This window comes from Paenibacillus sp. PK3_47 (genome assembly GCF_023520895.1).
In the GTDB taxonomy this organism is placed as follows: Bacteria; Bacillota; Bacilli; order Paenibacillales; family Paenibacillaceae; genus Paenibacillus_AQ.
Window position 1 is genome coordinate 6,399,091 of the sequence record NZ_CP026029.1, and the last position, 57,671, is coordinate 6,456,761.

At 48.1% G+C, this 57,671-nt stretch carries 47 protein-coding genes (2 of these 47 only partly in view); 31 read left to right on the plus strand and 16 right to left on the minus strand.

The annotated features are described in order from the left end of the window. On the plus strand, positions 1-230 hold the final stretch of the coding sequence (locus C2I18_RS27735) for an SUMF1/EgtB/PvdO family nonheme iron enzyme (protein WP_249902272.1). Its footprint begins 637 nt before the window's first position; 230 of the gene's 867 nt are visible here — the last part of the coding sequence; the start codon falls outside the window, past its left edge; it ends in the stop codon at positions 228-230. Here C2I18_RS27735 and C2I18_RS27740 read toward each other — a convergent pair. Then, positions 142-483 (minus strand): ATP-binding protein, encoded by a 342-nt coding sequence (locus tag C2I18_RS27740; protein WP_481857854.1) that lies wholly within the window; start codon positions 481-483, stop codon positions 142-144. The genes C2I18_RS27735 and C2I18_RS27740 overlap by 89 nt on opposite strands. Before the next feature lie 112 nt (positions 484-595). Between C2I18_RS27740 and C2I18_RS27745 the strand changes: the two genes are divergently transcribed. The 4 genes from C2I18_RS27745 (at position 596) to C2I18_RS27760 (ending at position 5,051) form a co-directional block, all read left to right on the plus strand. After that, positions 596-1,147, plus strand: a complete 552-nt coding sequence (locus C2I18_RS27745; RefSeq protein WP_249898920.1) for a hypothetical protein — start codon at positions 596-598, stop codon at positions 1,145-1,147. A 78-nt stretch (positions 1,148-1,225) separates the two neighbouring features. Continuing rightward, positions 1,226-2,113: an aldo/keto reductase gene (locus tag C2I18_RS27750; RefSeq protein ID WP_249898921.1), complete on the plus strand. Its 888-nt coding sequence runs from the start codon at positions 1,226-1,228 to the stop codon at positions 2,111-2,113. A gap of 96 nt (positions 2,114-2,209) precedes the next feature. Continuing rightward, positions 2,210-2,869: a hypothetical protein gene (locus C2I18_RS27755; protein WP_249898922.1), complete on the plus strand. Its 660-nt coding sequence runs from the start codon at positions 2,210-2,212 to the stop codon at positions 2,867-2,869. 238 nt (positions 2,870-3,107) lie between these two features. Then, positions 3,108-5,051 (plus strand): NAD(P)/FAD-dependent oxidoreductase, encoded by a 1,944-nt coding sequence (locus C2I18_RS27760; RefSeq protein WP_249898923.1) that lies wholly within the window; start codon positions 3,108-3,110, stop codon positions 5,049-5,051. Positions 5,052-5,132: 81 nt separating this feature from the next. On the opposite strand, the gene C2I18_RS27765 is transcribed toward C2I18_RS27760, so the two are convergent. Then, the gene (locus C2I18_RS27765; RefSeq protein ID WP_249898924.1) at positions 5,133-5,735 is read right to left on the minus strand and encodes a TetR/AcrR family transcriptional regulator; all 603 of its coding nucleotides are present in this window, start codon (positions 5,733-5,735) and stop codon (positions 5,133-5,135) included. Positions 5,736-5,853: 118 nt separating this feature from the next. Here C2I18_RS27765 and C2I18_RS27770 point away from each other — a divergent pair, with 118 nt between their 5' ends. From C2I18_RS27770 to C2I18_RS27790, 5 genes are all read left to right on the plus strand, one after another. After that, positions 5,854-6,072: a hypothetical protein gene (locus C2I18_RS27770; RefSeq protein WP_249898925.1), complete on the plus strand. Its 219-nt coding sequence runs from the start codon at positions 5,854-5,856 to the stop codon at positions 6,070-6,072. 144 nt (positions 6,073-6,216) lie between these two features. Further along, positions 6,217-8,241 (plus strand): right-handed parallel beta-helix repeat-containing protein, encoded by a 2,025-nt coding sequence (locus C2I18_RS27775; protein WP_249898926.1) that lies wholly within the window; start codon positions 6,217-6,219, stop codon positions 8,239-8,241. Positions 8,242-8,493: 252 nt separating this feature from the next. Continuing rightward, the gene (locus tag C2I18_RS27780; protein ID WP_249898927.1) at positions 8,494-10,101 is read left to right on the plus strand and encodes a spore germination protein; all 1,608 of its coding nucleotides are present in this window, start codon (positions 8,494-8,496) and stop codon (positions 10,099-10,101) included. Continuing rightward, the gene (locus tag C2I18_RS27785) at positions 10,098-11,330 is read left to right on the plus strand and encodes a Ger(x)C family spore germination protein (protein WP_249898928.1); all 1,233 of its coding nucleotides are present in this window, start codon (positions 10,098-10,100) and stop codon (positions 11,328-11,330) included. The genes C2I18_RS27780 and C2I18_RS27785 overlap by 4 nt, the downstream gene beginning before the upstream one ends. Next, complete coding sequence (locus C2I18_RS27790) at positions 11,327-12,436, plus strand: GerAB/ArcD/ProY family transporter (RefSeq protein ID WP_249898929.1); 1,110 nt, start codon at positions 11,327-11,329, stop codon at positions 12,434-12,436. The genes C2I18_RS27785 and C2I18_RS27790 overlap by 4 nt, the downstream gene beginning before the upstream one ends. A 121-nt stretch (positions 12,437-12,557) precedes the next feature. Here C2I18_RS27790 and C2I18_RS27795 read toward each other — a convergent pair whose 3' ends face one another. After that, complete coding sequence (locus C2I18_RS27795; protein WP_249898930.1) at positions 12,558-12,920, minus strand: nuclear transport factor 2 family protein; 363 nt, start codon at positions 12,918-12,920, stop codon at positions 12,558-12,560. Positions 12,921-13,228: 308 nt separating this feature from the next. On the opposite strand from C2I18_RS27795, the gene C2I18_RS29675 reads away from it, so the two are divergent. Next, entirely contained in the window at positions 13,229-17,794 is a 4,566-nt protein-coding gene (locus tag C2I18_RS29675; protein WP_275100943.1) for a S8 family serine peptidase, read from the plus strand. Between the two features lie 134 nt (positions 17,795-17,928). Here the strand turns inward: C2I18_RS29675 and C2I18_RS27815 are convergent, their stop codons facing one another. After that, positions 17,929-18,672: a suppressor of fused domain protein gene (locus C2I18_RS27815; RefSeq protein ID WP_249898931.1), complete on the minus strand. Its 744-nt coding sequence runs from the start codon at positions 18,670-18,672 to the stop codon at positions 17,929-17,931. 272 nt (positions 18,673-18,944) lie between these two features. On the opposite strand from C2I18_RS27815, the gene C2I18_RS27820 reads away from it, so the two are divergent. The 3 genes from C2I18_RS27820 to C2I18_RS27830 all read left to right on the plus strand — a co-directional run bounded on the left by C2I18_RS27820 (position 18,945) and on the right by C2I18_RS27830 (position 21,480). After that, entirely contained in the window at positions 18,945-19,802 is an 858-nt protein-coding gene (locus C2I18_RS27820) for a DUF421 domain-containing protein (protein ID WP_249898932.1), read from the plus strand. A gap of 254 nt (positions 19,803-20,056) precedes the next feature. Beyond that, complete coding sequence (locus C2I18_RS27825; RefSeq protein WP_249898933.1) at positions 20,057-20,404, plus strand: winged helix-turn-helix transcriptional regulator; 348 nt, start codon at positions 20,057-20,059, stop codon at positions 20,402-20,404. A gap of 188 nt (positions 20,405-20,592) precedes the next feature. Then, positions 20,593-21,480, plus strand: a complete 888-nt coding sequence (locus C2I18_RS27830; RefSeq protein ID WP_249898934.1) for an SDR family oxidoreductase — start codon at positions 20,593-20,595, stop codon at positions 21,478-21,480. A 112-nt stretch (positions 21,481-21,592) separates the two neighbouring features. On the opposite strand, the gene C2I18_RS27835 is transcribed toward C2I18_RS27830, so the two are convergent. Beyond that, positions 21,593-22,477 carry a GNAT family N-acetyltransferase gene (locus C2I18_RS27835; protein WP_249898935.1) on the minus strand — a complete coding sequence of 295 codons (885 nt, stop codon included), beginning with the start codon at positions 22,475-22,477 and terminating at the stop codon, positions 21,593-21,595. 2 nt (positions 22,478-22,479) lie between these two features. After that, positions 22,480-24,963, minus strand: coding sequence for an S-layer homology domain-containing protein (locus tag C2I18_RS27840; protein WP_249898936.1), 2,484 nt, complete (start codon positions 24,961-24,963; stop codon positions 22,480-22,482). 533 nt (positions 24,964-25,496) lie between these two features. Between C2I18_RS27840 and C2I18_RS27845 the strand changes: the two genes are divergently transcribed. From C2I18_RS27845 to rpmG, 12 genes are all read left to right on the plus strand, one after another. Then, complete coding sequence (locus C2I18_RS27845; RefSeq protein WP_249898937.1) at positions 25,497-26,654, plus strand: CobW family GTP-binding protein; 1,158 nt, start codon at positions 25,497-25,499, stop codon at positions 26,652-26,654. A gap of 23 nt (positions 26,655-26,677) precedes the next feature. Next, on the plus strand, positions 26,678-27,865 hold the full coding sequence (locus C2I18_RS27850; RefSeq protein WP_249898938.1) for a GTP-binding protein: 1,188 nt from the start codon (positions 26,678-26,680) through the stop codon (positions 27,863-27,865). Positions 27,866-28,019: 154 nt separating this feature from the next. Further along, complete coding sequence (locus C2I18_RS27855; RefSeq protein WP_249898939.1) at positions 28,020-28,478, plus strand: hypothetical protein; 459 nt, start codon at positions 28,020-28,022, stop codon at positions 28,476-28,478. A 213-nt stretch (positions 28,479-28,691) separates the two neighbouring features. Next, a complete protein-coding gene (locus tag C2I18_RS27860) occupies positions 28,692-29,153 on the plus strand; it encodes a Fur family transcriptional regulator (RefSeq protein WP_249898940.1) in 462 nt (153 codons plus the stop codon). Between the two features lie 101 nt (positions 29,154-29,254). Beyond that, positions 29,255-30,328: an ABC transporter substrate-binding protein gene (locus C2I18_RS27865; protein ID WP_249898941.1), complete on the plus strand. Its 1,074-nt coding sequence runs from the start codon at positions 29,255-29,257 to the stop codon at positions 30,326-30,328. Then, positions 30,318-31,343, plus strand: a complete 1,026-nt coding sequence (locus C2I18_RS27870; RefSeq protein ID WP_249898942.1) for a FecCD family ABC transporter permease — start codon at positions 30,318-30,320, stop codon at positions 31,341-31,343. The genes C2I18_RS27865 and C2I18_RS27870 overlap by 11 nt, the downstream gene beginning before the upstream one ends. Further along, positions 31,340-32,134 (plus strand): ABC transporter ATP-binding protein, encoded by a 795-nt coding sequence (locus tag C2I18_RS27875; protein ID WP_249898943.1) that lies wholly within the window; start codon positions 31,340-31,342, stop codon positions 32,132-32,134. The genes C2I18_RS27870 and C2I18_RS27875 overlap by 4 nt, the downstream gene beginning before the upstream one ends. A gap of 18 nt (positions 32,135-32,152) precedes the next feature. Then, the gene (locus tag C2I18_RS27880; protein WP_249898944.1) at positions 32,153-33,082 is read left to right on the plus strand and encodes a magnesium chelatase ATPase subunit I; all 930 of its coding nucleotides are present in this window, start codon (positions 32,153-32,155) and stop codon (positions 33,080-33,082) included. Beyond that, positions 33,079-35,010 (plus strand): VWA domain-containing protein, encoded by a 1,932-nt coding sequence (locus C2I18_RS27885; protein WP_249898945.1) that lies wholly within the window; start codon positions 33,079-33,081, stop codon positions 35,008-35,010. Before C2I18_RS27880 ends, C2I18_RS27885 begins: the two co-directional genes overlap by 4 nt. 23 nt (positions 35,011-35,033) lie before the next feature. Continuing rightward, positions 35,034-38,711, plus strand: a complete 3,678-nt coding sequence (locus C2I18_RS27890; protein WP_249898946.1) for a cobaltochelatase subunit CobN — start codon at positions 35,034-35,036, stop codon at positions 38,709-38,711. 165 nt (positions 38,712-38,876) lie between these two features. Beyond that, on the plus strand, positions 38,877-39,146 hold the full coding sequence (locus tag C2I18_RS27895; protein WP_249898947.1) for a type B 50S ribosomal protein L31: 270 nt from the start codon (positions 38,877-38,879) through the stop codon (positions 39,144-39,146). Positions 39,147-39,260: 114 nt separating this feature from the next. Beyond that, positions 39,261-39,410 (plus strand): 50S ribosomal protein L33, encoded by a 150-nt coding sequence (gene rpmG / locus C2I18_RS27900; protein ID WP_249898948.1) that lies wholly within the window; start codon positions 39,261-39,263, stop codon positions 39,408-39,410. 1,503 nt (positions 39,411-40,913) lie between these two features. Here rpmG and C2I18_RS27905 read toward each other — a convergent pair. The 4 genes from C2I18_RS27905 to C2I18_RS27920 all read right to left on the minus strand — a co-directional run bounded on the left by C2I18_RS27905 (position 40,914) and on the right by C2I18_RS27920 (position 47,030). Continuing rightward, positions 40,914-43,460, minus strand: a complete 2,547-nt coding sequence (locus C2I18_RS27905; protein ID WP_249898949.1) for a sensor domain-containing diguanylate cyclase — start codon at positions 43,458-43,460, stop codon at positions 40,914-40,916. A gap of 28 nt (positions 43,461-43,488) precedes the next feature. After that, positions 43,489-44,112 carry a biliverdin-producing heme oxygenase gene (locus C2I18_RS27910; protein ID WP_249898950.1) on the minus strand — a complete coding sequence of 208 codons (624 nt, stop codon included), beginning with the start codon at positions 44,110-44,112 and terminating at the stop codon, positions 43,489-43,491. 194 nt (positions 44,113-44,306) lie between these two features. Beyond that, entirely contained in the window at positions 44,307-45,083 is a 777-nt protein-coding gene (gene murI / locus C2I18_RS27915) for a glutamate racemase (RefSeq protein ID WP_249902274.1), read from the minus strand. 129 nt (positions 45,084-45,212) lie between these two features. Beyond that, positions 45,213-47,030, minus strand: a complete 1,818-nt coding sequence (locus tag C2I18_RS27920; protein ID WP_249898951.1) for a right-handed parallel beta-helix repeat-containing protein — start codon at positions 47,028-47,030, stop codon at positions 45,213-45,215. A gap of 248 nt (positions 47,031-47,278) precedes the next feature. On the opposite strand from C2I18_RS27920, the gene C2I18_RS27925 reads away from it, so the two are divergent. The 3 genes from C2I18_RS27925 to C2I18_RS27935 all read left to right on the plus strand — a co-directional run bounded on the left by C2I18_RS27925 (position 47,279) and on the right by C2I18_RS27935 (position 50,689). Further along, positions 47,279-48,967, plus strand: a complete 1,689-nt coding sequence (locus tag C2I18_RS27925) for a methyl-accepting chemotaxis protein (RefSeq protein WP_249898952.1) — start codon at positions 47,279-47,281, stop codon at positions 48,965-48,967. A gap of 551 nt (positions 48,968-49,518) precedes the next feature. Continuing rightward, positions 49,519-49,956, plus strand: coding sequence for a MarR family winged helix-turn-helix transcriptional regulator (locus tag C2I18_RS27930; protein ID WP_249898953.1), 438 nt, complete (start codon positions 49,519-49,521; stop codon positions 49,954-49,956). Further along, the gene (locus C2I18_RS27935; RefSeq protein WP_249898954.1) at positions 49,937-50,689 is read left to right on the plus strand and encodes an SDR family NAD(P)-dependent oxidoreductase; all 753 of its coding nucleotides are present in this window, start codon (positions 49,937-49,939) and stop codon (positions 50,687-50,689) included. The genes C2I18_RS27930 and C2I18_RS27935 overlap by 20 nt, the downstream gene beginning before the upstream one ends. A 260-nt stretch (positions 50,690-50,949) precedes the next feature. On the opposite strand, the gene C2I18_RS27940 is transcribed toward C2I18_RS27935, so the two are convergent. The 6 genes from C2I18_RS27940 to melA all read right to left on the minus strand — a co-directional run bounded on the left by C2I18_RS27940 (position 50,950) and on the right by melA (position 55,570). Then, a complete protein-coding gene (locus tag C2I18_RS27940) occupies positions 50,950-51,294 on the minus strand; it encodes a hypothetical protein (protein WP_249898955.1) in 345 nt (114 codons plus the stop codon). 72 nt (positions 51,295-51,366) lie between these two features. After that, positions 51,367-52,005 carry an ABC-2 transporter permease gene (locus tag C2I18_RS27945; RefSeq protein WP_249898956.1) on the minus strand — a complete coding sequence of 213 codons (639 nt, stop codon included), beginning with the start codon at positions 52,003-52,005 and terminating at the stop codon, positions 51,367-51,369. Next, positions 51,998-52,867 carry an ABC transporter ATP-binding protein gene (locus tag C2I18_RS27950; protein ID WP_249898957.1) on the minus strand — a complete coding sequence of 290 codons (870 nt, stop codon included), beginning with the start codon at positions 52,865-52,867 and terminating at the stop codon, positions 51,998-52,000. The genes C2I18_RS27945 and C2I18_RS27950 overlap by 8 nt, the downstream gene beginning before the upstream one ends. After that, positions 52,864-53,244 carry a GntR family transcriptional regulator gene (locus tag C2I18_RS27955; protein ID WP_249898958.1) on the minus strand — a complete coding sequence of 127 codons (381 nt, stop codon included), beginning with the start codon at positions 53,242-53,244 and terminating at the stop codon, positions 52,864-52,866. The genes C2I18_RS27950 and C2I18_RS27955 overlap by 4 nt, the downstream gene beginning before the upstream one ends. Before the next feature lie 148 nt (positions 53,245-53,392). Beyond that, complete coding sequence (locus tag C2I18_RS27960) at positions 53,393-54,073, minus strand: M14 family metallopeptidase (protein WP_249898959.1); 681 nt, start codon at positions 54,071-54,073, stop codon at positions 53,393-53,395. A gap of 195 nt (positions 54,074-54,268) precedes the next feature. Next, a complete protein-coding gene (gene melA / locus C2I18_RS27965; protein ID WP_249898960.1) occupies positions 54,269-55,570 on the minus strand; it encodes an alpha-glucosidase/alpha-galactosidase in 1,302 nt (433 codons plus the stop codon). Positions 55,571-55,762: 192 nt separating this feature from the next. On the opposite strand from melA, the gene C2I18_RS27970 reads away from it, so the two are divergent. Beyond that, positions 55,763-56,623: a helix-turn-helix domain-containing protein gene (locus tag C2I18_RS27970; protein ID WP_249898961.1), complete on the plus strand. Its 861-nt coding sequence runs from the start codon at positions 55,763-55,765 to the stop codon at positions 56,621-56,623. 319 nt (positions 56,624-56,942) lie between these two features. After that, positions 56,943-57,671 carry the 5' portion of a C45 family autoproteolytic acyltransferase/hydrolase gene (locus tag C2I18_RS27975; RefSeq protein WP_249898962.1) on the plus strand. 402 nt of this gene lie beyond the right edge of the window, so 729 of the gene's 1,131 nt are visible here — the first part of the coding sequence; the start codon lies at positions 56,943-56,945; the stop codon falls past the right edge of the window.

Genomic DNA, 57,671 nt, shown 5'->3' on the forward strand with positions numbered 1-57,671 from the left:
GCGGAGGCAAAAAACCGAATGAGCTCGGTCTAAATGATATGTCCGGGAATGTCCGGGAATGGTGCTGGGATTGGTACAGCGGAGCAGGTATCAGCAGCGGTACGTACCGGATCGTAAAAGGCGGCGGCTGGATCGGCGATATCAGCAATGACAAGACCCCTTTCCGGGGTAAGTTCGAGGCGAACGGCTACGGTCCGGATCAGGGATTCCGTGTGGTCCGGGGGAAGTAGGGGGAGATTGGGGCAGTCTCAATTGAAAAGTAAATACATTGCCCTCATGGTGGAGAGTAAGTGATCCTCCATGGAGCCCGGCAATGTTCATGGCAATGGAAAGGCCCAGGCCTGCCCCGGTCTGGATGCCTTCACTGCTCCGCGAGTGGTCAACCTTATAGAAGCGGTCAAAATAATTTCCCGATGGTGTGGTACTGCCCACATTTTTTGGACTTTTTATAAACCTTTGCAAAAACAATAAGCTCTGATTCATTCATTATTCCCCCATGAGTAGCAATTAAAATTCATCGAAAAAAGACAAGATATGATGTCCAAATTCTGTACCTGCAGTAAAATAGACTAAGGTGCTGATGGGAGTGAATATTATGAAATATTTAAAAGACATTCAGGAGCAGGGCATGGGAACCTGGTATTTTGAAATCGATAACGATGGTGTGGCATACAGACAAATGGTTTATCAGGATGACGGCAGCTGTATTACATCCAACCGTAAGCATGAACTCTATCACTACATGCTGGCAGAACATCCGCTGGATGAGCAGGAACCTTATTACATAGAAATAAGTCCGGAGGAATTTGAGAAGCTCTGGCATAATCAGCTTCAACTCTGCATGGAATCCTGGGAACGGACCAAAAGCTTGTTCCCCGTTGGGTTTCAGGCGGAAGGGTACATAGAAGCTTTTTTCCCCCAAGGTACCTTGATAAACTTACAGGACTCTCAGGCCGTTGGTATAACGGACACTTTTGTTCTGAAATCTAAAACCCCTGCTGAATGGATGTACCCGCGGCACCGCGTGACCGCCGAAGTATCCGGGTATAATGAAGTCAATCAGTGGGTAATTCTTAACCGTGCCGAAGTAAAGGGCAGTCAGAATGAGGAGGAAGAAGTTAATCCAAATAAGAGCACCATTAAATGAACCTAATTTGATATATTTTCGGATATCCATTATCATGAGAGCGTTATCTATCAGGTATATAAATACGAGGTGAACAGAATGAAGTACAGAAGATTGGGAAAAACCGAATTGGATGTATCCGTCGTAGGCGTGGGCACATGGCAGTTTGGCGGGGACTGGGGCAAGGATTATACCCAGGAGGAAGTCGATGCGATTCTCTACCGGGCCAAAGAACTGGGCATTAACTTGATTGATACGGCCGAATGCTACGGACCTCATCATATGTCGGAGACCTTTATCGGCGATTTTATATCCCGGGACCGGCGTGAAGATTGGGTGATTGCAACCAAATTCGGCCACCTGTGGCATGATCACTGGGCAAATGCATGGAGTGTGGATCAAATTCGCATCCAGCTGGAAGAATCCCTGAAAGCCCTCAGAACGGATTATGTCGATTTGTATCAGTTCCATTCCGGTTCGGATGAGGCGTTCGATAACGACGCGCTGTGGACCATGCTGGACAAGCAGGTGCAGGCCGGTAAAATCCGGAATCTCGGAATCTCTATCGGAAGCAACGATAATCTGCATCAGACGCGTAAGGCTACAGAGGTAAATGCGAAGGCTATACAGGTTGTGTATAACCGTCTGGACCAGAAGCCGGAAGAGAGGGTATTCCCGTCATGCCAGGAGCAGGATCTCGGTGTGTTAGCGAGAGTCCCGCTGGCCAGCGGCTACCTGAGCGGCAAATACAAGCCGGGCACGGTTTTCAATGACAATGTCAGAAAGGGCCATGAACGTGAAGAGATCGATGCGAAGCTGAAGCTGGTAAGTGAAATCCAGAAGAACGAAGTACCGGAAGGTATGGATATGGCCTCATGGGCCCTCGCCTGGTGTCTGAAGCATCCGGCCGTAAGCTGCGTCATTCCGGGATGTAAAAGTCCGGAGCAGGTTGAAGCGAATGCATTGGCAGCTGATCTGGAACTGTAACAATTCTCAGAGGGAAGATCTCTGGACAAGAACATAAGTTTATCAGAACCCGCGCTCAGCGCGGGTTTTATATTTTAAAAGCTCAAATTTTGTTCTATGCCGGGACAACTAAAACGAAATAACTTTTTCCCTCCGCTGGTTCATTTAAACCTGATGCGGTTCACACATATTATAATGGTGAAATTTAGAAAATCATTTAGGGGGATGGGTATGCGGAAGGGATTTTTAGCTTTACTTTTTATAGCTTTACTAATCACTGCATGCGGATCATCTAATGGCGGGCTTACCACGAAAGACTTAGCCATAAGAAAGGTGGATGACAGTAAAGCCGTTGTCAGTTACGGAATGAGCCGTGCTGATGCAGAAAGTGTGCTTGGTGAAGGGGAACAATTAGATATTGGTGATTCATTCTCCTATAGCTCCGGAGTAAAAGTGATGTACCGCGAGGATGAAGTAGCCGGCATTTATTTAACTGAAGGGTCGGAAGAGGCTTATGAGACTGTCGATGGTGCCAGGATTGGAATGAACAAGGATGCTGTTAAAGGGATTTATGGGGATAATTATCTCAGTGATCTGGAGAGAAATTTAGATTATGCTTATGATTCGGACAATAAACAGTTTTTAAAGGAAAAAGAGTGGGCAAAGACATTTGAGGATGATACCAAAATTTATTTGATTTCGGCTTTTTTGGATGGAGAAGGAAGTATAAGTACAATTATGCTGACAGACAGGAAAATGGCGTTGACGTTTAGATAAATTTCAATACGCAGGCAAGAGCCGGTGACCGTAACCTTAGTCATCGGCTCTTTTTTACTCTTTTTTTGCAGAAGCAACGCAGAGAGCTATCATTGCAGCTAAATGAAAAGCGTTATGTATAATCACGGGACCGTTAAAGTGATATTTTTCACATACTGCATTAGTTCAAAAGAATACAATGAACACAATCATTATATTACTCACGAGTAACTTAATTCATCACCAGGAGGTCATCATCATGAGTCACCCGTATGAAAAGCTGTTCACCCCTTTTTCCATCGGAAATATGGAAATCAAGAATCGGATTGTTATGTCCCCAATGGGCACCAACTCGGCTGGCCCGGACGGGCGCATTTCACTGGATGAAATTGATTATTATGAAGAGCGGGCAAGAGGAGGCGCTGGCATGATTATTCTTGGCGCCCAGTTTCTCACCGAAGATTTAGCCCAGGGCGTTCTTGAAGGCATCGTGGAAAAAGATTATGTCGTTCCGCTGCTCACTGATCTGGTGGATGCCGTACAGCAGTATGGCACCAAGATTATCGCTCAGCTTAGCTGCGGTACCGGCCGCAATGCTCTGATCGACCGTTCCGACAAACCACCAGTCTCAGCGTCCGCCATTCCGGCCTTCGCTGACCCCAGCGTGATCTGCCATCCGCTGACCGTGGAGGAGATCCGTGTCATTATGGAGCAATTTAAAGACTCCGCTGCCCGCCTGAAGCGAGCCGGCTTTGACGGCATTGAAATTCATGCTCATGCCGGTTATCTGATCGATCAGTTCATGTCACCGCTTTGGAATCATCGTGAGGACGAATACGGCGGCAGCACAGAGAAGCGGATGCGCTTTGCGGTGGAGATCGTGCAGGCAATCCGTGAAGCCGTCGGTCCGCATATGCCGATCCTGTTCCGCATTGCGCTTGATCACCGTTTCGAAGGCGGCCGTACCGTTGAAGACAGCCTGGAGATGCTGCAAATCCTGGAACGCGCCGGTGTGAATGCCATCGATATTGATGCCGGGGCGTATGAGCGGATCGATTATATTTTTCCTCCGGCTTATCTGGGCGACGCCTGTATGGATTACATGTGCGAACCGGCCCGTAAAGTTGTGAACATCCCGATCCTCAACTCGGGCAGCCATACACCGGAAAGCGCCGTCAAGCTGATCGAATCCGGAAATGCAGACTTTATCATGTTCGGGCGCGCCCTGATCGCCGATCCGGAACTGCCGAACAAATTGCGTTTTAACCTGCGCGAAGATATCCGTCCTTGCATCCGCTGCAACGAAGAATGTATCGGCCGTACCATTGAACGCAATACGAAAATCAGCTGTGCAGTCAACATCCAGGCTGCCAACGAGAAGCGGTTCGCCATCCGCCCGGCGGCAGCTCCTGAAAAGGTTGTCGTTATCGGCGGCGGGCCCTCCGGCCTGGAGGCAGCCCGCGTAGCAGCGCTTAGAGGCCATGACGTCACCCTGTTCGAGAAGGAAGCAACCGTAGGCGGGCAGGTAACCAGTGCGGCAACCCCTGAGTTCAAAAGTCAGCTGCGCGGATTGATCCGCTGGTATGAGCGGCAGCTCCAACAGCTTGGCGTGAAGGTGTACTTGAACACGGAGATTACCCCGGATGATGCCGTGCTGGAAGCGGCCGATCATATTCTGATCGGTACAGGAGCAGTACCGCTGGTTCCGCCGATTCCGGGCATTGACAGCGACCATGTGATTGGCGCAATTGAAGCACATCTGCAGCCTGAGCTGGTCCGCGGAGATCATATTGTGATTACCGGGGGCGGCCTGACCGGCTGCGATCTTGGACTGGAGCTGGCCATGGAGGGCAAGCAGATTACGATCGTCGAGATGCGCCCTGAGGCAGCCCAGGATGTCATGTATATCAATCGCGCAGCGCTGCTGCCTATGCTGGAGGAGTACGGCGTACGCATACTTGGCGGTCACAAAGTACTCTCCTTCGAAGAAGGCGGCCTCTGGACCGAGCAAGCAGACGGCACAAAGACGTTCCTGGAAGCTGATACCGTCATCAATGCGTTTGGCATGAGAAAGAACACCGCCGTTGCCGAGCAGATCAAAGCCCGCTACAGCTCTAAAACCAGCCTGATCGGTGATTGTGTAAAAATCGGCAAGGTCGGTACCGCCGTCCGTTCCGGCTTCTATGCCGCCAATGCGATGTAATACGCAGGAGCGGAAACGAGAGCATCAATGATTACAAAAGAACCGTGGCCAGCTGCAGGCCCACGGTTCTTTTTCTACTCATTATGTACTCCCGCCGCGGTTCTCCGCATCCAGAATCCCGTAAAAAAACAGATCCTGGGTCTGCTGCGCCAGTGTCAACGGGCTTTCAAGCCCCGGCAGCAGCTTGATCAGCGTTAAGCGTTCCACAATGCCAAACAGCGATTCGGCAAAGAATTCCGTATCCACATCCTGCCGGAAATACCCCGCCTGCTGCTCTTCAATCAAATTTTGCTTCATTAGCAGGGCTACTTCGGCCTTGATCTCCGCCGCTTCAGCAGCTTCGAACAGCCCGATCCTTGTCAGATCCGGATGACTTCCCAGAAAATGATAAATCTGCTCCAGCCCCTCCACAACAGACCGCTTCAGGTCGCCCTGATTCTTGCCGGGCGGGACATGGCTTTGCCGGACAACCGCCGTAAATCCTCTCCGGAACTCATTTACCAGTTCGGCAAAAGCGGCTTCCTTATTCGCAAAATACAAATAAAAAGCAGGCTGCGTTACACCCGCCTTGGCTACAATCGTGCTAATTTTCGTCTGATGAAATCCGTTTTGAGCAAACTCTTCCCCCGCGGCCTCAAGCAGCCGCTGCCTGCTTTCCGCTCCAACCGCACCCCGTTTTCGCAAAAATGCCTCCTCCTTCTGCAAGCAGATACTGTATAAAGTATACGCCGCCAAGCGGGCAAAGGAAATAAAAAAGGGCAAGCCGTACATTCCACAATGCCAAAATCGTAAGAAGGAAATTATGAACATTAGCTTAAAAGTGGAGCAGGGGGCTGATCTGAACTCACTTGCGGCGAATCAGCTGCATATTCATATCAACACTGTCGCATCTTTTCCATTCGTATTAGGGGCCGTTTACATTCTGTTGTTCGCAATAGGACAGTTCACTTTACCTATGGCAATCATTGTTTTGATTTTTGGAATCGCAGTGGCTATAGGACTTTTATCTGCGGCATCATAGGCTCCTTTCTCTTTGGATATATCAACAAAAGTTCTGTAAATATCAATGCGCTGCTTCAGTGTTGCGTTATAAACTATAGGTGGTGTGTTTTACATACCAAAAAATAATGCTTATTTGAGGACATTCAAGGAAGGGCGGTAATCAGTGGAATATCATGTAGCAATTCAAGGAAGCGATCAAGCACAGGGTACGGAGGCAGAACCATTCCGTTCGATTTCCCGCGCTGCTGCTGTAGCGGAACCGGGAGATGTCGTAACCGTGCATGCCGGTGTTTACAGAGAATGGGTCAATCCGGCCCATGGAGGAACAAAGGAACAGAGGATTGTATACCAGTCTGCCGGGGATGGAGAAGTGGTTATCACGGGTGCTGAGCCAGTGTCTGACTGGATAGAGGAAGGGGACGGTGTCTGGAGGACGGAGGTGCCGAACAGTCTGTTCGTCATCCGCAATCCCTACGGGACCAAATTGTACGGAGATTGGTTGTTTGAAGGTGCGTTCGAGACGCATCTTGGGGATGTGTATCTTGACGGAAAATCGCTATATGAATGTGACAGCGCTAACAAACTTCATAATCCCCAGGTTTGGCCGCAGGCCAAATATGCGGAGGATTCTCTGCTCCAATGGTACGCGGAAGTAAACTCAACTACCACTACGATATGGGCCAACTTTGGAGGCAAGGACCCACGCCAAGAGAATGTGGAAATCAATGTGCGCCCTTATTGCTTCTGGCCTGAGAAGTCCGGCCGCAGCTATATTACCGTCAGGGGCTTCACACTCCGGCAGGCATCTCCCCAGTGGGCCCCGCCAACCGCTTTGCAAGAAGGGCTTATCGGTCCCCATTGGAGTAAAGGCTGGATTATTGAGAATAACCTGATCAACGAATCCAAATGCACAGGGATCAGCCTCGGCAAAGAAATAACTACCGGCCAGAACGAATTCTCGAACTATCCCGGCAAAGGCGGAACGCAACGGGAACAGGAGGTTATTTTCCGTGCATTGCGCAGGGATTGGCATAAAGATCAGATCGGAAGCCATTTGGTCCGCAACAACGTTATACATGATTGTGAACAGGCCGGAATCGTTGGACATTTAGGCGCTGCTTTTAGCCGGATCTACCAAAACCGTATTTATAATATTCACCACAAACGCATCTTCCACGGTGCGGAAGTGGGGGGGATCAAACTTCATGCCGCACTGGATACCCAGATCTGCGGGAATGTCATCTTTAGCTCCTACCGGGCACTTTGGCTGGATTGGCAGGCGCAGGGCACCCGTATCAGCAGGAATATCTTTTACGATAATTTGTCCGAGGATCTCTTCGTGGAGGTCTGCCACGGTCCATATATGGTGGATCATAACCTTTTCCTGTCGCCGATGAACTTCCGCAACATGGCCCAGGGCGGTGCGTTCGTTCACAATCTGTTTGCCGGCAGATTTGTGGTGCGTCCTGAACTTACCCGCTATACTCCTTACCATATGCCTCATGAGACAGCGGTTGCCGGGTACAGCAACATCACTGGCGGCGACGACAAATATTACAATAACCTATTTATAGGTAATGACGATCAGGGCAAGGAGCCGCAGCCTATGACCTTTTTTGAGCACCTTCCGCTATCTCCAAGAGAAGGAAAAGATTACGGCGGTGCCGCGGTGATGGATGGTGTACCGGATAACTCCCTCTGTTATCTTCATCCTGCAGGATTGGGCGGCTACAATGATTATCCAAGTATTCATCAAAAGCGGTGGTGGGAATATTCCAAGGAAGAAACTGAGGCTTTAAAAGAATCCGGAAAGTTTGTGCAGCCGGAAAGTATAGCGCTGCCCGTTGCGATACAGGGCAATCTGTATTTTAAAGGCGCGGTGCCGAGCAGTCATGAACCAAATGCCAAGGTTGATGTCAAGGGCGGGATCGAGATTGTAACCGATCCGGCGAAATGCAAGGTACAAGTCCGGATTCATAATCCTGAGATAATGCGTGCCGCAGCTTCTGCGGTAATCACAACGGATCTTCTCGGCAGAAGTCATCATGCCGAGATGCACTATGAGGAACCGGATGGATCTCCTTACCGTTTCGACCACGACTTCTTTCATGAGCTTCGCCCAGAAAGAAATGTAACTCCTGGACCGTTTGAAATCTATGGCGATAGTCCGGTAAAGATTGATCTGTAACAAAAAGCACGGTCGAGAATAGTTTTTTTGCAGCAGGAGTCCCAAGAAATCCGGATGAAATACGGTCTGTATTCTATAAATCGGAAACGCTAGATTTGATACCCGGTATATCGAAACTTTTCAACCCACGCCAAGCGTGGGTTTGTTATTGGTGAAACTAAGCTTTTGCTTTAACTATACAAGCTGCTGGCAGCACAGCAATGAATATTTCCTTCACTCCCTGCAAATACCAACGGTAGGAGGGATATGCCTATGACTTCATCCGACATAGAGAACCGGAAATGTCCAACTGAAGATAACACAGCGCCAGACCAGTCATCCGGAGCCATACATGCTAAAGATCATCTATCTTCTTCGCTGGCAGACAATTTGCGGAAATTGCAGGATGAATTCACCCTCTGCTCCGATTTGGTGACACGCAAATGTTCCGCGGGAGGAACGGATCAGGCAGTACTGGTGTTTTTTGACGGGATGACAGATACGAACCAGCTGGAGCAGGTTGTACTCAGACCCCTTATAGAGCACTTTGGGCGCTGGCATACCGAAGGCGGGGAACGGGAAGGGAACGCACATAACCTCTCCGGAAATTCTGTGGAAACCCCGGAGGATGTACTGGTCGAGGCGCTGTTTGTAAAAAAGACCACTAGTCTAAAGCAGACGGTACAAGCCATTCTCAAGGGGCAAACGGCTGTTTTTTTGCGTGATACATCTTACGCTATGCTGATCAACTTGTCGAAAATGGAGGAACGCACGCCAGAAGAACCGACCTCGGAGAAGGCCGTCCGGGGACCGAAGGACTCCTTCGTGGAAACTCTGCAAACCAATATAACCCTGCTGCGTAGAAGAATCCGCACCCCTCTGTTAAAGACGGAAGCAACTACGCTGGGAACACTGACAGTTACGGAAATCGTCATGATGTATATCGAAGGCAAAGCAAAAGCTTCGCTGGTCAAAGAGGTCAAGCAGCGGTTAAAGCAGGTGAAGCTTGAAGGCATTATCCATTCCGGTGATGTAGAAGAATTCATTGAGGATAACCCGTATTCCCCGTTTCCGCAGGTTCAAAATACCGAGCGTCCCGATGTGGCGGCATCGAGCCTGCTGGAGGGGAAAGTTGTGATTATCGTCGACAATACTCCTTTTGTACTGATTTTACCCATGACCTACTGGTCTGGCCTGCAAGCGGCGGACGACTATTCCGAGCGCTGGATGTATGCTACATTTATCCGCTGGGTCCGGTATTCTTTTGTGCATATCTCATTGCTGCTTCCGTCACTTTATGTGGCGCTGACAACCTTTCACCCGCAGGTGGTGCCCACTCCGCTTCTGATCAGCATCGCTTCTGCCAGAGAAGGTGTACCGTTCCCAGCCGTTTTCGAAGCGCTGTTTCTGGAGTTTATTTTTGAAGCGCTCAGGGAAGCGGGAATCAGGCTCCCGCAGCAGGTAGGTCCTGCAGTCAGTATTGCCGGGGCACTTGTTATCGGCCAGGCCATCGTCGAAGCAGGTATCGTTTCGACGCCGCTGGTCATCATCGTTTCATTAACCGGCATCGCTTCTTTTGCATTCCCGCATTATAACATCGGCACCAGCTACCGGATGCTGCGTTTTCCGCTGCTGATTGTGGCAGGGGTTCTGGGCTTTTACGGGATCGTAATGTTTCTGGTCGCGCTCAGCGCGCATATGGTGATGTTGAAGCCGTTTGGTGTACCTTATATGTCACCATTTGCACCGTTAAAAGCGAAGGGGTTACAGGATGTGCTGATACGTGCACACAAAACGAAACTGTACAAGCAAAGCAAAGCCGCTTCGGGAAAACCGGAAATCCCTAAACCCAGGAGGAAGTCCGAAGGAGAAGGATCATGACGCAAATGCGCAGAATCATCAGGTTCATCGCCTTAATGGTTACGATCACTCTGCTTGCCACTGGCTGCTGGGACAGAGAAGAACTGAATGACCGGGCCATTATTCTATCTTGGGGAGTCGATCTGCTGGAGGATGATACGGTTCTGGGAACGGCGAACTTCGTCCTGCCTAAAGGCTCGAAGAGCAGCGGCGGCTCCAAGGCAGGCGGCGAACAAGGGGGTTCCAACGCTTTCATGACAGAAACCGCAATTGGCAAGAATATCAGTGATAGCGGACTCAATATGCAGAAGAAACTATCTCGTACGATTTTCCCGGGCCACCGGCGCAATATCTTTATTGGTGAAAAAATGGCCCTACAAGGCATCGCCGGCGTTATGGATCAATTCAGCAGAAATCCCCAGGTTCGTCCCCGCGCCAATATATTTGTCGTAAAAGACGGTACAGCCCAGAAAGCCATGAGTCTCGCCTATCAGCTTGAGATGAACCCCGCACTTGCCGTGCAGAAGATTCAAGAAAAAATGGGGGCTCCCATAGCGCGCTCCCTGATTGATTTTCTTATAGCTGTCAACGGGCCGGGATGTTCGGTCATGCCAACAGTCCATATAGTCCAGCCTGTAAAAACGGTGCAAACGGAAAATAAAAATGACAGCCCGCCTAAACCAACGCTCGAAATTGCCGGTTCCGCCATTTTTGACAAGGACCTCAAATTAAAAGGTTATCTCGACAGCGAAGAATATTGGCTTCGTCTTTGGATAACCGGAAATCTTCATCAAAAAGATGTGACAGGGACTTTGGAAGAAGCGCCGGCAGAGAACTACTCCTTATCGTTAGCTGAATTTAAAAAGAAGATCCGGTCAGACATACAGGGAGATAGAATCTTATTTAATGTGACGCTGCAAGGTGCAGGAACGCTGAACGAAAATAACACCACGCTGGATTTGTCCAAATCCTATAATGTTAAAAAGGTCGAGCGGGCCATGGAGTCAATTTTGTTGAGAAGGGTTGAAGAAGTGGTGGCCAAAGTGCAAAAAGACTACAAATGTGATGTCTTCGAACTAGGCGAAACGCTGCACCGCCAGCATCCGCAAAAATGGAAGAGCATCGAATCCGAATGGACGGAGCTTTTTCCGAAGGCCGAAATTGCACTGAGCGTAAAAATTGATATAACAAACACGGGGAATTTGGGGAAATCGCTCCTGCCTGTGAAAGCAGGGGGACCGGAAGAATGAAAATTACCGGAAAACAACTGTTCTGGACGTTGTGGATGCTGGAAGTTGGTATGAATCTTCTAATTTCAATCGCGATTTCTGCCAAGTCTTCCAGACAGGACGTATGGCTCTCATTTCTGGTGGCAGGAGGAATAAGTCTGCTCGTTACGTATATTGCAGCTTCTGCCAGCCTGCGGCATCCTGATCAGACCATGGTCCAATATGCTGTGACTATCCTGGGAAAGTGGCCCGGCAAGCTGATTGTAATCCCTTATTTTTTGCAGTGGATTTGGGTGATGGCTATGATTTTGCGGGAAGAGTTCAGCTTTATCCGGCTGAATGTGCTGTACAAAACGCCGGACTGGATAATTATAGGTTCCATGTTCATCGTTGTCATCTATGCCGTAAGCCGTGGAGGAATTGAGGTCATCGGGAGATGCAGCGAGCTGTGGGGACCCATTTTGTCAGTAATCCTGCTGCTGACTTTTGTGCTAACGCTTCACAACTTGAAACTGAACCATATCCTACCGGTTTATTATGACTCAGGAATTCTTGCGATTGCAAAAGGCTCACTTCCGCCAGCCTCACTCTTCAGCGAATCCATAGTGATTATGATGCTGATTCCCTACATTAAAAAATCAAAAACACCAGTTAAGCGGTATATTTTGGGCGGAGTGCTTATTTCCGTACTCACCGTGATGCTTGGATCTGTATGGGTGATCCTCACCTTTGGTCCGGAGATCAGCTCCAGGTTGAACTTTCCTTTTTTTGAAATGGTCAAGATGGTATACCTCATGGAATTTATTCAGAACATGGATATTTTCGTTATGGCCATCTGGCTTGTCAGCATTTTCATCAAGATGTGTGCTTACTTGTTTGTAGCCAGCGTAGGCATCTCCCAATGGATAGGAAAAGCTGATCAATGGAAAAGGACCCTGTGGTTCGTAGCAGCTGCAGCTTTTCTGGTTTGCATGGGAGTCATCCGGCTGAATCCGCCTACGGAAGTGCTTCTGGAGAAAATTTGGATTCATTTTGTGCTTCCGGTGAATATGATCGGCATTCCGCTCCTTCTCTTGTGTATTTCCAGAATCAGGTTCCGGCGGAAACAGGGGGCGCCTTCGGCTTGAGTTAGAGGGATTAAAAAAGGTTTAGACTGATCCGTTAATAAAAGCAGCGGCGAACTAAGACTTGATTAATAAAGTCTTAGTTCGCCGCTGTTGTCGTTGAATTAACGTTCCCTTAGTTAGCTTAGACAATTGGTGTTCCTTGATGGAATACCATACGCCATTTCAAATCTTCATATTTCCATATTGAACTGCGTAGCGAATGTTGCTCTTTTTCTTCATTGAATATTTTATATGTTGCTAAAACAATATTTTCAGATAAAGGGTGAATTTCAAAATCACTTAATTGCATTTTAACAACACCTATTCCATTTGAGCCTATCCCATCTTTTATGCGCCACACCTTCCCCGAGCTTCCATATTCAAAGAACTCCTCTGCAAGCAATAATGAGAGTTCTTTTACGGAAGTACGTATCTCTGGTGTTAATAGCTTTTCTTCCAGTCTTAACAGCTCTTCACGGATTAAATCAACGCGTTTTGTTTCCATTCTACATCTCCTCGGCAGTAATTTAACTCATTGTACATGATGCAAGTATTTTAGCGAACATATAGACGTAGCCGCCGGGCAGCTCCCGGCAGCCGGTCTGTATGTTTTTTTATTTTTAATTGCACTTATCCCTTGATTATACGTCATAGAACATAGTGCTTAAGCACGATATTCGAAATGCCTAAATAACTGTAAAATTGAAGGGATTATCCGGCGGATTACCTATTACATATTCCTTTACGCATACATATCGGAGAGTAAGGATCGTATAAAATGCCGGAGTGATTTCAATGTACAGGGGGTTCCTAATGTTAAAAAATGATTACCGCAGGATCGGCGCAGGCGCAGTCAGCCTTACTTTGGCCGCTGCGCTGCTGCTCCCGGCTGGAGCTGCGTCATCAGCGCCTTTCCTGCCTCCGCTTCCTGGTGGATTTGCGGAAGCTCCGGGCGTAACTCCGAAATGGGGAGGTGACGCTGGAGATCTTGGAGAAGCCTTCAAGGCAATGCTCGCTGAAATGCCGGCAGCCAAAAATCATGTTCCGCACACCGATTCTTCAGCTCCGATCAAGGTCATCGTTGAGCTGAGAAGCGAACCTGCCAGGGTTGTGGAGCAAAGTGCGGGGAAATCCTTCTCACCGTCGCTCCAGCGAAACAAGCTCCGCGCCGAGCATGCCGCTTTTAAACTGGCGGCCGCCCGTCTCGGTGCTGCGGCAGGCAGCGAATTTACCGAAGTGTTTAACGGGTATGCACTGACGCTGCCCGGGAATCAGGTGGACAAGCTGCTTGACCTGCCGGGTGTCAAGGCGGTGTATCCGGACGAGGCCGTACAGGCGGCGCCGATAAGTGCGGAACCGCTGGCCGGTCCCAGCCCCGTCATTGCAAGCGGCGACCTGATCGGTGCGGACAGCCTGATTGATCAGGGAATTACAGGGGAGGGAGTAAAGGTAGCCGTTCTCGACACGGGGATCGACTATAATCATCCTCTTGTAAAAGACCGGTATGCCGGCGGATATGATCTCGTCGATGAGGATGATGACCCATATGAAACGGACAATCCGGATCACATCCCTCCTGATGCCGACGGCACTCCATATGAAACCGCGCACGGAACACACGTGGCAGGCATTGTAGCCGGAGTGGCTCCCGGTGCGGAGATTTATGCATACCGCGTACTCGGCCCCTACGGCAGCGGATCGACGGAGCAGACGCTGGCGGGAATCGAAAGGGCGGCTGCAGACGGCGCAGATGTCATTAATATGTCGCTCGGGTCGGGCTTTAACCAGTCCTACGCCCCAGATGCCATTGCAGCTGACAACGCAGTGAAGGCAGGCATTACCGTTGTTATCGCGGCCGGGAATACCGGGGAAGAAGGCTCTTATACACTTACTACTCCCGGCGGCGCACATCGCGCAATCACAGTCGGCGCCTCGACCAAGCCGGTCGTGACTCCAGTCATTCATATAGGAGACGCGGAACCCATTTACGGGCTGCGGGCCTTTTTGTCTCCTGAGCTTACAGAAGAAGAATCAGACGTGCGGATAGTCTATGCAGGAGCAGGATCAGCAGCGGATTTTGACAACATAAATGTTCAGGGAGACTTCGTGCTGGTAGACCGCGGGGGCGGGCTGGATTTCTCGGCCAAGTCTTTGAACGCCACAAAAGCCGGCGCAGCTGCACTGCTTATCGCCAACAACGAGACTGAACCCGTGCGCCCTTCCTTAAGCCGGGCCGGGGATTATATTCCAACCTACGGAATTACACTGGCCGAAGGGAAGGCGCTGAAGCAGGAGCTTGTAAATGGTGAAGGCACACTGAGTTACGAATTAATTGATGAACCGGAGCGACTGGCGGACTTCAGCTCAAGGGGACCGGGACTGCCCGACTTCATCATTAAACCCGAGATGATTGCACCAGGCGTTGACATCTTATCTTCCGTCCCTGTGTGGGCCGGTATGGACGGTACATACGATACGGCCTATGCCGAAGAGGAAGGGACAAGCATGGCTGCGCCTCATATAGCCGGTGCCGCCGCATTGCTGCTGCAGGCGGGTGAGGATATGCTCCAGGAACCGCTGGATCCGGAACAGATCAAGTCCATGCTCATGAACAGCGCTGAGCCGCTGACCGACCGCAACGGGTTTGAGTACGGATACTTCGAACAAGGCGCAGGCCTTCCGCATCTGGATCGTGTAATGCAAAGTCCGGTTATAGCCAAGGTGTTCGAACAGCTGGATCTTGGAATTCCCGGCCTGGAGCCGGAGTCTTATTATACAGGGTCTTTGTCATACGGAATCCAGAACCGGAACAGCACGGTGACCAAAACCGTCTACCTGGATAATTTGTCTGGAGCTCCGTTAGATTACCAGGCGGAAATTGAATGGTACACCAAACATGCAGGACTAAACGCGTATCTAAGTGATGAAACACTTGAGCTTCCGGCTGAAGGCGGCTCTTTTGAAGTTACCTTGTCGATTGGCGATAACGCCAGGGACGGGTTCTATGAGGGAGCGGTCAAGCTGACAGGAACGGAGGGTCAAACGCTGTTTCTTCCTTTGGCCGCAGTATTAGGGGATAAACTGAAACCGGATGCCGTTGATTCAGCTAATGTTTATGATCTGATCTTTTCGCCGGACGGCGACGGCTTGTCGGACATGAACGGACTGTATTTCTCGGTGAATGAAAGGGTAACGGACCTGAATTTTGAGGTTTCGCGCTTTGACTTCAACACGGGTGACGGAGAAGTTGTCGGCGACATACACGGGCTCGGCGGCGATTATGCCAAAGGCCGGTATGAAGCCGCCTGGGACGGCAGGGTCTATGACAGCGGGACCGGAGAGCTTGAACCGCTAGAAGACGGTTTCTACATCGTTACACCGGTATACGGGGAAGAGCGGATCCGGCTCGACGAACAACGGTTCAGCTTTGCCGTTGACACCGGTGCACCCCTTCTGTCTTCCATTATGCTGGATGAAGTGGAGCCCCGTGACGGAGAGCGGCAGGCGGTACTCTATGGAGATATTATGGACGACCTGCTGCTTGAGCTGATTACCGGAACAGACGGATATGAGATGGAGGATCTGTTTGGGATCAGCGCCGTTTACGAAGGGGAGGACGGGGCCGCACAGCAGGCGGACGGCGTTCTGTACCCTGACGGTTATTTTGAAATTGAGGTCCTGCTCCGCGAAGGGATGAACGATTTCTATATTTACGCTTACGACATCGCCGGGAATGGCGCAGCGGACGAAGACTACGCCCAGCTGCTGAAGTACAGCACCGGCGCCGATGCCATTACGGTATCACCAGCTCTGAGCGCAGCAAACGTGACAACCGGGCAGCCGGTAACCGTGGACGTCCGGTTCACAGCGGCCGAATCCGTCTACGGCGCAATGATGAGTCTCGCTTATGACGGCAGACTTCAGGCTCCTGTCATCCAGCCGAGCGTCCAGCTGGCTACTTATCAGGAGGCGCATGATCCAGGGGTACCTCTGGCGGAATATACGGATTCGTTCGGCATTTCCGGCGGACGACAGGTGGTGCGTTACGGTGTACAGCTGACGAACAGCGTCTATTCCGGTGAAGGCAGCGTTGCCTCCTTTACCTTTGTTCCTGCCGAGGCGGGAATCTATACGTTTGAGCTGGGAGACCTGCTGTTCTGGAACGAGGGGCGGACCTTTACCGCTGCAGCCGGACTTGCCAGAGCCCAGTTAACGGTAACCGATCCTGCTGAGCCCGAAACGCAGCAGCCCGGGCAGCCAGGCAGTCAGCCTAATCCGGCACCTGGAACGCCGGTACCTGTGACACCGGAACCTCTGACGGCAAATACGTCCTCAGTACGCTCAGGAACACTCACAGCGAACGCATCCGGGGCTTCCGCTCTCTCGTCAGCGGTTGTTGCCGTATCCGACACAGCGCTGAATCAGGCAGTGCTGCAGGCACAGTCGGCGTATGCGGTGCTTTCGTTAAGCGACCTGCTCTTCGCAGATTATTCATTCATCCGGTTGTCGCTGACCTCTGCACAGGCAGATAAGCTGAAATCTTCCGGTGTTGGCCTTATGCTGGAAGGCCGTGAATTCACTTTATCCATCCCGGCAGAATCTTTGGCAGACTTTGCCGGGACACAGGGGCTGAGTGTAGAGCTCTCGCTGGATCCAGATCCTGGGGTTCTGACGATAAAAGGGCCGGCCGCTGTATCGAATGCTCCCGCAGTCGGCGTAAAGAACGGATGGACATCCGGTACACCTGTCATTCTCCGCCTGCCGTTAAACGCCAATACCGGTGATGACCGCAAAATCGGGGCCTATGAGAAAGCTGCGGATGGTTCATGGACCTACCTGCAGTCCGGTAAGCTGGTTAAAGACGGCAGCCTCGAGCTTGAAGTGAGGAGTGACGGAACGTATACCGCTGCTGCCGGGACCGGAACGTTCCGCGATCTGGCAGGGCATTGGGCGAAGGATGACATCGAAGTGCTGGCCGCTCATCAGCTGGTGGCGGGTAAAGGCACGGCAGGCCTATTCAGTCCGAATGACACGGTGAACCGTGCGGAGCTGCTGACTCTCTTGGACCGGCTGCAGGGCAAAGGCGATACATGGCTGACACATATCCGCGAACAGGATGCCCGCCGCCCGCTTACCCGCCAGGAGGCCGCGACGCTGGCAGCTGCTGCACTGAAGAACGGAGGCGCTGGTTCTGATGTCAGCCTGCCTTTTGCTGACAGCCATTTCATTGCCCCGGATGACAGAGCGGCGGTAGCTTATATGTTTGAACAAGGATATATGAAAGGGGAAGGTCTGTTCTTTAACCCGGCCGGCATCTTGACCCGGGCACAAGCTGCTGTCATACTGAGCCGGATCGTACAGGATTTGCGCACCCCATAAGTGTTGGCAGGCAAGAGATAAACCGCTTGATCCTTGTGATGCTGAATATTGGAAAACGAAAGGCTGAGCCCAAAGTCATACCCATGACTCTGGCTCAGCCTTTTAAGCTGCTTCAAACCCGTTAAACCGGGCAGTTATTTACAAGCATTGGGGCGATTTGGGTTCAGAACGAGAAAATCACCGGGCAGCCCGGACAGCTTGGCAACCAGTTCTTCCACACCGGACTCCAATTTAAATTCCATCTCTTCGCGGTACAGCGGAACGAGGAAATATACTTGAACCTGGTTGCCATCTTTCGTAGGAACCGTGCTGACCTCTTCCGGCAGAGCAAGCAGGATCGCGCCGGACAGCTCCGTGTTTGGCGCATATGGCTCGTAATCCTCCGTGTTGGGGATGGTATGGCCGTATCCAAGCCATGTCTGATACATATGCGGGAACCGGGCGAGCATCTTCATCAGCCGGATCGGCCAGTAGTTCTCCTCCGCTTCAAAATCCTTCTGCGTAAGCGGCCAGTCCGCCGGCAAAAACATCATCAGCTCTGTACGTTCAAGATGCTTGTACTCTTCGCGGATCTCTTGTGGAAGGGTCATCGGCAGATCGCTCATCCCGTTGGTATACAGCACCCGGTACGGCTCGTCAGGTGCAGGTTCCATAATGTTCACATCAATATGTACGATGTCTGAAATCAGTTCATGGAACACACCGGTTTCCCGGTTTGGAAAGACTTTATTAAAGTGTTCGTTTAATTCTTCCATGTACAAAATGTCGGAGGGAGGCGTAAGCTGCTGCTCATCCGGAGCGTCATAGCCGTAAATTGTGGTACCGTCTTCCGATTTGCCCATAACCTTGCCGCCAAACAGTTTTTTGAAAAAGTTCATGTCTTTGCGCTCCTCTGTGCGGGTTTTGAGTTACGTGCGAAATAAAGGATGCTGCGATTCAATTCCTGATTCTGGGAGGTTTAAAACCTCACTTGGAAGTATAACAAAAGGCATAGCCCGGAGCGATGGGTCTATGGATTCGATTTGCAAAGAATATCTATGAAAAAAATCTTGAATATAATTATGATTTCAGGCAATAGTAACCTCTAGAACTCTTTAATGAAAAATCTAACAATAGAGGAAAGCTGATGCAACCGGGAGGAACATCTTATATGCCAGAATGGATCGAAATTTCATTAAGAACGTTGTCGGCTGTAGCCGTTCTTTTTCTCATCACTAAAATGTTGGGAAAGCGCCAAGTTTCAGAACTTTCCTTATTCGAATACATGACCGGTATTACTTTAGGTAACCTAATCGGTTACATTTCCCTAGATACGGATATCAGCTGGTATTTAGGGTTTGTTGCCTTGTTTGTTTGGGTAGCCATATCCACTGGAACAGAATATTTGACTTTAAAGAGTAAGAAATTAAGAGATGTAGTTGACGGGAAAGCAACGGTACTTGTCGAAAATGGAATACTGCTAAAGGATGGCCTGAAAAAAGAACGTTTGACTGTAGATGAATTCCTGGAACAGCTCCGCAAAAAAGATGTGTTTAGAGTAGCTGATATAGAATTTGCTGTAATGGAGCAGAGCGGAGACATAAGCATCCTGCTGAAAAAGGAATACCAGCCTCTTAATGCAGACATGTTAGGGTACCGTATTTCCTCTGAACATGTACCAAAAACAATTATTATCGATGGGCATATTTTGCCTGACATGCTAGAAGCATCGGGTAAAGATGAAGAGTGGATTCATAAAGAACTCCGCAAGTTAAACCTGAAAGTCGGGGATGTATCCATCGGTCAAGTCGACAGTAAAGGAGAAATCACCGTACAAACGGGCTCAGCATCCTTACCGAAACCGGCCTCTCAGAAACCTAAGGATCAAATTGCAGAGTTGGTTAAAAGATTACAGGATGACTTGTCTTTACGAATGCAGCTTGTACTAAACGACCAAGAAAAACTTGAATATCAACAGGCTCTGGATCACTTTAAAACAGCCATACATGCTTATCAGACTAAGACTTGAAATACGCCGGAAGGGGGACTTGAACAAGGTCCCTTTCTCCGCAAAATGGCCGATGAATCTGATGAGCGGCTCCAGACCGGAATTTAGTAACTTTTGGGCATGGGCTCGGTATTATACCGGGCTCATGCCTTTTATTTTTAAGATTGCAGCTAAAATCAAGGAAATAAAACAGACAGCATATATGACAAGGAAAGTGGATTTAATCCATAAATGTACTATAATTGTGGAAATTAAAGAGGGATGGTGTTTCTCAATTGAAGACGGTTTATTGTGATCTGGAAATTACCTTGGATGTCATTGGCGGAAAGTGGAGACCTCTTATTCTGTATTACTTAATCAAAGGTCCTAAACGGACCGGTGAATTGAAAAGGCTCATCCCATCCATTTCTCAGAAAATGTTAGTACAGTCGTTGCGGGAGCTCGAGAGTAATAATTTGATTATAAGAAAAATGTACAATCAGGTACCGCCAAAAGTGGAATATGCAGTATCAGAACTAGGTTTGTCACTTGAACCCACTTTGCGAGCGCTTTGTGATTGGGGGCAGAATTATGCAGAGAAATCATCGAACAAGGATGAATATCAGAGATTGAACGTTGAATAGAGTAATTTTAAAAATCAATTTATCCTTTACTTCATCACAATTATCACTTTTTAGTTACTATATAACTTAAAAGTACGTACTATTTTAAATGTGATACATGATTCATAATGAAACTTGTTACTTGATGACCATCAAAGATTTGCGATGATTAGCAATTTCAAAAGTGATAAAAGTACAAAGGAGTAATTATGGATAAAATACTTATTACTGGAGCAACAGGTAATCTCGGCAGCAGGACACTGGAGCTTCTTCTTAAAAAAGTTCCGTCAAATCAGGTCGCTGTATTGGTACGCGATCCGCAAACAAAAAAAATGGAAAGGTATGTTAAAGAAGGTGTAGAAGTTCACCAAGGCGACTATTTTGATTATAACTCCCTTCTCCGGGCTTTTGATGGTATTGATAAAGTCATGCTTATTTCCGCGCAGGCATTTACCGACCGCAATACACAACATTTCAATGTCATCGCAGCTGCAAAACAGGCTGGTGTCAAACAAGTGATTTTTACGTCGATCATACGGAGAGAACATTCAAATCTTATTGTGCCCGAAGTATCAGAGTCAGACTTATTTGCTGAACAAACGCTTAAAGCATCCGGATTAGACTATACTATTCTACGGAACCCGCCATACCTTGAAGTCATGCATATGTATTTCGGCGATGCGCTTAAAGCCGGCGTGCGAGTACCAGAGGGTTCCGGTAAAGTAGCCGCTGCATCTCTGGACGATTTGGCAGCAGCCAACGTAGCCGTTCTGACTCAAAACGGGCACGAAAATAAGTCATATACTCTAAGTGGCAGCGAGGGAAGCTCTTTTGCAGACATCGCTGAAGCCCTTTCGGAGATTAATGAAATGAATATCCCTTATGAGGCAATCAGCGAAAAAGAATATGTAGACACAATGGTAGCAAATGGCTTGCCTGTTTTTATGACTGATTTCTTATTAGGTTGGGTGCGAGGAGTCAACACTGGAGAATTCTCAGAGACCTCCGGGGATCTTGAACGTCTGATTGGCCGAAAACCAATGACATATAAGGAATTCTTTAAAATCAAATCTCAGTTTTCTAAAAATGAAGTTTAAAGTTAGAGAAATAGAGAAGGGGAGTAAAGAAATAATAAAGATCCGGCGAATGCCGGATCTTTTTAATGTGTTCTGAATATTGACCATTCGTCCGCTCCGGACAGGAACTTACTTAAGCCCGCAGCACTTTTTCCGTCCGCCACAGCACCTCAAGCTTGAGATCCGGGTGCACAAGATGACGTTTGAGAAAAGAAACCATCGGCGTATTATAGGCTTCAACGAACAGGATTCCTTGGTCAAACTGCGGATCGGCGGAAAGCCGGAGCAGCATCTCCCGGCCAAGCGCAGCGCCTCTCGCCATCCGCTGGTACGGTTTGCTTACAAACATGGTCTTCAGCAACATCTTCCGTTCACCGAAGGCTTCTACAATCATCCATCCCGCAATGCGGTTCCTGTGCCGCATAATGAGACTTCGTTCATAATCAATAAACTCTTCCTCCGCAAAAGGGTGCAGCTCGGCCGGATACCAGTCTCCTTCACCGAGGTTCAGATTAGACCGTTCGTCATCCGTAAGGGTGGTGAAGGAATCCAGAATAAAGTCTTCGGGAAGACTTAACCGGCTTGCCCAGTCAAGCTGCAGCGCCGCCTGAAACGGGCCGGAGCAAATATAGATGCCGGGCCTGGGAGGAGAGAAGCCGCAGGAGGTTAAGTATTCCGCTTCTGCAGACTCCGTCTCAGTCCCGGCTATATACTCGGTAAACAAGCTGGAGGCACCATTGCGGCGGACAGCCCGGCCCAGCTCAGACATCAGCCGGCGGCCGATTCCCTGCCTGCGGTACTCGGAATCTACCGTCACGCCAAGCACCTTTGCTCTTCCGCCGGCGGTGGATAGGGAAACCGCGCCAAGTCCTGCCGGTACACCGTCAGCGTAAGCTCCGAATACAATCAGCGAATCGGGCAGGGGAGACGGCACCGGAAGCATCTGCGGCGGCAGCAGGGCGCCGAACTCCGCTGGAATCGTCCTGCGAAAGACGCTTAAAGTCAACCTGCCGGGCATGATCAGTTAGGCGCCGGGAGATCGACGATGAGTTCGTTAACGATCAGCGCGTTCTTAGTGAAGTCATGGACATTAGTAACGGTAACCAGGAACTTACCAAAGAGGATGTTGTGACTGGCTACTGCCTCAGGTTTTAATTCAAGGTAAATTGTTTTCGGGTCTTCGGGATGTCCCCAATTAATAGTGTAGTCATTGCCTAATTCCAGCAGCGTTTTGTCGGTTTCAAAATTACCGCTGGCAGAGTAGAACAGGGTTGCGGAAGCCGATGTACCTAAGGTCGTATAAACAGCCTCGTTTACACTCAATTTAATTTTTCCGTCCTGATACGAAGAGCCGGTGATTTCAGGCGCAATATTATCAAATTGAACAGGTAAAGAGAAGCTTGTCGGCTCTGCTCCCTGTCTAACGAGTGTGAAAATTAATGCGGGCGCTGTTCCGCTTGTGTCCGGAGTTTCGGCAGGCTTGACGGATATATTATCCTGACCTTCACTAACGACTAAATCCAAATTGGCCGAACTTATTTTCAATTCAATCGTATTGTTATTGTCCAGATCTTTGACTTCATACGTACGCGAGGTGCTATTGTATTGGATGGTTTGTTCTTGTCCGTTATGCAGAACTTTCACCAAATTTTTAATGTTACGTTTCGAATATTCCTCAATTTGGAGGTCAGTTCCAATAATAACCTCGGATGAATTGTTCTGATACCGGTTCATCATAAAGACGGCGTCCGGGCTGGAAGTTACTTCCCACTCATTAACTTCGGGGATTACGGAGTTTCTGAAATCATCAATTGCCAGATCAAGCATATCTATCGCTTCCGAGATTTCTCCGTGTCCGGCCTGGGTAATGGACAGCAGCGTTTCCGCAGTCAAGATTGCGTTGCCGAGGACATCCTTGACCGATTCCGGATATTGTCCGGGAGCCGTTCCTGTCACGGCATGATCATAAAGAGATTTTGCTTCCTTGATCAGGTCTTCTAACTGGTCCCGGCCCGTGTATACAGTGTCTACTTTATTGATGACCGGAGATTTTTTACCGCTAACCCCTTGGATGACATTGCTTGTGAGCGCGGGTTGATAGGATATAGTCAACTTTTCGCCAGGGTGGAACTCGTATCCGCCGAGATCAACATAGACGGACTGACTGACTACGGATACCGATTCCTCGTTCAGCTCACGCTCATATGGTGTATTACCGTCATAGCCAAAGACTTTGAAATCCTGATAATTCGGGAAAAACTCCGTGCTCAGCTCCTCGTTATACTTGATCTCCAGTGTTGTAGCATTCTTAAACTGTACAGTAGGAGTTTGCATTAATGGAAGAACAATCTCAAGGGTGCCGGATGGATCGGAAATATTGCCTGCCGCGTCGGCAGCTACTACTTTGTACATGCCTGCAGGGAGCTGTTGGGTGGAAATACCCGTTTCCATATTTGCCGTAGTGACCGGGGATTTGGCGGCTTGACCTATTGCTACAAGCTGGTCCAATCCCTCAACCCTTCCTGGGATGTTCTCGAAAGGCACAAGATATACAGTACCGGTTTCATTACTGGAAATCCAAACCGGAGAGCCTTGAGTTACCAGGGAATTGCTGTACAGCGTTAAAACTGGGCGCGTTGTGTCCGGTGCCGCAGTCGGCTCTGAAGAAGGCTCAGGGGTCGCAGTAGCTGTAGGCGCCGGTGTTGGCTCTGAAGGTGTTGCGGTCGGCTCCGGGGTCGTTGTAGGGACCGCCGTAGGAGCAGGGGTATAAACGGGTACAGATGTTGCTGTTGGAGTAGGTGCAGGCGTAGGCGTTGGGGTAGCCGTAGGAGACTGGGAAGGCACGGCCGTCGGCGCTGGCGTCGGAGAATATACGGCCTGCACATTCAGGAACCGGCCGGCCAGGACGGCAACCTGTTCGCGTGTTGCCGTACCCGTCGGGTTGAAGCTGTTGCTTCCGGTACCGTTCATCAGCCCCAGCTCGACTGCATAACCTACAGCATCCTTCGCATAGTCGGCAATGCCGACGGTGTCTCTAAAACTCAATGAGGCGCCTTTTCCTGCGATATCCGCTTCCGTCTGGCCTAATGCGCGCACAAATAAAACGGCCATGTCCTGGCGGGAAAGAGTGCCGCCATAGCCGAAATTACCATTCCCCATCCCTTTAATCAGCTCCGCTTTAGCGGCTGCCTCCACATATTTGTAAGCATAGCTTGTCGTAGGCACATCGCTGAATGTAGCGGTCGCAGGTGCAGAGTCGACATCCAGTTTAAGCGCTTTGGCCAGAACGATTGCAAAGTCCTGGCGTGTGATTTTGCCGGCAGGGTTAAAAGTTCCGTCCCCATTGCCGTTAAGAATTCCTTTCTCTACCAGCTCATGGATGGCATCTTTGGCGAAGGAGTTGGAGATGTCTGTAAAATCCGTGCTTGCTCCGTAAGCCGGAGCCATAATGGCGTTCAGCAGAGCCGTCGTTGTCATCACGCTTGCAAGAATCTTCTTGTTCAATGTATTTCCCCCTATTTTATGTATTACTGCTCTAATTCAGGAAAACCGATCCAAAACCTTTAATTTAAAATTTAAGATTTTCAATCTTTATGTCGGTTTAACCGGGGGCTTTTTTTAGGTCTTTTTTCACAGTCGGCCAAGAAAAATTTTAACATTTACATATGCTGGCTTAGGACCCGGTTTTCTCTTGTCAAAGCATTTATGAACTCGCCTGGTTTTAGATTTAAAGGGGCAGCTGTGTACTTAACTCCTTGCTTAAATGGTCTATTCTGTTCAATGTATTGACGCCGTGCACGATCTTTTCTATTTGCTATTGTTTAATCTCCTTTAATGTTTAGACCATCAAATTTAGCACTTTTAAATCGTAACTATACTGCAGTAACTTATATGAAAATAAGATCCGATATTGACAAAAAATTAACAGGGAAGTAAGATGACTGTTAAAAGTTATTAGTAATATTTACGATTAAAACAATCAGACAGTAACAATTGTTACTGCTTTGAAATGGATTTTGGAGAAGGGCGGATCATAAATGAGTCGTGTACCTATCACAGTAATATCCGGATATTTAGGATCTGGAAAGACTACAATGCTCCTGCATCTTTTACTGTGTAAAGAACATTTGCGTATCGGACTGATCGTTAATGATTTGGCTGAAGTCAACGTGGATGCGAAGACTATTGAGAAAAGCGAGTTCTTTACGGACAAGGACCGTCTAGTGGTCATGTCCTCCGGCAGCATCAGTTCAGATTTAAAAAGGGAATTAATCGAGTCTGTGTATTATTTAGCTGCATCAGGTGAAGTGGATTTGATTATTGTTGAAGCTTCAGGCGTTGCACTACCGCAGTTAATAGCGAATACCATCATTAACGGAGTCACTCAAGAAGGAGTACCACTTAATACAGTCTCACGTTTGGATACTAATGTTACGGTTGTAGATGGATACAGGATTTTAGGGCAGTTCACCTCCGAAGATGGCATGTATAACGATGAATATGTAGACAGCAACCAATTGATCATCAATCAAATTGAATTTTGTGATGTACTGGTCTTCAATAAAGTTGATTTGTTAGCTCAAGCTGAAAAAGAATATTTGTCATCGTTTGTTAGGAAAATCCAGCCGCGAGCTAAGTTTATTGAAACTTCCTTTAGTCGTGTCATTGTAAAAGATGTCCTGAACACCGGATTGTTTGATGAAAGCAGTGGCATTCAAGACTTTCTGGATACAGAAGATCTAAGTGAATTTGTAGAGAATGAAGCAGACCAGCTTGGCATTCAGTCGTTTGTTTACTGCAGAAGAGAGCCCTTTCATCCTTTGCGTTTTGATCAATGGCTCGATCGTTGGCCGCGGGAAGTAACAAGGTGTAAAGGGGTAATGTGGCTGATCACGCAAGCTGAAACGGTGTTCAAGATTTCTCAATCAGGACGGGCGATGGACATCATTCCCGCAGGCTACTGGATTGCTTCCCTCAATCCGGTGGAGATTACACAGTTATTTAAAGTTAGAGAAGGACTGAAAGAGATTTGGGATCCTCGATTTGGTGATCGCATGATTGAGCTCGTCTTTATAGGAAAAAACATGAACAAAGAGCAAATCATACACGATCTAGATGCCTGTCTGGTCCAAGAGGATGAATCCGTGGATAGTAACGAAGATCCATTTAAGTTACCGGCGCAGGAATACAATTAAAAAAGCAGAAAAGAGGCGTACATATGGCACAAGATAAAATCCCTGTCACTGTACTATGCGGTTATCTTGGATCCGGTAAAACCACCGTACTTAATCATGTATTGAACAACAGAAAGGGCTTAAAGGTTGCTGTTATTGTGAATGATATGAGCGAAGTTAATATTGATGCTGAACTGGTTAGAGATGGGGGAGGTTTGTCCCGAACTGAAGAAAAACTGGTAGAGCTGTCCAATGGGTGTATATGCTGTACGCTTCGTGAGGATTTGTTGACCGATGTGGAGAAGCTGGCATTGGAAAAGAAATTTGATTACATATTGATTGAATCAACCGGTATTGGCGAACCTGTTCCAGTAGCGCAAACATTCAGTTATGTAGATGAGGAAAACGGAATTGATCTCACCCGTTTAACCAGATTGGATACCATGGTTACTGTAGTTAATGCCCCCGAGTTTCTGAAGGATTACAACTCTAAAGAAACACTTCAGGACCGCGGACAACAGGCAGTGGAAGGAGATCGACGCAGAATCGTTAATCTTTTAATCGAACAAGTAGAGTTTTGTGATGTTCTTGTTATTAATAAATGTGATCTGGTGTCATCAGAAGAACTTGCTCATCTAGAAGCTGTACTTACAGGCATACAGCCGACTGCCAAAATCATTAAATCTGTTCAGGGGAATGTAGATGTGAATGAAATTTTGAATACAAAAAGATTTGATTTTGAGCAGGCAAGCCACTCTGCCGGTTGGGTCAAGGAACTAATGAAGGAAGAACATGTCCCAGAAACAGAAGAGTATGGTATTTATTCGTTTGTGTATAAAAGAAAAATCCCATTTCATCCAGAACGCTTATTGAAATGGATTGCAAAATGGCCAGGAGAGGTTGTGCGAGCCAAAGGAATTATGTGGATTGCCACCCGCGACCGCAATGCGATCTCGCTCAGTCAAGCAGGAAGTTCTAAACAGCTTTCCAGAGCGGGTCTGTGGACAGCTGCTTTATCCGAAGAGGAGAAGCAGGCATTTGGTATTCATGAGGATACATTGAAATCGCCGGATTGGGATGCGAAGTGGGGGGATCGTGTAACCAAGCTTGTGTTCATTGGAGTGGACATGGATCAAAACGGAATTGTCACTTCATTAGATCAAACCCTTCTGACCGAAGCAGAGATGAAGCAGGACTGGAATAAGCTAAATGATCCGCTACCCGCTTTTTAGTGAACGGCTGACGTACAACTATTGGACTGAGGGAGGAAACTAGCTTAAATTAAAGCGGCTTGGTCTAGGCATTCGTCGGACTAAGCCGTTTTATCTTTATGGACCGTGCGCTAAGAAATGGGTGCTCCTATTCAATAATATTTGGAGGATTGAAATGAAGATTAACAATACAGAAGAAAAGATAATCAGTAATCACTCAGAACAGCAATGGCGACGCAGAGAGAAAGAGTTGACTGCTTGGCTACAGCGCTCTAAACAAAAGCAGCGGCCAAAACAAACGGCATATGTGGACAATATTGAAATTGATATAGAATTGCTCGGGACTCTTACACTCTTGAGGCGCATGAACATTCAAACGGAATTCTCTTGTGCTGGAGTAAGTATTTTGGATGAACCGCAGGATCATTCACTCTATGGGTACTTGACGCTTATTGCATCGAGTGAAGCAGATCAATTTGTGAAAATAGCCATGCAGTACATGAGACATCGTCTTTTGGTGACCTATGAACCCTCACGTAACCGCTATGACCTGTCGTCTTTTTATATTGGGCACAATCGTTCCTTTTGCTTGCTCTTGGAGAAAAGTGCTCAGTTATTCCAATTAGGGCGTTGAGGTTGACACATAAATAGCTAAGTTGTAAAATAATTTAATCGTAATAATTACGATTAGAGAGGGGTGGATATTTGAAATAAATCAATACACTTGCTTGTACAGAAACTGGCGAACATGACTATGCAACAATCGTGAACACCTTAATAGGAAAGCGGAGGGAATGTAAGATGTAACAAGTCGAGGTTCCGGTCTTAAGCTAAAAGGAGACGGTAAATGGGCAGCAAATGGTTAGAACTAGTTGAAGCGATGGAGGAGAAGGGGCTTCGAGTAACTTTTCAGCGAAAACTTATTGCAGAAGTGTTCTCATCTACGAAGGGGTTTGTGCTTCCCCGCCAAATCCATTCTTATATTGCTAAAGATATCCCAGGAGTCAGCTATGATACAGTTTATCGGAACCTTAGAGTTATGGTGGATATTGGGTTAATTGAAGAATTTGATTTCAAAGAAGGCCTCCGCTACAAATTAAAATGTGGTCCCGACCACCACCATCATCACTTCATTTGCTTGGAATGCCACAAAACATATCCTCTTGAGTTCTGTCCGATTGATATGGGAATTCAGCCCCCAAAAGCATTTGAAGTGATTTCTCACAAATTTGAAGCTTACGGTTATTGTGAAGAATGTGTTCAGCAGAAAAACAAGGCTGAAATTAATGCTGAGAAAGTAAAAAAATAATTAAAAAAGGCGGAACTACAATGGCCAAAAAGTCAAAAGTAGTAAAAGAACTAAAAAGACAAGCTGGTAATATTGCATCTTAGATGACAAGGGGGATTTTTATGAATATAAGAGTTAAATCCATAGTTGCTTTAATGATTGCCGGCATGTTTGCATTAACAGGTTGCGGAGTTAACCAGGGCAATAATCAATCCGCTGCCTCTCAGACCACTGCCTCCAGCGATCCTCTACAGACTCCTGAAGTTACTCCTGCACCAGAGGTGAAGAGTGAATTTCTGACTTTTACAGATAGCGAGGAGCGTACAGTCACCCTTAAAAGCCAGCCGCAGCGGATTGTAGTCATGTCGCCTGAAATCTTGAACATGCTGTATGCCATTGGGGGAACGGTAGTTGGAAGAGCTGATGCAACAGACATTGATATTCCGGCAGGCGCGGAACAGGCTGAAAGCGTGGGACAGGTATCTGAAGTCAGCACTGAAAAATTAGTGGCGCTTGCCCCAGATCTCGTTATCGGCCAGCCAAGATTCCATAGAGATTTGGCACAAACATTGGAGAGCAGCGGTATTCCCCTTGCTCTAATGCAGGTTTCTTCCTATGACCAAATATCAACGACATTGAAATTGCTCGGTACCATTGCAGGCAAAGAAGAAGCAGCCAAACAGGCAGCAGCCGCTTTGGATCAACGAGTAGGAGAGATTAAAGATAAAATCCCCGAGAAGCAACTGACCTTTGCCAACCTGAATGTAACACCAGGGTCTGTTTCTATCCAGCGCACAGGAACCATTGGTCTGGATATTGCCAAGAGCTTGAATATGGTTAACATTGCCGAGCAGATGGAAGCAGATGCAAAGAGCCCGACGACGGTTCCATACAGTTTGGAAAAGCTTGTTGAGCAGGATCCTGACTACATATTCCTGATCATTCACGGCAGCAGAGCTGCCGGTCAGAAAAAAATCAAAACAGACATGGAAAGCAACCCAGCTTGGAGCTCGCTGACAGCAGTGAAAGAAAAGCATGTAATCATTGTTCCTTCTTCTTTATTTTTGACCAACCCGGGCTTGAATTATGATAAATCATTAACTTATTTGGCCCAATATGTTTACCCTGATATTTTTGGAACACCTGTACAGGAAGAAGCTTCCGAAACTTCAGGCAAATCTGCTCATGGAAAATAAACATATTCAATCAGGCGAAGTTAATCTCCGGGATAAACCTGCCTATGCGCTTGTAATGATTGCCCTCTTTGCCGTTACGGCATTGGGGGCTATCATTTTTGGCATCTCTGTCGGGGCTGTAAAGGTTCCTTTACAGGACCTGATCCGATATGTGTTTGATCCGGACTTTGAAGGTCCGCTCCGCAATATAGTATGGAATATACGAATTCCCAGAGTCATTGTCGGAGTGTTTGTAGGTGCAGGACTTGCAGTTTCAGGATCTTTGCTGCAGGGGGTAATGCGCAACCCTTTAGCCGATCCGCACATTATCGGTGTATCCAGCGGTGCTGGCCTTTTTGGCATCTTTGTAATGATTGTGCTGCCTCAATTTGAATACTTATTGACGCCTGTAGCTTTTGTCGGGGCATCTGCAGCCGCCGCTATTATTTATGTTTTAGCCTGGAAGGATGGGGTCCAGCCTGTAAGGATTGTACTTGCTGGCGTGGCAGTTTCCGCTTTTCTCGGCTCAGGCATATCGGGTCTAATGATCTTTTACAGTGACCGTGTACAAAGCGCACTTGTATTTATGGTCGGCGGGTTGGCGGCCAAAAGCTGGCCGCATGTTCAAATAATTGGACCTTATGCGTTAATTGGAATTCTGTTAGCTGGGTTTGGGGCCAAGAAGATGAACCTGCTTATGCTCGGGGACTCGGCAGCCCGTAATTTGGGAGTTCGTGTGGAGTGGTTAAGATTGGGAATGACTGCCGTTGCCACGCTGCTTGCGGCAAGTTCGGTCAGTGTAGCAGGCTTGTTAGGCTTTGTCGGACTAATTGTCCCACATGCAGCACGTCTTGTAATAGGTACCGATTACCGGTTCCTGGTCCCTGCTTCTGCACTGCTTGGGGCTGCTGTAATTACATTTTGTGATACCATTGCCCGTATCGTATGGGCTCCAACTGAGCTCCCCGTAGGCATTATTATGGGTGCACTTGGCGCTCCGTTCTTTCTGTATTTGTTGAGGAGGAAAGCGGCATGAATGCATTAAAGGTACAGAATCTGTCTCTTAAATATTCAGGTGGAAGAATGATTGTGGACCAGCTCTCGCAGACGTTTGAAGAAGGAAAGGTATACAGCATCATTGGTCCGAATGGCTGTGGTAAAAGTACATTGCTGAAAGCATTGGCAAGACAGCTGAAGCCTGTCTGGGGAGATCTATGGCTAAAGGGTAAAGCGATGAATCGAATGTCTCCCAAAGAGGTTGCCCAGTATCTTTCATACCTGGCACAATCACAGGAACCTGTTGACTTAAAAGTGAGAAGTCTTGTCCGTTATGGGAGGACGCCACATCACTCGATCATGAAGCAGGCTCTCCCAGAGGACGAAAAGATTATTGAATGGGCGCTGCAAGCAACCTCGCTAGAACGATTGGCTGATCGGAATGTTACGTCTTTAAGCGGAGGGGAAAGACAGCGGGCATGGATTGCCATGTCTCTTGCACAACAGCCGAAGTTTATGCTGCTGGATGAGCCTACTACGTATCTGGATGTCAGCCATCAGATGGAGGTCTTGGAGCTTTCGCGGAACTTGAACAAGCAGTATGGAATGACGATTATTATGGTACTGCATGATATGAATCATGCTTGCCAGTTCTCGGATGAAGTCATTGTTATGAAAGAAGGAAAGATTTATGCCCAGGGGCGGCCGGAAAGCGTAATGACGACTGATTTAATGAAAGAAGTGTTTGGTGTCAAGGCCGTGATTAACAAAGATGAAGAAACAGGAAATCCGGTTTGCTGGGTTAAAGGCAGGTATAAACCATTAAAATAATATAAAGGACGGATAAGGATGACAGCTTTGGAACATGAATACCCTTTCTCGGCAATTATGGGTCAGGAATCCATGAAGACTGCCCTGCTGCTTAACATGATTAATCCACGACTTGGCGGGGTGCTAATTCGGGGGGAAAAGGGAACCGCTAAATCAACAGCGGTCCGGGCAGTAGCCGGCTTATTGGAGGATATGAAAGTCGTTAATTTACCGGTCAGTGCGACAGAAGACCGTGTTGTAGGAACGCTTGATATTCAGCATGCCATTCAATCGGGGGAAAAGAGGTTTGAACCAGGTCTGCTCGCCCAGGCTGACAAGCAGATTCTTTATGTCGATGAAATCAATTTACTGGACGATCATATTGTGGACGTGTTGCTGGATGCGGCTGCATCCGGTATAAACACGGTGGAGCGTGAAGGCATCTCGCATTCACATGCTGCGCGGTTTATTCTGATCGGCACGATGAATCCCGAAGAAGGAGATCTTCGTCCTCAACTGCTGGACCGGTTTGCTCTTTCAGTCGAAGTTAAGGGTGAGAAGGAGATCTCCCAAAGGGTTGAAGTGGTTCGAAGACGTATGGATTATGAGGCAGACCCTTATCAATTCATTCAGCGCTTCAGGTTGGAACAGGATTCATTGACCCGGCAAATCAGGCAGGCCAGAGAACGATTGCCCAAGCTGGAAGTTTCAGATGACATTATTCAGAAGGCAGCAGAAATTGCTTTAGCCCTTCAAGTGGACGGCCATCGTTCAGATATTACAATGATCAAGACAGCTGTCACTCTTGCGGCTTATAACAATAACGACAAGGTTGAACTCAGTGATCTTTATTATGCCGCAATGCTTGCAATGCCGCATCGGCTCAAACGTATTCCCTTTGGGGAATTGGAAGACAGTACAGACAAAATTCACAGTGTTCTTCATAGCCTTGGGTTAGCAAGCCTATGAAGCGACCGGTGTACCCCTTTGCAGCGATTGTGGGAAAGGATTCTGCTAAAACTGCGCTCCTCATGCATGCTGTTCATCCGGGACTCGGGGGGGTGCTCGTGTCCGGAACTAGCGGTACTGCAAAAACAGCGCTGATTCGCGGCCTGGCAGAGTTGATGCCCGATCAGCGGTTGGTTGAGGTTCCGCTAGGCATAACCGAAGATCGTTTACTAGGTGCCATTGATATAAGCAAGATGACTATTTCAGGCAGCAAACGACTGCAGAAAGGATTGCTTGTAAAGGCGAACGAAAACCTTCTTCATGCTGATAACATTAATCTTCTTCCTTCCATGTTAATACATTCCATTATTGAAAGCGCCAAAACTGGCCGTTTGTATATAGAACGAGAAGGAGTTTCGTTTCTTCTCCCCACCCGTTTTCGCCTTTTGGCTTCAATGAATCCTGAGGAAGGCAAGCTCCAGGAAGGCTGCCTTGACTGGTTTGGACTCTATATAGGTGTAGACAATGAGAACGGTCTTTCGGAACGAAAAGAAATCATCCGCCGGCAATTGGCCTATGAACAGGACCCACGGCGGTTTGCAGCTTCGTTCAGTGAGCAAACGGAGCAGCTTCGACAGCGTATCCGGACAGCCCAGCTGCTTTTATCAAAGGTTCAGCCTACAGTACAAATTTTTGAACTGGCTTCATATGTGGCTGAAGAGGCTGGTTGTGAAGGGCATCGTGCCGAGTATTATCTTATTCAGTGTGCACGAGCTTTGGCAGCTTGGGCTGACCGGACAGAAATAAGGAATGAGGATATAAGACAGGCCGCAGAATGGGTACTGCCGCATCGCATGAAGACCTTCTCCGAGAGCAGTAAACAAAGGGAGCAGGACAGGAACCGTGAAGAACCTCAGTCTAATGAAAGTCGGGATGATAGGGAAGCGAGTGGAGAACCGAAACAACAGTCCGTATCCGCAAATGAATCGTCAGAAGCCAGCGAGGCCGATTCTGGTACGGTAGATAACAGCTCAGCCTTGCAGAATTCTAAAAAAGGGCCGTCTGCTAAGCGAAACGCTGAAACCCTGCTGCCGGAATCGGTACAATCCATAGGAAGAACTTTTGCTGCGCGTGCTATAGAATTCCGCGAGAAAAAAAAGCTAGTGAGAAGCGGACCGGGAAAACGTAATTTAACACGCTCCGGAACAAAACAAGGCAGATATGTAAGGTTTATAACCCCTAAGGGAAAAATCACAGACCTCGCGTTGGATGCAACACTCCGTGCGGCAGCTCCTTATCAACATATCCGGAAAAACAACGGGATGTCAGTAGTCATTGAATCCGGTGACCTTCGTCAAAAGGTAAGAGACAATCGCACCGGAACCACGATGCAGTTTGTCGTAGATGCAAGCGGCTCTATGGCTGCACGAAAGCGGATGGAGGCAGTTAAGGGAGCGATTTTATCCATGCTCCTGGATGCTTATCAAAAGCGAGACCGGATCGGAATGGTAGCCTTCCGCAGGGGAAAGGCGGATGTGGTACTTCAGCTAACCCGGAGTGTTGATCTAGCTGCTCAACAGCTCAGCGTGCTGCCTACAGGAGGAAAAACGCCTCTAACACTTGGAATTATGCGCGGCTGGGAGGTTCTTGATGCAGCCAGACGCAAGGATAAAGAACTGATACCCGTTATGATTGTTATAACGGATGGTAAGGCCAATGAAGGGGTGAAGACTGGACAATCCGTTCAGCAGATTATGGATGAGTGCCTAAGGACAGGAAGAGCTTTCCGGGAATCAGGCATACATGCACTTGTTCTTGATACAGAGCAGGGATACATTCGTTTAGGATACGCTGCAAAGCTGGCCAATGCAATGGGCGCAGCTTATTACAAGCTGGAAGAGCTCGATGAAAAGGCAGTTGTTGCTGCGGTAAGACAGATGATTAAATAAATACCAAGTAAGGAGCTGTTAATATGAAGCTGGTTTTATTCACCGCCTCACAGGCGGTTGTCCGCGACTTGTCAGAAGTATATAGCGAACTTTCAGACCAGCAGAAACAGGAACTTGATCTTTCTGTATTTCCTATGGAGCAAAGAGTAACAGATCATGTTTCTATGATCATATCGAAAGCCATCCAACAGGCAGATTTTATTATTCACGATCCCCATGGCATGTCAGTGGGTGCGATTCAGCAATTGCTTGCAGTCTGTTCAAGCTTACAGGCACATCAGGTTGCGGTAGGCGGAAATGTAGAACAGATTCGCAGTTTGATTTCACTAGGGACGTTAAAAGCTGCGGATTTACAGAGGGGGGCCATGCAGCTCACGGACAAGAAGCAGCGGGATTATGAGGCTTTGCAGCGGATACGAAACTATTGGCAGGGTTCTAAGAAAGAGAACATCCGAAACTTACTATACTTTGTAATGCAAGAATATGGAGATGGTAATAACGTGTGGCCTGTTCCAGCAGAGCCGGCACTTTTACATGGTGTAAATCTTTATGATGTTGCCAATTCTAAAGGATATGATGATGAATTAGCATACTGGAAAGCAAACGGGGGTGATGCTTCCAAACCTACTATAGCCATGCTGTTCATGGAATCCTCCTATCCTATGGACACGCATCATATTGTAATTGACATTGCCACCAGATTAAAGCAGCATGCAAACGTACTTCAAATTGCTTTTTCCTCCATCACGGGTGTCGATGTAAACCGGCTTCGAAAGCTGCTTATTCATGGAGGAGCCAGCGGCGGCAAAGTTAATCTAATAGTCAATTTCATTCCTTTCCGGCTCGGGGCAGGACCGGTAGGGGGAGATTCGTCAGCGGTAATCCGGCTGCTTGAGGAACTCCAAGCGCCCTTACTTCATCCGTTCTTTTTAACAAGGAAGGATCGTACCGATTGGGAAAATGCTCTGGAGGGCTTATCCCCTTCGGAATTTATGGTTCAAATGATGCTGCCAGAGCTTGATGGTTCTATTGACATGCTCCCGATCGCGGCACTGGGAATGGGAGGCGTCGATGACAATCTCGGGGTTTCCTGGAAGGAGCTGCAGCTGATTGAAGATAGAGCAGGCCGGTTAACAAGCCGTATTGTACGTTGGCTCACCCTGCAAACCAAAAAAACCCAAGAAAAAAAGTTGGCCATTATTGGTTACAACTATCCGCCTGGAGAGGGCAATTTGTTTGGCGGTTCTTTTCTGGATACATTCCAGTCCATCTCCCGGATATTAACCGCACTCAAAAAGCAAGGATATGATGTTGAAGAGATGACCGCTGAAGAGCTTCGCGACACCATGCTGGGAGGAGGTTTGATAAACTCTGCTATGTGGTCAAGCGATCTGACATCTTCTGCAATGCTGCGTTTTCCAAGCCAGCTTTACCATGGCACCGTGAATACGGAACGGGCTGCAAAAATGCTTAAACAATGGGGTAAAGCTCCTGGAGAAATTATGTCGTGGGACGATGACTTTCTGATTCCCGGATTTATCAACGGAAATATCTTTATTGGGTTGCAACCTTCCCGGGGTATACATGAAGATCAGGAAAAATCTTACCATGACAAATCGTTGTTGCCTCCGCATCAATATTTAGCATTTTATGAATACTTACGAGAACAATTCCAGGCCGATGCTTTTCTGCATGTTGGCACGCATGGCACTTTGGAATTTATGGAAGGTAAGGAGGCTGGGATGTCAGGAGACTGCCTGCCTGATGAACTGATCGCGGATATTCCCCACTTTTACTATTACTATCTCGGAAACCCGTCGGAAGCCATGATCGCCAAACGCAGAAGCCATGCGGTGCTGGTCAGTTATCAATCTCCTCCGTTTGTAGATGGCGAATTATACGGGGAGTTTCTGCGATTGGATGAGCTGCTTCACAGTCACCGGCAGGCCGAACGCCTTAGTCCTAATCAATGCCCCGATATCGCAGAACAGATCCGCCAGTGTGCCGCCGAGCTGCATTTAGATGGACAGGACCTAGATCGTGTAGAAGGTGAGCTATATCGCATGCGGCGTTCTCTGATTCCCAAAGGACTTCATGTGCTGGGAGAAGGATATAGTACTCAAGGCGCTGCCGATCATTTAAAGTTTGTACTCAGGCATGATCGCCAGGAAGCACGCTCCCTTGCTCATTTGGCTGCAGAAGGACACGGCTGGAATTATGATGCGTTGCTTAAAATGGGGCGCATCGAGAAGTTAATACAGCTGGATACAGAAGTTGCTGAATATATAGCTGAATTTATCCATTCTGGGCAAATCCCTCCTCCACCTGCGGGATTAAAATGTAAGGAAGATTGGGTGCATACATGGGAATTCGGGCGACAAGTCTATGAGGCATCACTTCAAAACTTTGAGCTTGAGCAGCTTATACGCGGGTTAGACGGTAAATACATTCCAGTCAAGCTGGCAGGTGATGTTGTGCGTCACCCCGATATTTTACCCTCCGGATATAACCTGGTGCAATTCGACCCCCGTTCGGTTCCGAGCGATACAGCTGTCCGCAGAGGGGCTGATCTGGCTGATAATACAATAGATCTCTATTATAAGCAGTACGGACAGTATCCTGTCACAACCGCTGTTGTTATGTGGGGGCTGGAAACCTCCAGAACACAAGGAGAAACATTTGGTCAAATACTGAGTTATCTTGGCATCCGTATATCAGGCCGGAATAGGTTCAACCAGCCTGAGTATAAAATAATTCCTTTACACGAGCTTGGCAGACCCCGGCTGAACGTTGTAGTCAATATTTGCGGTTTTTTCCGGGATATGTTCCCTAACTTGGTTGAAACGCTAAATTACTTATTCTCCCTGGTTGCAGGAATGGATGAGGCTGAGGAAGACAATAGATTTAAGAAGCATACCCAGAACCTGTACCAGCATCTTCAGGAAAAAGGCTTTGATAAAGAGGACGCGTGGGATCTTGCCTGTGCCCGCGTGTTTGGTCCTCCTGAAGGCGAATATGGGACAAGGGTTAACAAGCTGATTGAAACTAAAAGCTGGTCTGAGGAATCAGAGCTTGGAAAAAGCTTTAGTGAGAGCTTGAAATATGTCTACAGTGGTAAATACCGGGGCCGCAATATTAGCAACCTTTTTGAGACAAATCTGACTGCAGTTGATATCGTTTCACAGGTGCGCAGCAATCACGAGCATGAAGTTACTGATCTGGATCACTATTATGAATATTTTGGCGGTTTGTCCAAGTCGGTAGAGCTCGCCAAGGGCACCCGCCCAGAAATTTTCATTTCGGATACAACCGGTGAAAAAGTAATGACAGAAGAAGTCGCCAAATCTATTCAAAGAGGATTGCAGACACGTCTGTTGAACCCTAAATGGATTGATGGACTGCTAGAGCATTCTTACCATGGTACCCAAAAGATTGCACAGCGCTTTGAAAATATGTTAGGACTAGCTGCTACAACGAACAAGGTGGAGTCCTGGATGTTTTCATCTCTGCATGAGACCTATGTTGCCGATGAAGAACGGAGCAGACAACTGGAAAACAACAACAGCTGGTCATATCATCATTTGCTTGAGACTCTGCTTGAATGCCATCAGCGCGGCTATTGGACTGCATCGGAGGAAGAGCTGGAGCAGCTACAGAACCGGTTTATGGAGCTTGAGGGTGAGATGGAAGAGATCGATTGAACATAAAAAGTGGAGGGACCAGCCTCTTATACAACCGGATGACTAACCGCTGTATGAATAGCAGTGTGGAGTTTGACAAATCAGATAAATACACGTATTCTTAAATAGTGGTTTATTCGTAAACATTACTAATAAGGTTGAATATAAAGAAAGTGAGTGATTGTTATGAGACAAGGCATCCATCCCAAGTACGAGAAGGTAATTTTTTTAGATGCAAGCGTCGGTTTTTCATTCCTTAGCGCTTCAACCAGAAGCTCTTCTGAAACAATGGAGTGGGAGGATGGGCAAACTTATCCGGTAATCCGTGTAGATTCAAGCTCAGCCTCACACCCATTTTATACTGGTAGACAGAAGCATACTGAAACTGGCGGACGCGTTGATAAGTTTAACCAGCGTTTGAATGCGCATAAAGAACGGAATAACGCTTCTCAATAAGAGGTAACATTCAAGGAGGAAATGGCAGAAAAGCGAAAGCTATTCACAAGAGCATCTCACAAGAAAATGTGAGATGCTGCAGCCGTTTCCATTAACTAAAAGGAGCTGAGACGCGTGAGAGTTGTTGTTACATTAGCTTGTACAGAAACAGGCGACCGCAACTATACCACTACCAAAAACAAGAGAAACCATCCGGAACGTCTAGAAATGAAAAAATATTCACCACGCCTGAAGCGAATGACTTTGCACCGCGAAACCCGGTGATAACGGATGTACGAAAGGTTTCCTTGTACCTTACCCAGGTATCAGAAGGAAACCTTTTTCTTCATTCAGGAAAACTATAATATAGAAAAAAATGAATGTGAGGTTGTATTTTTAATACTAAAACTTAAAGAGGGGATCGGCATTGGGACTAATATCTTTATGTTCTTGTCGCCGACACGTTGCAGCTAATATTGCCGAAAAGGCCCCAAACCAACTTATATACATATGTACAAAATACGGGTTTTGTGAAGAAGTAGTAAGTAAATAAACCGGACCGGCTTAATCTAAGCTGTTTTACAGTCAAATTGGCTTAATTGTTTTATTCTCCATAAATTGTTTTTTACGGTTCTTTATTTTCTTAGTTCTTCTTGATTTTAGTTTTATTGTGATTTGTTTTATTTTTCTAAGTAATTTTTGTTTTAGATTGTTGTTCTGAATCTCTGAATTGTTGTATTACATATTGTACCCAGGCTTTGTGAATTGGCTAAATTATATGACCAAATCCGGCGCGTTCAAATTCTTAACCGGATTTCCCGGATCTGATTAATTAATCCATTTATCCGTAATCCGTTCGATTAAGCTATTAATCGTTCAATCACTGGTTGATCTCATTGATCTCTTTATATAAGCTTACATCTGCTGATCCCCAAATTTGCTGGTATTCTTAACTTTAGCATGCCCGATAATCACCTCGGCCGCCTCCCTCGTATATTTTTATTATTTTACAAAGTCAGGCTAACAGATCGTAGGTGTGAGTTACGCTAACGGACACAGCGTCCGTTATTTGCCGAAAATCGCCCCGCTTCCACCGCTAACGGACCGTAGTTCCTTTATTCCGCTAAATGTTAGACAAATTACGCCCTTTCGGATGAAATAACGGACCTAGGGTCCGTTAGCCTTCCAAAACACACTTCTAGGGCAAAATAACGGATCTACAGTCCGTTAGCAAGCCAAGTAATCATTCCCCAGCGCGGATGATGTATCGGCGGAAAGGAAAAGTGTGTGTATAACGGGACCAGTGTGTCCATTCACGCTGACGGGATCGGTACGTGCAGTCAGGCTAACGGATCGTATGTGTGAGTTACGCTAACGGACACAGCGTCCGTTATTTGCCGAAAATCGCCCCGCTTCCACCGCTAACGGACCGTAGTTCCTTTATTCCGCTAAATGTTAGACAAATTACGCCCTTTCGGATGAAATAACGGACCTAGGGTCCGTTAGCCTTCCAAAACACACTTCTAGGGCAAAATAACGGATCTACAGTCCGTTAGCAAGCCAAGTAATCATTCCCCAGCGCGGATGATGTATCGGCGGAAAGAAGCGGTGTATGTATAAAGGAACCAGTGTGTTCATTCACGCTGACGGGATCGATGCGTGCAGTAAGGCTAACGGGATCAGTGCGTGCAGTATGTCTTTTATACAGGCGGTTATTAAATAAAACTCCTCTATCTAAAATGCAAAAAAACCCGCAGCACACGCGGGTCTTTACCGTTAAATTATGTCTTAAAGCTGAACTACACGGTTCTTCCCTGCCCGCTTTGCACTTGCCAATGCTTTTTCCGCCTGGCGGATCAGCTTGGCGTGGCTGCGCTGCAGCGTGGGTATCATACAAGCGACCCCGATGCTGACTGTCAGCGGATTGCCGTCCGGGAGCAGGTCTGCCGGCATTTGCAGAGTCGATACGGCTTGCCGGATTTTGTCGGCCAGTTCGACCGTTTCGTCCTGTGGTGTACCGGTCAAATACAGGGCAAACGTACCTCCGCTATACCGGGCAATAAATGCGTTATACTCCGTACTAAGTGCACCAAGCACATCGGCAACCCATTGCAGGATGAGATCTCCTCCTTGAAAACCCTGCATCGTGTTGTACACTTTGAAATTGTCGATATCCAGCATCATAAGACAGACCGGATCTCCTGTCTTCAGGCATTGCTCCCATTCAAGATACAGTGATTTCTCAAAATATTGCCGGTTAGGAATATCCGTCAGCGGATCCATATTCATATAGGTTTGCAGCTGGTCCGTTATATCTGTAAAGTCTTCATCCTTGGTTTCTGCCTCCGCCCGGTCTCTGACAATGATCCAATACGAAACCGCATCATCTAGTTGAACCTGTACGGCCGTTAATTCAACATTCAGCTCTGTCCCGTCCACTGCGGTAAGCGTCTCGTTCACCGTAGACAACTGTTCAGCAGAATACTCAAGACGCTCCAGCTCAGAGAGCAGCCTTGCCGCTTCATGCTCATGACGGAAAAGCTCATCAATCCCTTTGCCGATGATTTCAGTGTTATCAGCCGCGCGGAACAGTTCTGCCGCCCGGTCGTTGCAGTAGACGATTTTATTGCCGGTCAGTGTGAAAAAGGCTGCAGAGGAAATGTCCATGAGCTGCATGTATCTTTTTTCGTTTTCTTTAATAATCCGCTGGTTAAGCATGGCCTTCTCTTCAGCTTCAAGCAGCTGCTGCTCCGTGCGTTTGAGCAGAACACTGTTAAAGTCAGGGATGACCCGGATCTCCAGCTCGCGCCATGGCAATGAGGTCGATTCTACAACCTGTCTCCATTTTTCAAAAGATTTACGGGGAGACAGCCGCAAGCTGTCATTTTCCTGAATAACCGCTTTTGCCGGATCGCCTGCCCAATCAACGATCTGCACCACCTCCGGCCGAAACCAGATGATGTAGTCACTATGCTCTGTTGACAAGGCTGTATACATGACACCAGAAGCAAGATGCTTGTAGGTTTTGGCAGGCTTGTATTCCTGGCTGAGGCTTGAGGTGTGATAAATGTTGTCTTGAGCTTGCCGGGACAGCCATTTGGCCAGCTCTTCTACCTCACTGACGCCGGGAACAGCACCAAAAAGGGTCAGCTCTCCCTGATAACATACAGCAGCACCGGAAGATTTCATCACATCCAGCAATACCGATTCTTCTTGAATCAGCTGCTTAATTACAGCTTCAGCCGTTGTACTTCCTATAAAAATACCGGAAAGCCGGTTGATCTTGGTCTTAAGCTCGATCTCTTCCTGGTAGTTGTCCAGCTGCTGGCGCTGATACAGCTCACCGGAGAAAAATACACCCAGAAAGTTGCACAGGTTGCGGATTCGGTGCGGAATATATTTTACAGAGTTATGATGGCATGTAATCAGCCCCCACAGCTTCCCTTCATGAATCAGTGAGATGGTCATCGTGGCCTGCACACCCATATTATGAAGATACTCAAGATGCAGCGGGGAAACGCTGCGCAGCGTGGACAGGCTCAGATTGAGCGGCTGGCCCGTCTGGGGATTCAGTACCGGAAGGATCGGCACAGGCCGGTAGCTTACATCGACGATCAGACGAAGCCAGTTGCGCAAATACAGCTCACGTGCCTGTCTGGGGATATCAGAAGCCGGGTAGTGATGACCCAGGAACGGCTCCAATCCCTTTTTTTTCGCTTCGGCAATGACTTTCCCGTTCCAGTTCCCGTCAAACTCATACACCATTACCCTGTCGTACCCCAGAATGAGCCGCAGCTGATCAGCCGTCACCTGACTTGCCTCCACCCGGCTGCTGGTCTGCTTCAACATGTTAAAGAAGCTTTGTATCCATTCGAAGTCGTTCTGCGCAGTATGGGCTTCGTCGTTACCAGGCTCCAGCTCAAGAATGAGTGTGTTATCACTGTCATGCATGATCGCAAAAAAGGGCTTGTCCCCTTCAGGGGTATGAATGGTAACCTGCATATAGTCCAGCGCAGAAGGCACCGATCGGTTGCGGTACATTCTCACCATATGATCCAATTCCTGCTCCGGAATAAGCTCCTTCAGACTTTTACCCAGAATATCTTCATGGGCAATGCCCAGAAGCTCACCTGTATTCATACTGCTCTGAATGATCGTAAAATTGTCCGTTGAAACCGCCAGCAGCACGCCATGCGGCTGTATACTGCCCGGAATATGGATCGGCTCCTTTTCACAGTTGGTCAAATCAAGCGGTTCATTTAGCATTTCTCCGCCATCTGTCAGAAGAGTGCGATTCAGCAGCTCTTTGTTGTTGGGTTTGCCTGCTTCAGCCATCCAATCACTCCTTCATAATTATGTATATCTAGTTCGTATCCGTTGTCTGAGACGCTTCAGGTTCAACAAACCACCGATCCAGCAGACGAAAGGTATTCTTGGCCGCCTGTATCATTTCTTCTTCTGCTTCAGGTCTGTCTGCCGCCTTCTCCAGCTCACTGCAGAATGCCTTCCAGTGCTCACGGGTCGAATCACCATAACTGTTGAAATAATTCCCATTCACATGGGGATCAACCGGCAGGTACTTGGCTAGCATACGAATGATCATCTGGCCGCCAAGCGTCGAGCCTTCCAATACATACAAACAGCCCAGCGCTTTAGCATGCGTAGATACATCAGGCAAATCCGTGCACAACGGCAGCCGGGAAAGCGTCTCTTCGCTTAATCCAAGCGCGGATAAATCCCGCTCCAGCCATTCGCTTTTATTCCGGGCAGATTCATAAAGTACACCTTCCGCTGAATCTGTAATCCCGCTCAGACGAGCCTCTACCGGTTTCACAAAACCATAGAATTTGATAAGGTACGCTTCATATTTATCCATGGTAAGGCTATTATTCATGATCGCAGCCGCGTATTCATTCTTTTCAATTTGCTTGTGCAGCGGTGCCGTTTCTTCTTTTAGACGCTTCAGGATGTTGGATGCATTATCCATAGCTATATTATCTCCTTTAGACAATTTTGATAAAAATCTGATTAAATAATAGTGCGCTTCAATTCAGTGTACACATCAACATTAAATCCTACAAATTTTAAGTGAAATACTTAGATATGTACTATAAATAAACAAAATAGCCGATTAAAAAGCAAAGCCCTGCAAACAAAAAGGCTGCAAGGCTATTTCATGTATTACATTTCATCCAGCTTCAGCAGAAGCTTATTGTAATTTTCCAAAGTTTCCGGGTCTTCTACCTTTACTCCGGATTTAAAGTATACGATGTCCCCATTGCCGCTGTTAATCTGCTGATTGGCTTCCAGGATCCGTTTGAGGTTCGCTGCTGTCCCTGCGCTGCCGGATATGATGTCCACATCTTCAGGCAAAAGCTTTCTTAGTGTATTCGTAAAATACGGAAAATGCGTACAACCGAGGACTACCGTCCCATATTGGGTCAAATCAAATACAGCTAGCGCCCTTTTTAAATAACTTATAACCCTGTGTTCATCAAAATCAAACCGTTCCGCGAACTCCACCAGTCCCGGCAGTGCCAGACTCTCGACAATATCATGCTGATCCAGCCTTTTTACCAGCAGGTGAAACTTCTCTTCATTCAGCGTCAGGCTCGTGGCCAGAACAAGCACCTTCTTGCGGTGGATCTCCGACTTCTGCACAGCCGGTTTGACAGCCGGTTCAATTCCTAGGATCGGAAAATCATACTTTTCACGCAGCTCGCGGATGGCGACACTGGTTGCTGTATTGCAGGCAATGACAAGCGCTTTTACCTGCTGCTCTGCTATAAATGAAACCGCATCAAAGATATATTGTTTCACTTCTTCTTTAGCTTTCTCACCGTAAGGAACGTTCAAGGTATCCGCATAGAACAGATAATCCTCATGGGGCAGGATCCGAAGAGCCTGATGCAGCACGGTAATCCCGCCGATTCCGGAGTCAAAAAATCCAATCCGCATACACTCACTCATTTCGTACGTAATCATTGCTAACCTATTTTACCACATCAGCCTTTTAAAATTTGAAGAAAAAAGACAGGAAAAGCCCCCCGCCCAAACGGGCAGGAGGCTGCTGCTTCATTCATTCCATTATTTTACCGTCAGACGGAAGCCCTTGTGGATATAATTCCGCTTGGCATAGGCAATGTTGCTGGTTACGAGGTTGTTGAAGGTTGCCGCACCGTTGCCTGTGTAAGTGAACACCGCGGCACCCTTATGCGGACCGGAGAACCGGGAACTGGTAATACCGTCCAGGCCTGTACCTTTTATAGCAATGTTGTTAAAGACAATATTCTCGAATCCGCCGCCATATCCGAACTGGATCGCATCACGCTGTGTGTTCACAATATCGATGTTGTTAAAAGTCACGTTGCGGATGGCATCCGTAGATGCTTCCAGATCAATGGCACCGCGTTCCCCGTTATAGAGGTCTTTGCTCGTTCCGCTGTTCACGATGGTTGTATCCGAGATGACAATACCGGTATTGTTCTGGAAGTGGTGTCCAGGAAAAACTGTGTTTAACCGGATTCCGGACCCGCCTACCGTGTCGGTAATATAGTTATGATCCGCTTGATGCCCGCTGCCGCCGAAAAAGGCGATCCCCGCAGCACGCCAGTTATTCTCGATCGTGTTATAGGAAAAGGTGTTCTTTACGCCTGCACGTGCCCCGTTCGTACTGCTTGGCCAGACAGCCAGACCGTCGTCACCGTTATTGCGGATCGAACTGTTGCGGACCGTAGAATCGCTTGTGCCCTGCGCGAAATTAATACCGTCGGCAAGATTGTTGCGGATTCTGCTGTTCTCCACCGTAAGACCGGATGCATAGATCGCCGGCGTATGCGCGTAATCCCCTACCCACATCCCGGCTTCAAAATGCTCCACCCAAACGCTGCGGATCACCGAATTTTTGCCGAAATTGTCCATAAAACCTTTATATACGGCGTTCTGGCCATACCGGGAGCGGAGATTGGAATTCATATAGACATTGCTGAAATCCAGCTTGCCGGAGATTCTTAGCGAAATCCCTCCCCCTGACGGATTAGGATTCGTAAACTGCAGATGGGTGTGCCACATTCCCGCGCCGGTAACTGTAAGGTTTTTGATCATTTTGCCGACCGAACCGATTTCCCACATACCGCCCAGGTTAAATGTGCCTGCAGGAATATACAGCTTTTTCCCGCCTGCCACTGCCGCATTTACAGCGGCTTTGAAAGCTGCTAAGTCATCTTGCCCGTCGTTAGCCGCCGCACCGTGATCCGTGACCGAAACCGAATTTGCCGGACGGCTGATCACTGCGGGCACCGGTTCGATCTCCAGAAAGTCTACACCATATTTAATGCCGTCCCCGTTGTTCTTTTGGATGCGTATCGTGTCGCCGCTCTTGAGGGCCGTATCTAATTTAAAATGCACCTCATCAAAACGGAACAGCGGACGCCCCGCTTTAGGGGTATCTCCCGGCTTATCGCCAGTGAAATACTGCCAGCTGTAATAAGAGGTCAGCGGGACGGCCTTTGCTTTCTTCCCATTCACATATACATCCAGCGAGCCTTTCCGCCCCATACCGTCAGAGGAGTCAGGCATCGTAAACCTCATGGTTACACCTGCTCCGCCCTGTCCTGCCTTTACCGTCCACTGGGCATAAGCCCCTTTGGAAGGCAGTTCAATATAACGCTGCCCCGAAGCCTCTGAAGCCGTCAACGACTGGTTAAAAGTAGAGGCAGATTTCATAACGGCACCTCCGCCGCGTACAGCATTTTCCGTATCATACCGGCTGTAAGGCATACTTGCCCCCCGCCCGTTTGCCGTAACTGAAGCAGCTTCAGCCGTATAATCCGGTCCCCCCGCTGTAAACAGCATTGAAATCAGCATGGCTGCTATGACAGATCCTAGTGCATATTTCCTGCGCATTGATGCCCTCCCCATGATGTAAGTATTTGTACAGTTAGCCACTGATCTTGCTATAAAAATATACACGAAATACACCCAATACACAGTAATCCAATATCAGGAATTTTTTAGTTATATTTTATTGAAGAAAACTCTTTAGAAGTGGACGGCTGCATACGATATTAATAGAACAGAGATTTAAATTTCTTACATCAAGATGAGAGCGAGTTGTTGTCAAAATGAAGTTTGCGGCCAATCAAAGAGTTTCTGTGAAAATCATCGGGTTAATCGGGTTATCCATTCTGTTCATGTGCCTTATTGGCTTCTCCGGCTTCTACTATTTGAACAAAATCAATGCCAATGCCAAAGAGATGTACCGGCATAATATGATGCCTAACGAGCTTTTGAATCAGATTATTATCAATAACGCCCAGATTGACGGGCTGCAGCTGGAATTGATGATTAGCGAAAATTATAGCGCGGCGCGGCAAAAGGAAATAAACGACGAGATCGGCACCATTATCGACAGCAGCATCGCCGCACAGAAAGAGCTTGAAGCGATAGGAATGACAGATGAAATCAGGCAGCTTTATGATGCTTTTAAAAATAGTATCGGAGCAAGCAATGAAGCGCGTGACGCCATGCTGGCAAACCTTACGGCTAACCGGATTGCTGAAGCATACACCGTATACATTAATGAGCTCAAACCGGTCCGCAGCGGGATCATGAATACACTCGTATCCATCAAAAAAATTAACGAGGAATCTGCCGCACAGCTAAATGAGACGAATAAAAATGATGCTGCCGCCAGCCAAAGAAATCTTATTCTGCTGCTGCTGGCCTCCCTGATCGTCTGCGGAGCAGTAAGTGTATGGCTCTCCCGCATGATCACTTCCCCGCTGGGTAAACTGAAAATACTCATGCAAAAAGCGCAAAACGGAGATTTATCTGTACGCGGTTCGTATGACTCCAAAGATGAAATCGGCGTGCTGACTGCAGGCTTCAATGATATGATCGCCAGTCTTAGAGCCATTGTCTTCAAAATCGGCCAGCACTCCGAGATGCTCTCCGTCAGCTCGGAAGAACTGCTTGCCAGCTCCGCACAGACCAGTGAAGCCAGCAGCCATATTGCTGCTGAAATTCAAGAGGTAGCGGACGGCATGAGCGTCCAATTCAACAGCTCGCGGGAATGTACCCGGGCCATGGATGAAGTGGCGGCCGGTATCCAGCGGGTCGCAGAATCTGCGGCAGATGTGTCGGGTATCGCCCGGTACACCACAGATCAGGCACTGCACGGCAGTGAAAAAATCAGGCATGTAAGCGGACAGCTGGATTCCATCCTGCACACCTCGCAGGCTTCTGCAGCCGTTATCAAGAAGCTGGACCTGCATTCCCAGGAGATTGGCAGCATCGTGGATATCATTAAGGGAATTTCCGGCCAGATCAACCTGCTTGCCCTCAATGCATCCATTGAAGCTGCACGTGCCGGAGAACATGGACGCGGATTCGCAGTCGTAGCCCAAGAGGTGCGCAAGCTCGCGGAACAATCCAATCAGTCCTCTGAACAAATTTCCGCTATTATCACAGAGATTCAGTCTTCGACCTCAGAAGCTGTGGAAATGATGGAGAAGGAAAGCAGCGAAATCAGCCAAGGGCTGCAGGGTATGCTTGAGGCGAAGCGCTCTTTTGAGCAGATTGTCGGATCGATACAGGAGGTCAACCAGCAGCTGGAGGAAGTTTCGGCCGCATCGGAGCAAATCTCAGCCAGCTCGCAGGAGGTCAGCGCCTCGCTGCAGGTGACTGAGGAAATTGCCGGCTCGTCTTCCGGTAAAACGCAAAGCGTGGCAGCCGCTTCCGAGGAGCAGATGGCTACAATGAAGGAAGTCGAAGAAGCTGTAAAATCGCTGACTGCCATGGCTGAAGAGCTTCAGGAATTGTCCTCCCGGTTTGTGATTTAATCCTTATACGAATATTCATAAAATCCCCCTTAAGACCATATAATAAATGCGGTCAGATTGTATAGAAACCCAGCCTTTAATGCTCTGGGTTTCTTTGCTATGTTTCCATGTCTGCGGACGCGGCATCCGTTAACTGTCTCACCCTCTTTCGCATGCTAATGGACACTGCGTCCGTTATTTGCCTAATATCGCCCCGTTTCCACCGCTAACGGACCGTAGTTCCTTTATTCTGCTGAATGATGAGTGAATGAAGCCCTTTCGGATGAAATAACGAATCTAGGGTCCGTTAGGATTTCAAAACACATCTCCAGCGCAAAATAACGGATCTGGAGTCCGTTAGGATTAGTTGTTCTGGTGCGCGTGAGTTAACGGGTTGGAGCCGCCAAACGTGCCCAGACTTCACCATTTGACGGATGCGCACAAAAGGTTTACATTTAAATAGTTAAAAGTTTTAAACTATTAAGTTTATTTAAGTAATTTTAATCCTTTTACATTCGGGGTGATGATCACTGGATAAGCAGGAACTGCTTACAAGCTTAATAAGCCGGCATATGTTCACGCTGGTAGCCAGCTTTACCAAGCTGCTGGATAACAATCTGACTGCGCCTCAATATTTCATTTTGCAGACACTGGCCAAGCAGGACATGCAGACCAGTTCCTACTTTGCAGGAGCGCTGGATGTCACCCTCTCGGCCATTACCAACCTGAGCAGCAAGCTGGTACAAAAAGGTTATATTGAACGGGTCACATCCGAAACGGACAGACGCCAGGTCTATTTGAAAATTACGGATCAGGGACGTGCTGTCGAAGAGCGTATGCTTGAACAGTACCGGCAGCTGACAGATGGACTGTGGGAGGACTTCTCCGGTCCGGAGCTGGACGTGTTGATTCATTCATACCAGAAGATGATTCAGCACCTGGAGCTTAAAATGGACGGAACATCAACACACTTACAGGAGGATGAAACAAATGGGAAGACTAGATCATAAAGTAGCAGTGATTACCGGTGCAGCCGGAGGAATGGGCAAGGCAGACGCTCTCCTGTTCGCCAAAGAAGGCGCCAAGGTCGTCATTACAGATCTGCAGGAAGAGAAACTTCAGGAAGTGGTGCGTGAGATCCGGGAAAGCGGCGGCGAAGCTATCGGGTTCAAGCAAAATGTCACTTCAGAGGAAGATTGGGCCCGTGTAGTCGATGAGACTATAAAAAGTTTCGGTAAAATCGATATCCTGGTCAACAACGCAGGGGTTTCCGACCCGACTCCATTTATGGAACAGACGGTGGAACGCTGGGAGCGGACGATGAGCATCAATGTGACCAGCATTTTTCTGGGACAAAAGGCGGTTATCCCGCACATGATTGCCGGCGGCGGCGGTTCCATCGTGAATATCTCTTCCATTGCCGGTCTGACCGGCGGAAGCGGTGCAGGCCCGTACACTGCCAGCAAAGGGGCGGTACGTATGCTCACCAAAGCTACAGCCGTGGATAACGCAAAGCATAACATCCGTGCGAATTCCATTCATCCCGGCTACATTGAGACCCCGATGACCGAAGACCTGCTGAAGGATGACAAAATGAAGCAGTGGTTCTTCTCGCAGACACCGCTGATGCGCCTGGGTACGGCGGAAGATATTGCAAAGGGAGTCCTCTTCCTTGCTTCGGACGAATCCTCTTACATTACCGGTGTAGAGCTGCCGATTGACGGCGGTTATTTTGCCAAATAATACAGCTTAACGTAAACGGCCCTGCTGTACGGATGCTAATCCATACGGCAGGGCTGTTTACGTTAAAACAAATCAGAACATATGTTCTCTTCGCTAAAAAACGGCATTTATTCCCGCTTCACTCCCCTGCTTTCCGGCCAGTTGAACTTGGTTAGCAGGTGAATATAGCATAAGTTTATCTAAAAATGGATGAAAATTGTAATTGTTGATCATTCTTAACTTTTCACCACATGAGAACACATGTTCTAATTCGGTTTTAGTTACACCGCGAGCTCTACAGAACCGTCTTTATAAATATCCACTCTTTGCGCGCAGAGCAGCATGCCGGGGCCTGAAGCTGTCCCCTTCTCGAGCAAATCCTTCCCTCTGCGTTCCCAAAGCTCCACGTCATGGATAATATCGTACAGATAATAGCGCCCAGAGTTCGCAGCGCCCATCTCCTCCACAAATACGAACCGGTCCGGAAACAGCCTTGTGAACCATTCTGCCGCTTCGGTATGACTGGAGAACACCGGAAGGTCCTGTTGAAACCGGCCGGACAAGTACCGCTGCTTCAGTCTGCCGATCCTCACATAATAATCTTCGAGATTGTCTGCAGTAATCACAAGCAAGCCCCCTTCATGTGAAATTTGCATTAAGATACCACATTAAAAGGATGCCGGATATGACAATCTGCATTACACATCTTTTTTCAGAAAAATACGCAATGACAGCAAATATGAACTATAGATAACCACTATATAAGCCAGACCGGCGATAAGCGGGATCAATACACCGTCCGTATTCCCTGTCAGAATCCAGTTTGAGAATACGGGTACTTTTTGAGTCAGACGGCTAAAGGCAGTCACATTTAACATAATCATCATAATAAAAATAAGATTGACGACCTGCGCCCCTTTCTGGCCCAGCCAATAGTGAAGCGGCAAATAGATGGCAGCCAGCACAGGAAAGCTTCCGATGGACAGTAGGATCTCCCTCCAGGCTAACGGCTCGCTAGTCAATCCGAATGCATAGCCTGCTGTATAGAGCAATAGCGTAAATACAAGACTAATTACACAGTATGGTATAAGCGCCAAATATTTGGCTAATACAAGCTGCTGCCGGCGGAGCGGAAGGCTGACGAGGAACTTCTGATTGTTGTGCTGAACGTCCATCGTGCAGGAGTTGATCAGGAGCAGCATTGCCGGAAACAGGGTGAACATCGTATAGCTGTCAAAGTTCGTATAACCCATAAGAATAAAATACGGGATCAGCAGCAGCACGAACTTGCGGATCAGCGCGAAGTCTTTGCGGATTAAATAGAATGAGCTATACATGTGCCGCACTTCCTTTTACCGTAAAATACATAATCTCTTCCAGTGTCGGAACCTCGCAGATGGCATTGTCCCTGAAAAAGCGTTCACCCTCAGCCCGGCTGCCGAGCAGTCCCTCAAACCCGTGCGCGCTCTCACGGATCCCGATAAATAACCGCCGCACATCACGGTCAAGCAGCTCCTTGGCGCCCTTTACAAGCAGATATTTCTCTGCCTGCGACTCCTTCATCTCATTAAAAATGATCCGCCCGTCATTGATGAACACGATATAGTCTGCAACCCGGTCGAGATCGGCAGTGTTATGTGTAGAGAACAGTATGGACTTCCGCTCGTCCTGAATGTGCTCTGTCAACAAATCCAGCATCTCTCTGCGGAATACAGGATCAAGGCCTGATGTCGGTTCGTCCATGATCAGCAGGTCGGCGCCATGCGACAGGGCGACAGCCAGCGAAAATTTGATTTTCATCCCTTTGGACAGATCCTTGATCCGCTTGGTGGGCGGAAGCTTGAACAGCTCCTGGTATTTCTGATAGGTATGCTCGTCCCAGCGGCTGTAAAAAGGGGCAATAATCTTCTTCATCTGCTTAATGGTTAGGTGTTCATAGTAAATATTCTCATCCGACACGTAACCGATCCTCTCCCGGTTGGCAGCAGCATGGTGCAGATGGTCCCGGCCAAAAAGCTGTATGCTCCCGCTGTCCGGGTAGACCATGCCCATCATCATTTGGATAAGGGTGGTTTTGCCGGCACCGTTAGGACCGATCAGTCCGGTGATAAAACCTTCTTTAATCTGAAGTGAAATGTCCTGCAGGGCAAACCGGTCATAGCTTTTCTCCACATGCTCCATATGGATGACACTGTTCATTCTTTCTCCTCCTCATATAGCAGCTTCAGCATTTCTGTAAGCTCATCAAACGTTAGTCCCAGCTGGGTGCTCTCCTCAATGATCTCCTTCAGCTTGTTCTCGACAATCCGCAGCCGCTGTTCCCTGATGAATTCCTGATCCGCCCCGGATACAAACGAACCTTTCCCGACGATAGAGTTAATCAGCCCTTCCCGCTCCAGCTCCTCGTATGCCCGTTTAGTTGTAATTACACTGATCTGCAGCTCTTTGGCGAGCAGACGGATGGAAGGCAGCGGCGTTCCTGACTGCAGTTCCCCTTGGAGAATCATCTGGCGGACCTGTCCGACAATCTGTGCATAAATAGGCTCTCCAGATGTACTCGAAATCAATATGTTCATGTAGCGGCATCAGATCCTTCTGTGATTAATGTGTTTAGTGTATATATGTAATATATACACTAAACATTAAGCTGTCAATGCCGTATGTAAAAAGGCTGAACCTGAAGTTTCCTGCAGCAGCTCAGCCTAACGTCCATGACTCCTGTCTTTATCCTATTAATCCTGCAGCTCTTAAAAAATGGTGCACAATCTCGCTCTGATAACGGACCCGCAGCTGAAAATCCAGACTCCAGCAGGTTTCCACGGTAACCGCTTTGGCACCCAGCATCCGCTCTGCCGCCATTCTTGAAGTCCCGGTGCGTTCCCGGCGGCGGATGTTAAAGTGATATGAAGGATTAGAGATGGACTGGTTCATCCGTTTCACGATTTGTCTGGCAGTGGATGACGCCCGGCTCCCTTTGCTGATAATTAACGTCTGCCCTACACGTCTGGGATTTCTGGCCGACAGGCCGTTGGCTTCATGCAGATCCAGATACCAGGAAGGGCTGTGCTGCTTGGCCAGCCGGTATAACGCTGCCGAGAGCGGATGACTGGCCCGGACGCTGCCTGCATGCGGAAAAGTCCGGTTCAGATCCGGCTTTCCCCTGCTTTTCTTGCGGTACGCCTTCTTATTGACCAGCGGTACGATGACCAGCCGGCCTCTCAAAAGCATCATTTCCCCGCGGATGAACAACTCCGCCAGATTCTTTGCCGCCCGGATGCTTGCCCGTTCATTCCCGTGAATACCGGATACAATCATGAATACCGGGCCTGACTGAAGTCCGCTGACCACATAGTACGGCACAGCATAGAGAGTTCCGCCAGCCAGCGTGCTTTTCTCGACATACATCGGCTTCCACCCCCTGCTTAAGAATGAGGAACTGCCGTCATTGAATTGGATTAAGCATCCTGCCAAGTTCTTAATATATGTATGCGCTTTGTCCCTTCAACGTATGGATATTAGTCCGACACAGCAAAAAAGCCTGATTGCTCAGGCTTTTGTCGAATGCAGAGATGAATAGTTACTGATTATACGGGAGGATCATTAATTGTACTGCGGCAGCCAGTCGCCATGGGCAGCAATCAGCTCATCGCACATGCTGACGATGTCATCCATCGAGAGCTCGGCAACTGTATGCGGGTCCAGCATGGCTGCATGATAGATATGCTCTTTCTTGCGTGTCATCGCCGCTTCGATGGTCAGCAGCTGTGTGTTGATATTCGTGCGGTTAAGCGCCGCACATTGCGGAGGCAGGTCGCCGACATAGGTTGGCGTTACCCCGCTGCTGTCTACGAGACAAGGTACCTCGACACAGGCTTCTTTTGGCAGATTCGTAATCAGTCCACCAGTGTTCATTACATTTCCGCCAATCTTGAACGGCACATTGGTCTCGATCGCTTCCAGGATGTATGAGGCATATTCATGGGAACGTTCATGCTTCAGCTCCTGATTATTCACCAGCTCCTCACGCATCTGCTCCCACCGGCTGATCTGCTCCACACAGCGGCGCGGATACTCATCCAGAGGGATCTGGAAGCGGTCGATCAGCTCAGGATAATTTCTTTTGATAAAATACGGATGATATTCCGCATTATGCTCGGACGATTCTGTAATGTAATAGCCGAATTTCAGCATCATCTCATAGCGGACCATATCTCCGTGAGGCTCAAGCTGCTTCTCTGCGGCGCGGCGTTTGATCTCCGGGTACAGATCCTTGCCGTCCTTCGTCACCTCCAGCAGCCAGGCCATGTGGTTGATGCCGGCAATTTTGGCCTGCACCCCTTCCTGGCCGATGCCGAGGTGGCTGAACAGTCCGGGAATACACTGCTGCACGCTGTGGCATAATCCCACCGTTTTCACACCGCCGTAAGTGCTCATTACATTGGTAAGTACGGCCATAGGGTTCGTGTAATTCAGGAACAGCGCATCCGGGTAGACTTCGCAAATATCTGCAGCAAAATCAAGCATCACCGGAATCGTGCGCAAATTGCGGAAGATGCCGCCGATCCCTACGGTGTCCGCAATCGTCTGGCGCAGCCCGTATTTCTTCGGAATTTCAAAATCGGTAATGGTGCAGGGATCATACCCGCCGACCTGGATCGCATTGATTACATATTTGGCACCGCGCAGCGCCTCCTTACGGTCGGAATAAGCCTTAATGGTGCAGGTGCTGCCGCTGCTGCTTTTCAGATTATTGAGCATGTTCTCGGAGTCCTTCAGCCGCTGCAGATCAATATCATACAAGGCCAGCTCAAACCCTTGAAGGGCAGCAGTAGCCATGCAGTCGCCCAGGACGTTTTTGGCAAAAACAGTACTTCCGGCACCGATAAATGTAATTTTGGACATGATGAATCAGCCTCCTGTTTGCTGCGGAATACGCTTCTGTCGGATGAAACCATAACCATAGGAAGGAAAAGTATAGTTCCGAAAATGTTAATATAGAAGCTTTTTCCGCTGTTTTCTTCTATAATCACTATAGATTAGAACAGAAAGCGCAGCTATGGAGGAACACAAGTTAGATATGGAGGAATGTTGCATATGGATCCCGATCACTATGAATTTAACATAGGTATTAACCTCACACCGCTTGAACAGGATCTCGCCGTATTGTTCAGCGGTGAGGGAAGGCCGCATCCCCGGCATAAAATCGGACCGGCCGTACACGACTTCTATCTGATACATACTGTTATAGAAGGCGAAGGCCTGTTTCAGAACGGAACGTTCTCGCAGCAATGCCAGGCTGGAGATACGTTTGTTATTTTCCCCGGCTCACTTTTCAGTTATCAGGCTGATCACCATAATCCCTGGCACTATACCTGGGTAGCTTTGCAGGGAATTGGAGTTCAGGAGCTTCTTTCACATACCGGCATAACCCGGGAACTGCCTTTTATGCACTCGGATAACGTCCAGGAGCTTCACAGCCTGTACAACAAGATCCGGTTTGCATTCCGGCAGTCTCCGCAACCGCGGCTTGAGAGTCTGGAGGCTTCGGGCTGGGTGAGACTGCTGCTTCATCAGTTCGGTAAAGACAATTTGAACAGACTTCCGGCATATCCGGGTGAAATGCCCGAGATGATTGACCGGCAGATTGACCAGGCGATCCGCTGGATTTCCCTGCAGTTCCACCAGCAGATCAGCATTGATCACCTGGCGGCTTCGCTCGGCTATCACCGGGTCCACCTGTCCAAGGCGTTCAAACAGCGGACCGGCTTGTCGCCCAAACAGTTTCTGCTCAAAAAACGGATGGACAAAGCCAGAGAGCTGCTTGAGGGTACCCTGACCATCGATCAGGTAGCCTCCTCTGTAGGCTTCAATGATGCCTTATATTTCTCCAAGCAGTTCCGCAAGTACGCCGGAATGCCGCCGAGCGAGTACCGGGCGGGGAAGCGGAACGGGTGAGACGGGTTTTCACTCTACTTGGCACAACAAAGCGGAACATCCGGGGATGCTCCGCTTTGTTGTAAAGTCTCAGCGATAGTTAAACATATAACCATTTTCAATCCCAAACTCTTATCTATAATTTGCCATAAAAACATCATTATAACAAGAAAATCGACCATTTTTAAGTATTTCATACTGGCTAATGGTCAAGTTATAAACGATTGGAGCCATAATCTCCATTTTGAGGCCATACTGGCTTTGCTCTGCATTGAATCAGCACCCTATAATAAAACTACTCTGCGCAGAGAGTAATGTTATAAGGAGAGCCTTAAAGCCTATGGATTACAAAACAACACTATATCAGCATATCGTTACGGAAGGTACACATTATGAAATCGGCCGCGCTCTGGGAGCCATTGTTAAACAAGACCCGCCACTTCTGTCTTTCCTCTCTTCCCCCTTTATGGGCGCAGACTCCTTACTGCCTGACGCAGTTGAACATGCATTGAACTGTTTTGAACGCTACTGTCCGGGAATCAATGATGAAGTAAAAGGTTTTGCTCATGAAACCGGTATTAGAGAAGAAGAGGCAGTATTCTATTACTCCTATCTTCAGCCTTCCGGACATTGCAGCCAGGCGGCCATGCAAAGCGGGCGATTAAGCGGCAGCCGCACATACCATTTGCGCACCTACGAATATGGCTGGGAAGACGCGCCATATAACCAGCTGCTGCTCAGCACAACAAGGGTCACCGGGAAGCCGGCACATATAGGTTTCGCTTTGCAGTTATTCGGGCGTTATGACGGGATGAATGATCAGGGACTCAGCGTAACAACGACCTCGGGCAGAATCCGCCCGGACATGTCTGAGGCGGGATTTGTATTTCCGGGAGTCGTCCGGGCCCTGCTCGATCAATGTGTTTCCGTGAAGGAAGCGGTCTCTCTTATGCGTAGTATGCCGATTTCCGATTACAGGAATTTTCTAGTATCCGATGCAGCAGGAGGCATTGCTCTGATTGAAGTTGCCGGAACGCACAAAGAGATTAAGCTGGTCGAAGCCGCCCAT

Excerpts from the sequence above, each read along its gene's own strand:
- C2I18_RS27740 (WP_481857854.1), bottom strand. The coding sequence starts at position 483 with ATGAATCAGAGCTTATTGTTTTTGCAAAGGTTTATAAAAAGTCCAAAA.
- C2I18_RS27745 (WP_249898920.1), top strand. The coding sequence starts at position 596 with ATGAAATATTTAAAAGACATTCAGGAGCAGGGCATGGGAACCTGGTAT.
- C2I18_RS27750 (WP_249898921.1), top strand. The coding sequence starts at position 1,226 with ATGAAGTACAGAAGATTGGGAAAAACCGAATTGGATGTATCCGTCGTA.
- C2I18_RS27755 (WP_249898922.1), top strand. The coding sequence starts at position 2,210 with ATGCCGGGACAACTAAAACGAAATAACTTTTTCCCTCCGCTGGTTCAT.
- C2I18_RS27760 (WP_249898923.1), top strand. The coding sequence starts at position 3,108 with ATGAGTCACCCGTATGAAAAGCTGTTCACCCCTTTTTCCATCGGAAAT.
- C2I18_RS27770 (WP_249898925.1), top strand. The coding sequence starts at position 5,854 with ATGAACATTAGCTTAAAAGTGGAGCAGGGGGCTGATCTGAACTCACTT.
- C2I18_RS27780 (WP_249898927.1), top strand. The coding sequence starts at position 8,494 with ATGACTTCATCCGACATAGAGAACCGGAAATGTCCAACTGAAGATAAC.
- C2I18_RS27785 (WP_249898928.1), top strand. The coding sequence starts at position 10,098 with ATGACGCAAATGCGCAGAATCATCAGGTTCATCGCCTTAATGGTTACG.
- C2I18_RS27790 (WP_249898929.1), top strand. The coding sequence starts at position 11,327 with ATGAAAATTACCGGAAAACAACTGTTCTGGACGTTGTGGATGCTGGAA.
- C2I18_RS27795 (WP_249898930.1), bottom strand. The coding sequence starts at position 12,920 with ATGGAAACAAAACGCGTTGATTTAATCCGTGAAGAGCTGTTAAGACTG.
- C2I18_RS29675 (WP_275100943.1), top strand. The coding sequence starts at position 13,229 with ATGTTAAAAAATGATTACCGCAGGATCGGCGCAGGCGCAGTCAGCCTT.
- C2I18_RS27815 (WP_249898931.1), bottom strand. The coding sequence starts at position 18,672 with ATGAACTTTTTCAAAAAACTGTTTGGCGGCAAGGTTATGGGCAAATCG.
- C2I18_RS27820 (WP_249898932.1), top strand. The coding sequence starts at position 18,945 with ATGCCAGAATGGATCGAAATTTCATTAAGAACGTTGTCGGCTGTAGCC.
- C2I18_RS27830 (WP_249898934.1), top strand. The coding sequence starts at position 20,593 with ATGGATAAAATACTTATTACTGGAGCAACAGGTAATCTCGGCAGCAGG.
- C2I18_RS27835 (WP_249898935.1), bottom strand. The coding sequence starts at position 22,477 with ATGCCCGGCAGGTTGACTTTAAGCGTCTTTCGCAGGACGATTCCAGCG.
- C2I18_RS27845 (WP_249898937.1), top strand. The coding sequence starts at position 25,497 with ATGAGTCGTGTACCTATCACAGTAATATCCGGATATTTAGGATCTGGA.
- C2I18_RS27850 (WP_249898938.1), top strand. The coding sequence starts at position 26,678 with ATGGCACAAGATAAAATCCCTGTCACTGTACTATGCGGTTATCTTGGA.
- C2I18_RS27855 (WP_249898939.1), top strand. The coding sequence starts at position 28,020 with ATGAAGATTAACAATACAGAAGAAAAGATAATCAGTAATCACTCAGAA.
- C2I18_RS27860 (WP_249898940.1), top strand. The coding sequence starts at position 28,692 with ATGGGCAGCAAATGGTTAGAACTAGTTGAAGCGATGGAGGAGAAGGGG.
- C2I18_RS27865 (WP_249898941.1), top strand. The coding sequence starts at position 29,255 with ATGAATATAAGAGTTAAATCCATAGTTGCTTTAATGATTGCCGGCATG.
- C2I18_RS27870 (WP_249898942.1), top strand. The coding sequence starts at position 30,318 with ATGGAAAATAAACATATTCAATCAGGCGAAGTTAATCTCCGGGATAAA.
- C2I18_RS27875 (WP_249898943.1), top strand. The coding sequence starts at position 31,340 with ATGAATGCATTAAAGGTACAGAATCTGTCTCTTAAATATTCAGGTGGA.
- C2I18_RS27880 (WP_249898944.1), top strand. The coding sequence starts at position 32,153 with ATGACAGCTTTGGAACATGAATACCCTTTCTCGGCAATTATGGGTCAG.
- C2I18_RS27885 (WP_249898945.1), top strand. The coding sequence starts at position 33,079 with ATGAAGCGACCGGTGTACCCCTTTGCAGCGATTGTGGGAAAGGATTCT.
- C2I18_RS27890 (WP_249898946.1), top strand. The coding sequence starts at position 35,034 with ATGAAGCTGGTTTTATTCACCGCCTCACAGGCGGTTGTCCGCGACTTG.
- C2I18_RS27895 (WP_249898947.1), top strand. The coding sequence starts at position 38,877 with ATGAGACAAGGCATCCATCCCAAGTACGAGAAGGTAATTTTTTTAGAT.
- C2I18_RS27905 (WP_249898949.1), bottom strand. The coding sequence starts at position 43,460 with ATGGCTGAAGCAGGCAAACCCAACAACAAAGAGCTGCTGAATCGCACT.
- C2I18_RS27910 (WP_249898950.1), bottom strand. The coding sequence starts at position 44,112 with ATGGATAATGCATCCAACATCCTGAAGCGTCTAAAAGAAGAAACGGCA.
- murI (WP_249902274.1), bottom strand. The coding sequence starts at position 45,083 with ATGCGGATTGGATTTTTTGACTCCGGAATCGGCGGGATTACCGTGCTG.
- C2I18_RS27920 (WP_249898951.1), bottom strand. The coding sequence starts at position 47,030 with ATGCGCAGGAAATATGCACTAGGATCTGTCATAGCAGCCATGCTGATT.
- C2I18_RS27930 (WP_249898953.1), top strand. The coding sequence starts at position 49,519 with ATGTTCACGCTGGTAGCCAGCTTTACCAAGCTGCTGGATAACAATCTG.
- C2I18_RS27935 (WP_249898954.1), top strand. The coding sequence starts at position 49,937 with ATGGGAAGACTAGATCATAAAGTAGCAGTGATTACCGGTGCAGCCGGA.
- C2I18_RS27945 (WP_249898956.1), bottom strand. The coding sequence starts at position 52,005 with ATGTATAGCTCATTCTATTTAATCCGCAAAGACTTCGCGCTGATCCGC.
- C2I18_RS27950 (WP_249898957.1), bottom strand. The coding sequence starts at position 52,867 with ATGAACAGTGTCATCCATATGGAGCATGTGGAGAAAAGCTATGACCGG.
- C2I18_RS27955 (WP_249898958.1), bottom strand. The coding sequence starts at position 53,244 with ATGAACATATTGATTTCGAGTACATCTGGAGAGCCTATTTATGCACAG.
- C2I18_RS27960 (WP_249898959.1), bottom strand. The coding sequence starts at position 54,073 with ATGTATGTCGAGAAAAGCACGCTGGCTGGCGGAACTCTCTATGCTGTG.
- melA (WP_249898960.1), bottom strand. The coding sequence starts at position 55,570 with ATGTCCAAAATTACATTTATCGGTGCCGGAAGTACTGTTTTTGCCAAA.
- C2I18_RS27970 (WP_249898961.1), top strand. The coding sequence starts at position 55,763 with ATGGATCCCGATCACTATGAATTTAACATAGGTATTAACCTCACACCG.